We start from the raw sequence: 51,604 nt of genomic DNA, 5'->3' as shown, positions 1-51,604 counted from the left end.
GGTGCCGTACGTCAAGCTGACGTACGGCACCTGCGGTTCTTGGCGTGTGTTGTTTTTGCGGCGTCCCGCTACGCGGACTTGCGGCTGTCCCGGGGATGAACAGCGATGTTCATCGCCCCGGAACGCAGAACGGCGAGCCGTTCCTCGAGGACCTCTTCGAGTTCCTCGCGGGTACGCCGCTCCATCAACATGTCCCAATGCGTACGCGCGGGCTTGGCCTTCTTCTCCTCAGGGCCGTCGCCGTCCACGAGGAGTGCCTGGGCCCCGCAGACCTTGCACTCCCACTCCGGCGGAATCTCCGCCTCGACCGAGAAGGGCATCTCGAACCGGTGCCCCTTCTCGCATGCGTACTCCACGGCCTGGCGCGGGGCCAGGTCGATGCCGCGGTCCGTCTCGTAGCTGGTCACCACGAGGCGCGTGCCGCGAAGAGCTCGCTCACTCATGAATCGTGCCTCCCGGGCTTGTCGCCCACAGGACAGGTGTCGCTGTCGTCGTCATCCGGTCAACGTCCGGTCGGCGGTAAAGATTCCCGTTCCGTGTCCCGTTCCGGGTGATGCGTCGCCGTCGTAGCCGCAGCCTTGCTGACCAATGTCGTACCCACCGGCGCCCGGTTTGTCACATCTGCTAGCAGATATAACCCAGCGTTTCGGCATCTTTGACGCGCAGTAACGGTACGCCTGGCAGGCCAAACGCGTACACTACCGCCCTTTGACTCGGAACGCTAAATCGTGGTCGGCACCGGATTGCCCGCGTCGCTGATCGCCCGGCGCACCGGAACCCTTGCGAGCAGGGCGAACCCGATGACGAAGAAGGCCACCAGGGAGATGATCGCGTCCCGATAACTTCCGGTCAGCTGGTAGGTGATCCCGAACAGCAGCGGGCCCAGCCAGCTCATGCCCCGGTCGCTCATCTCGTACGCCGCGAAATATTCGGCCTCCTTGCCCGGCGGGACGAGATGGGAGAACAGGGACCGGGACAGCGCCTGACTGCCGCCCAGGACCAGCCCGATGCCGGCCGCCAGCACGAAGAACCAGACCGGTGCCCCGGCCGGCAGGAAGTACCCGGCCGCCAACGTCACGGTCCACGCGACCAGCGAGCCGAGGATCGTGCGCTTCGCACCGTAGATCCGGGCCAGCCGCCCCATCCCCAGCGCCCCCGCCACCGCCAGCACCTGGACCAGCAGCACGGCACCGATCAGCGTCGATTGTCCGAGGCCCAGTTCCTCCGAGCCGTAGATCGACGCCTGGGAGATCACCGTCTGGATGCCGTCGTTGTAGACGAGGTAGGCGAGGAGGAAGGCGAGCGTCAGCGGGTGGCGACGCATGTCTCGAAGGGTCGCCGCCAGTTGCCGGAAGCCCTGGGCGGTCGGCTTCTTCGCCGGCTGCGCGTTCGTGGCGCTCGCCTTCGCCGGGTTCTCGGCGGACCTGCGGTCGCGCAGGCGGCGCAGCGGGATGATCGCGAACGTGCCCCACCACAGGCCGGCGGAGGCGAGGCAGATCCGGACGGCCATGCTCTCGGAGACGCCGAAGGAGTCGTGTGCCAGGTACAGGACCAGGTTCATGACCAGCATCAGCGAGCCCGACGCGTAGCCGAAGGCCCAGCCCCGGGAGGAGACCGCGTCGCGCTCCTCGGGTGGGGCGATCTGCGGGAGGTAGGAGTTGTAGAGCATCATCGCGACCGACTGCGCCGCGTTCGCGACTATCAGGAGCAGGCCGCCGAGCACATAGCGGTCGCCGTCCAGGAAGAACATGGCCGCGGTCGCCGTGGCCCCCAGATAGGCGGCCGCCGCGAGGAGGGGCTTCTTGCGGCCTGTTCGGTCCGCCGCCGCGCCGACCAGGGGCATCACCAGGACGGCCACGATCACCGACAGGGACACCGAGTACGCGAAGAAGGAGCCCGCGCGCACCGGGATGCCCAAGGGGTGGACGAACCCGTCCGCGTCCGCCGCCTCCTCGGCGACCGACGTCAGGTAGGGGCCCAGGAAGACCGTGAGCACGCTCGTGGAGTAGACCGAGCACGCCCAGTCGTAGAAGTACCAGCCGCGCTGCTCGCGCCGGCGCCCGGCGGCATCGTCGGCCGCCTCCGTCCGCACGGTGTCGGTGCCCACCCGCGCCCTCGCTATCCCGTGATGATCCCGCGCGCGGGCGGAGTCCGGACGGGGGGCAGACCCAGACGGTCAGACCCAGACGTCCCGGTCCTCCATGACCTTGCGCAATGTGTCGATGTGATCGGTCATGATGCCATCGACTCCCAGGTCCAGGAGCCGGTGCATCGCATCGGGATCGTTGATGGTCCACACGTGCACCTGCAGCCCGCGCGCGTGGGCGGCGCGTACGAAGCGGTGGTCCACCACCTGGATCCCCGACTGCGTCTCGGGCACCTGCGCGGCGACCGCCGAGCGGCGCAGCGCGGCGGGCACGCCCCAGGAGCGCAGCCGCAGATTGAGCACGCCCCGGGTGCCGTACGACGTCGCCAGGCGCGGCCCTGCCAGTCGCTGGGCGCGGATGACGCGCGCCTCGGAGAAGGAGCCGACGCAGATGCGGTCCCAGGCGCCGGTGCGCTCGATCAGGTCGAGGAAGGGGTGGAGCGACGGCTCGGCCTTGAGGTCGACGTTCCAGCGCACGTCGGGGAAGGTCTCCAGGAGCTCTTCGAAGAGCGGCACCGGCTCCTTGCCCGCCACGCGCGCGTCCCGTACGTCGTCCCAGGGCAGGTCGGCGATCCGGCCGGCCCCGTCGGTCACCCGGTCCAGGGTCGCGTCGTGGAAGGCGACCAGCTTGCCGTCGCGCGTGGTGTGGACGTCGGTCTCGATGTACCGGTAGCCCATGTCGACCGCGCGCCGGAACTGCAGCACGGTGTTCTCCAGGCCGTCCGCGGCCCCGCCCCGATGGGCGAAGGGGATCGGGCCGGGGTGGTCGAGATAAGGGTGGCGTATGCGCGTGGTGCTCACGGACGCAGTATCGCGCGCCGGGGTTGCCCGGTGGCAACGACCGTGCTGCCGTCCGATGCCGACGGGACGGCGAACACGCGCAGGAAGAGCTGGGCGAGCGGGCCGATGGACACCGCGTACAGGAGGGTGCCGATACCGACGGTGCCGCCCAGGGCGAAGCCCGTCACGACGACCACGATCTCGACGGCCGTGCGCATCAGGCGGATCGAGCGGCCGGTGCGCAGGTGCAGGCCGGTCATCAGGCCGTCCCGGGGCCCCGGTCCGAAGCGGGCGGCGATGTAGAGGCCGGTGGCCACGCCGTTGAGCAGGATCCCGGCCAGGAGGAGGGGGATCTGGACGGCCAGGGTGTGCGCCTCGGGCGCCAGGGCGAGCGTGCCGTCCATGGCGATGCCGACCACGAACACGTTGGAGACCGTGCCGAGGCCCGGGCGCTGGCGCAGCGGGATCCACAGGAGCAGCACCGCCGCGCCCACGATGATCGAGACGACGCCGATCGTCAGGCCGGTGAGCTCGGCGAGGCCCTGGTGCAGCACGTTCCAGGGCTCCAGGCCGAGGCCCGCCTCGACGAGCAGCGCCGAACTCGCGCCGTAGAGCGCGAGCCCGATGTAGAGCTGTGACAGCCGCCGTACGAGATGCCGCTTTGTGGTCCCTTGTCTGGACAAGACGCGCCCCTGTGGTGGTAGTGGCCTGCTGCATGACACCCTGTGGCTTGGGAGGCATCGCCCTCCATGGCCAATTCGGGGAAGGTGGACTGGAAATCATGGCGCAGTGGACTTCTGCGGTGGGTGCCGCGCAGCTTGCCCGGCTTCTCACGTCCCAGCAGGACCGCCCCGCCGGCCCCGGCAGCAAGCGCCCGCCCGCCTATCGGGCGCTGGCCGACGGTATCCGGCTGCTCGTCCTGGAGGGCCGCGTCCCGGTCGCCGCGCGACTGCCCGCCGAGCGTGAGCTGGCCCTCGCGCTGTCCGTGAGCCGTACGACGGTGGCGGCGGCGTACGAGGCGCTGCGCGCCGAGGGCTTCCTGGAGTCCCGGCGCGGGGCCGGCAGCTGGACCGCCGTACCGGCCGGGAACCCGCTGCCCGCGCGCGGGCTGGAGCCGCTGCCGCCCGAGGCGCTGGGCTCGATGATCGACCTGGGCTGCGCGGCGCTGCCCGCCCCCGAGCCGTGGCTGACCCGTGCCGTGCAGGGCGCCCTGGAGGAGCTGCCGCCCTACGCCCACACCCACGGCGACTATCCGGCCGGGCTGCCCGCGCTGCGCTCGACGATCGCCGACCGGTACACCGCGCGCGGGATTCCGACCATGCCCGAGCAGATCATGGTGACGACCGGGGCGATGGGCGCCATCGACGCGATCTGCCATCTGTTCGCGGGCCGAGGCGAGCGGATCGCGGTCGAGTCGCCGTCGTACGCCAACATCCTCCAGCTGATGCGGGAGGTGGGCGCCCGGCTGGTGCCCGTCGCCATGGCCGAGGGGCTGACCGGCTGGGACATGGACCGCTGGCGGCAGGTCCTGCGGGACGCAGCGCCCCGGATCGCCTATGTCGTCGCCGACTTCCACAACCCGACCGGGGCACTGGCCGACGACGACCAGCGCAGGCGGCTGGTGGACGCGGCGCGGTCGGCGGGGACGGTGCTCGTCGCCGACGAGACGATGAGCGAGCTGTGGCTCGATCCGGACATCGAGATGCCGCGGCCCGTGTGCGCCTTCGACCCGGCGGGGTCGACCGTCGTCACCGTCGGGTCGGCCAGCAAGGCCTTCTGGGCGGGGATGCGGATCGGCTGGGTGCGGGCGGCTCCGGATGTGATCCGCAGCCTCGTGGCCGCGCGCGCGTACGCCGACCTGGGGACGCCGGTTCTGGAGCAGCTGGCCGTGAACTGGCTGTTCGGCACGGGAGGTTGGGAGCAGGCGGTGGACCTGCGGCGCATCCAGGCCCGGGAGAACCGGGACGCTCTCGCCACGGCCGTGCGGCGGGAGCTGCCCGACTGGGAGTTCGAGGTCCCGCGGGGCGGGCTCACGCTGTGGGTGCGGACGGGCGGTCTGTCGGGGTCGCGGCTCGCGGAAGTGGGGGAGCGGGTGGGGGTGCGGGTGCCGTCCGGGCCTCGGTTCGGGGTGGACGGGGCCTTCGAGGGATATGTGCGGTTGCCGTTCACCGTGGGCGGTGCGGTGGCCGAGGAGGCCGCGGTGCGGTTGGGGGCGGCGGCGCGGTTGGTGGAGAGCGGGGCTTCCGGGGGCGGCGATGCGGTGAGGCCGTTCGTGGCGTGAGCGGTGGGCGGCACGACTGCCCGCAGGCTGCGCAGGTTACGGCGGGAGGCTGGCCGGAGGCAGCGCTGTCCGCGTCGGCTGCGGAGAGTGTGACGCGTGGGCACCCGGCGGGCGGCCGCTCGGCTGCGCCGCTTTTCGCGTCCGCTGCGTCGGCTCCTACGAGGTCTCGGCCACCACTGCGTCCGCCGGTACCGGCTCCGGCTGCTGTTCCGGCTTCTCCAGCTTCGGCAGTGCCTCCGCCTCCACCGGCGTCGTCCGCTCCGGCAGCAGGTCCAGTACGGCCTGCCGGTGGGCGTCGCTCGTTGCGTCGTCGTACGGGTCCGGGGTCGCCGGGACCTGGAGGCGGTGGACGGGGCCCGCGCCGAGGCGGGCGTAGCCGCGGCCGGGCGGGACGTCGGCGACCGGGGTGGTGTGCGGGGGAGCGCCCAGGACGGTCCGGAGTTGCTCCGCCGTCGCGGGGCCGAGCACGACACGCGCGCGGGTGTGCTGTTGTACGGCTTCCGACAGGGCGTCCATGGCGTCCCACTGCTCGGCCACGACCACCGTGACGCCCACCGCGCGGCCGTGCCTGAGCGGGACCTGGAGCAGGGACTGCGGGTCCTTGCGGTGGTCCGCCGCGGCCAGGTGGGTGAACGCGGTCGGGCGGTCCAGGAGGATCCACAGCGGGCGCTTGGTGTCGTCCGGGGGCGGGTTGCCCGCCTGGCGGGCGCGGTTCACGGCGATCAGGCGCCGCTCCGTCTCCGTCGCCGCCCACTCCACGCTCGCCAGCGCCCCCGACAGACCGCACTCGACCGCCAGGACGCCGTCGCGCCCGATCAGACAGGCGTACTCGCCGGTGCTGCCGCCCTCGACGATGACGACGTCGCCGTACTGCAGGGCCTGCAGGGCGATCGAGCGCAGCAGGGTCGAGGTGCCGCTGCCGGGCTGGCCCATGACCAGCAGATGGGGCTCGGTGGAGCGGAGGCCGGTGCGCCAGACGACCGGCGGTACGTCGCGCTGCTCGACGCCGTGGGTGAGCGGGAGCGTGCGCTGGACGTGGGTGGGGTCGGTGAAGCCGAGGACGGTCTCGCCGGGGGTCGTGACGAAGCGCTGTGCGGCGATGTCGGTGGGCAGTGCGGCCAGGACGGTGACCGTCAGCTCGTTGCCCTCCTCGTCCCAGGCGAAGTGGTACTCCCGGCCGCGGCCGGACTTCGCGGTCAGCAGGTGCTCGATCCGCGCGCGGGACTCCGCCTCGCCGTCGGTGAAGTAGGCCGGGTACCGGATCAGCAGGCTGCTGACGCGGCCCGTGCCGTCGAACGCGAACTCCGGGAAGGCCTTCTCCCACTCGCCGCCGTGGCTGTACAGCGGGGCCGGGTCCTCGGCGGCCGAGAAGTACGGGACCAGGGCCTCGTACAGCGCCCTCAGCCGCTCCGTCTGGGACTCGTCGGGTCCCTCGGGCGTCGAGGGCTTGCGGTCCCGGCCCTGCCAGGCTGCCGCCGCCATCAGGCTGATGACGGCGAGCAGCGGCCCGTACGGAACCAGCGCCACGACCAGGATCACCGAGGCCACCAGGAACAGCAGCGGTCCGCGCTTGTCCTTGGGGGTGTCGGCCCACTTGCGCCGCCCGGCCGAGGCCAGCCGGCGCAGACCGCGGGTGATCGTGATCAGTGGATGGAGAACGTCAGAGGCGCTGTCGCTCGCCGTCCGGGCCAGCTCCCGGCTTCGGGTGAGCTGCGCCCGGGCCAGCTCCCGGCTTCGGGCGATCTGCGCGCTGCCTGTGCTCAGGATGCGGGGGAGGGGGCGGCGGGCCACTGCGGTCTCCTGGAGGTGCGTACGGGCGGGAGGGGCGGCGTCAGAACTGGATGCCGCCCAGGAGGCTCGCCAGGCTCTCGCCGCCGGCCTTGATGCTCGGGGCGATGGCCGTGCTTGCCAGATAGAAGCCGAACAGCGCGCAGATCAGGGCGTGGGACGCCTTCAGTCCACACTTGCGGAAGAAGATGAAGACGATGATGCCGAGCAGTACGACGCCTGAGATGGAGAGGATCATGTGAGTGCTCCTGGTTCGGGTGGGGACAGTCACCATGAGTACTTCCAGGCTCACAGGATGTATCCATACGATAAAAGGTGCAACTGGGTGAAATTCGGCAGATTTCCTTCTGATGGCGGAGTGTCCTGAGGCGGATGAGCTTGGGTGTTGCGTCCGGCCGTGTCTGCGATGATCTTTGCCGCGAGCGCGTCAGGTCATGTGCCGCGCGAGCCAGTACCCTGGCGAATCACTCGTACGGCCGAGCACCGCTCGCGGTCGTACCCGTGCTCCCCGCAGTTCCCAGCAGTTCCCCGCAGTCCCCGTGTACGTAGTGAGAGGCGGTCCGGCCGATGACTGATGCCCCCGACCCGGAGGTCGTGGAGCTGGCGACCAAGATCTTCGATCTGGCCCGGCAGGGGCAGACCGAGGCACTCGTGGCGTATGTCGACGCAGGCGTTCCGGCCAACCTCACCAATGACCGCGGCGACTCCCTCGTGATGCTCGCCGCCTATCACGGTCACGCCGAGGCGGTGCGCGCTCTGCTCGCCCGGGGTGCCGAGGCCGACCACGTCAACGACCGGGGGCAGACGCCGCTCGCCGGTGCCGTCTTCAAGGGTGAGACGGAAGTGATCAAGGCCTTGCTGGAGGGCGGCGCCGACCCGGCCTCCGGGACGCCGTCGGCCGTCGACACGGCCCGGATGTTCGCCAAGACGGAACTGCTCGAACTGTTCGGCGCACACTGATCCGAATGTTCTGACCAGCGAAAACGCAGAAAACGGGGGAGGCGGTACAGGGCCGCCGAAATTTCGGTCGCGGCAGATGGAAGTGCCGAGTCATCATGACGTCGTGATTCACGGACGCGATGGCTGGGCAGGTGTTGCCGCACCGCGCGGGCCGTGATCGGCCCGCATGGGCCACCGACGAGAGGCAGAGGAAGATGGTCTACAGCAAGCAGGAAACGGCGGGCGCCCCGACGTGTTGTCACGCGGCCAGGTGAAGCAAGAACCCCGGTTGCGTCGACGCTTGATGTGAGGCTGTTTCCCATGTTCGAACCGGTCATAGCGCCCAGCGGTACGCTGCTCGGCCTGCTTCAGCGGGGCCGCGGCGACGGCACCCTGCACGCGCTCACCGCCCCGCGCGCCGAGGCGCTCGCGGCTCTGAACCACTGTGTGCTGCGGGACCCCCGCCACGACTGGCAGGTGGAGAACCGCTCCCTGTACTACGCCCGTCTCTACCTCGACCTGAACGGCGAGCTGGACGAGATCGAGGCCCATCTCTTCGACGTCGAGGATGCCCTCGACTCCGAGGAGTCACGCACCGGGCTGGCCCTGGCCGTTCTCGGCCACCTCGCCTCGTACGGCAGGCTGGACGCCCTCGCGCTGCTGCGCAGGTATGCCGCCTCGGGCTCCAACTGGGCCTGGGCCCTGGACGAACTCGCGCTCCGCGACGACGACGCGGGACTGCGTGCCCTCGCCGCGCCCGTGCTGGCGCGGTTCCCGGCCGATCCCGAGGGCGAGGCCGAGCTGGCCGCCGTCGTACGCGATGCTTTTGAGCCACGGCCATGGCGGCTGTGGGCCGAGGATCCGCGCGAATCGATCGCCACGCGTGTGCGTGCCGCTCATGAAGCCGGCTGCTTCGACCGCTGGCAGCGGCAGATGCGACCTACCGGGCCCCGTCCGGGGTGGAGCGTGCAGGCGGTCTTCGAATGGGCTCAGGAGGGCCTCGAGCGCGGAGCCGCGCTCCATGTGCCGGCCGCGCGGTGCCTCATGGCCGTGGCCGGCCCCGAGGACCGGCCCGAGATCATTGCCGCCGCCAAGGACGGCACCGACGGAGCCCGCTGCACCGCCCTGCGCTACCTGGCCGACACCAACGATCCCGATGCCCTCGACCTGATCGAGGCAGCCGTGATCACCGGCACCTCGGCGGTCGTGGACGCGGCTCTCGACGCCTTTGAGCGGATGCGCAGCGTCGCTGCCATCGATCGCGCGCGCGGCTGGGCCCGGCGGCCCGATCCACTCGGCGCCGCCGCCGGGCGGATGCTCGCCTGCCGGGGCGGCGCCACGGACAAGGACCTGGTCCTGGCGGCGCTGCGCGAGGCCGTACGGGGCGAAGGTCCTGACGCCCCGACCCTGTGGACCCTGGTCGACGGCACCGGACGGCTCGGCATCGCCTGCGCGGCCCCCGTGCTGCGCCACATCTACCGCGAGACGGCGTCCTCCCATCTACGGGGCCGCACCGCTCGCGCCCTCGCTGCCACCGACCCCTCGTACGCCTCGGGGTTCGCCGTCGAGTGCCTCTGGGACTGCGAGGAGACCACCCGCGAGATCGCCGCCCGGCACGCCGAGACCGGTGACACGCGCGTCGTCGAGCGACTGCGCCGGCTCGCCGCCGATCCGGCCGAGGAAGCCGAGGTCCAGACGGCCGTACGCAGCCGGATCGGCCCCGACACGACTGCCGGCTGATCACCGGCCGGGACATGTGACCGCACGGTGAACGTCCGCGGAGATCCGCCCGCAAGGTGAACTCGGGGTGGCCGACGGGTCAGGTGTGCATGGCCGGAACCTGACCCGCTCGGTCGCGGAGCGGAACGCTCATGGGACGTTTCTTGTTTGGAAAGATCCACGTTGACGCGGCCACGTCCAGCACGGCGACAACACGGGTATGCGTGTCGTCATCGTGACCGAATCCTTTCCCCCCGATGTGAACGGCGTGGCCCACTGCGCGCTCCAGACCGCCCGACACCTCGTCGACCGCGGTCACGCTCCCCTCGTCGTCACACCCGCTCCCGCTCCCGGGAACAAGGCGGCCGCCGCCCTGGCGCCCTGCCCCGTCGTCCACGTCCCCTCCCTACCGCTTCCCGGCTATCCCCAGGTCAGGGTCGCGCTCCCCAGCAGGCGCCTGGCCGCCGCGCTGATCCAGCACCAGCCCGACATCGTGCACCTGGCAAGCCCCTTCGTCCTCGGCGTCCGCGGCATGGCCGCCGCCGCCCGGCTCGGTATCCCCGCCGTCGCCGTCTACCAGACCGACCTGGCCGGATACGCCCGCACCTACATGGGCGCCGGCGAGGCGGCGGCCTGGCGGCGCATCAGGTCCGTCCACTCCGCCGCCGACCTCACCCTCGTCCCGTCCAGCGCGTCCATGAGCGACCTCGAGGCCCACGGGGTGCCCCGGCTCAAGCTGTGGGCACGCGGCGTGGACACCGCACGCTTTCGCCCCGAGCTGCGCGACGAGAGGCTGCGCCGGGAGCTCGCCCCGAACGGTGAGGTCATCGTCGGCTACGTCGGGCGGCTCGCCCCGGAGAAGCACATCGAGCTGCTCTCCGGCGTGTGCGGACTGGCGGGCGTGAAGGTCGTGATCGTCGGCGACGGGCCGAGTCAGCCCGCGCTCGCCGAGGCGCTGCCCGGCGCGATCTTCCTGGGCCGCCGTGGCGGGGACGACCTCGCGCGGATCTTCGCCTCGTTCGACATCTTCGCCCACACGGGTCCCTTCGAGACCTTCTGCCAGACCGTGCAGGAGGCCATGGCGAGCGGCGTGCCCGTCGTGGCGCCGGCCGCCGGGGGTCCGCTGGACCTGGTCGACCACGGCCGCACCGGGCTGCTGGTGCCCCCGCGCGACGCCGACGCCGTACGGGACGCCGTGCGCTCCCTGGTCGCCGACCCGGCGCTGCGGGCCGCGTACGGCGCCGCCGGGCACGCGACGGTCGACGGCCGCACCTGGGCGGCCATCGGCGACCAGCTCATCGCCCACTACGAGGCCGTGCTCAAGGCGCGGAGGCCGGCGGTGGCGGTGTGAACTCCTCGGTGAACCCCTCAGGCAACCCGTCCGCGAACCCGGCGACGAACACCGGGCTGCGCATCGTCCGGCTGGCGAACTTCGTCGCGCCCGCCTCCGGAGGGCTGCGCACCGCGCTGCGCGAACTGGGCAAGGGTTTCAAGCTGGCGGGCCACGACCCCGTCCTCATCGTGCCGGGCGAGAAGTACAGCGACTGCGCGACCGAGCAGGGCCGCGTGATCACCCTGCCCGGCCCGATGCTGCCCGGCACCGGCGGCTACCGCGTGCTCGTCGACAAGCGGCGGGTCGCGGCCCTCCTGGAGGAGCTCGCGCCCGACCGGCTGGAGGTCTCCGACCGGACGACACTGCGGTGGACCGGCAAGTGGGCCCGCCGCGCGCGGGTCCGCGCCGTGATGGTCTCCCACGAGACCGCCGACGGTGTGCTGCGCACCTGGGGCCTGTCGGAGAACCTGTCCCGGCGGGCTGCCGACGCCCTCAACGTCCGTACCGCCCACACCTACTCGAAGGTCGTGTGCACCACCGAGTTCGCCGAGCGGGAGTTCGTACGGATCGGCGCCCGCAACGTCGTCCGGGCACCGCTGGGGGTCGACCTGATGAACCGGCGGCCCACCCTGCGGGACGCGGCCCTGCGTGAGACCCACGCGCGTGCGGACGAGAAGCTGCTCGTGATGTGCTCCCGGCTCTCCGTGGAGAAGCGGCCCGGCACCGCGCTGGACGCCCTGGAGGCGCTGCGCCAGCGGGGCGTGCGAGCGGTACTCGTGGTGGCCGGCAACGGGCCCCTGCGCGCGGGCCTGGAGAAGCGGGCGCAGGAGCGCGACCTACCGGTGACCTTCCTCGGCCATGTCGCCGACCGCAGCCTGCTCGGCGCGCTGCAGGCCTCCGCCGACGTCTGCCTGGCCCCCGGGCCCGCCGAGACGTTCGGGCTCGCCGCGCTGGAGGCCATGGCCTGCGGCACGCCTGTCGTGGCGAGCGCGTCGTCCGCGCTGCCGGAGGTGATCGGCTCCGCCGGAGCCACCGCGGCGGACAACGGCGACGCCTTCGCGGACGCCGTCGAGATGCTCCTCGACCGTCCCGAGCGCGAGCGCCGCGAGGAGGCACGCGCGCGTGCGGAGTGCTTCGGCTGGGGCACGGCGGTGGACGCCTTCCTCACCGCGCACGAAGCGGCGGTGCCGGTACGTCCCTTCGCCCGTGCGGAGGGCGCGGCATGAGACCGCTGCGCTACGTCGCTCTCGGGGACTCGCTGACCGAGGGGGTGGGCGATCCCGTGGGGAACGGGTGGCGTGGCTGGGCCGCGCTGCTCGCCGGCGGACTGTCCGAGCCGGCTGCCGATTTCACCAACCTCGCGGTCAGCGGGGCACAGACGCGGGACGTGCTGGAGAAGCAGCTGCCGACGGCGCTGTCCCTGCGGCCCGACGTCGCGTCCGTCCTGGTGGGCGTCAACGACACGCTGCGCAGTACCTTCGACATAGAGAAGATCGCCGAGCGCCTCGACAAGGTCTATGCGTCCTTCACCCGTCAGGGCGCGGCGGTGCTCACGGCATGCCTGCCCGACCCGGGCACGATGCTGGGACTGCCGGGAGTCCTGGGCAACCCGCTGGCTCGTCGGCAGCGGGCCGTCAACACGGTGGTCCACACGTTGTCCGAGCGGTACGGGGCGCTGCATCTGCACTCGGTCGACGACGCCTGGATCATGGAGCGCGCTATGTGGAGCTCCGACCGGCTGCACCCCGGGGAGCGCGGGCACCGGCAGATCGCCCTGCGCTTCCACGCGATGCTCGCCCACCGGGGCCTCGCGACGCAGCCGGGGCCCTCGCCCGAGCCCGAGTTCCCGCCGCCCACCAAGTCGGCGAGCCTGCTGTGGCTGGCCACCGCCGGTACCGCCTGGATGATCCGGCGCTGCAACGACCTGTTGCCCCAGCTGATCCGCCTCGCCGCCGTCGAGATGCGGCACCGCGCGAGGGGCACCAGTGATCGGCTCGACCTGCGCGCGGCACAGTCGGTGTCCAGGGCGCTGGCCGTGCTGTCGATGCCGGACCCGACGGCGGTGGCCGAGTCGGTGGCGTTGGCCGGGCCCGGGTCGCGGTCCGAGTCGGTGGCGTTGCCCGAGCATGCGACGGCGCCGGAGCACCGGTCGGTGCCCGACCGTCGGCCGGCGGCCGAGCATCGCCTGATCCCCGATCGTCGGTCCGTGCCCGAGCACCTGTCCCTGCCGGAGGGACTGTCCGTGCCCGTGCCCGGACAGCGCTCGGTCCAGAAGCCGCAGCCCGCACCTGAAGCGGCGTAACGGTTGCCGGAACAGCGCTCGGTCCCCGGAGCGGCAGCCTGCACCGGGGCGGGCGCGGCGCACGCGTGCGTGGCGGGAGGTGGCGGCGTCAGCGACGGCGTGTGTCGGGCGTCAGCGACGGCGTACGGCCACGAAGCGGACCGGCGTGCCCGGCACCGCTTGTGCGGCGGCCGGGAGGTCGGCCGCGCGGACGACGGCGATCACCGGGTAGCCGCCCGTCGTCGGGTGGTCGGCCAGGAACACGACCGGCAGGCCGTCGGGCGGGACCTGGACCGCGCCCAGGACCACGCCCTCGCTGGGGAGTTCGCGGGTGAGCGCCCGTTCCAGGGCGGGGCCCTCGGTGCGCAGCCCGATGCGGTTGCTCGCGGCGGACACGCGGTAGGGGCGGGAGGTGAAGGCACGCACGGCCGCCGGGGTGAACCAGTCGTCGCGCGGGCCCGGCGTCACCCGTAGGACCAGTTCGCCGGGGGGCGCCGGCTGCGGGGCGACGTCCACGCGCGCGTGCAGCGGCGTCGGCCGGCCCAGGGGGAGCACCGTGCCGTCCGTGAGAGGCGGCGGGCCGAGGCCGGACAGCAGGTCCGTGGAGCGGCTGCCCAGGACCGGCTCGACGGCGATACCGCCGGAGACGGCGACATAGCTCCGTACGCCCGACACGGCCGCGCCGACCTCCAGGAGCGCACCGGCGGGCACGCGCACCGCGGCACCCCAGGCGACCGGACGTCCGTCCACCGTGACCCGGCACGGGGCGCCGCCGACCGCCACGGTCACCGGCGAACGGGGCCGTACCGCACAGCCGTTGAGCGTGCTCTCCAGTACGGCGGCCTCGGGGGCGTTGCCGACCAGGCGGTTGACCAGCGCCGCCGCCGGCCCGTCCAGGGCACCCGAGCGGGGCACGCCGAGGTGGGCGTGCCCGGGCCGGCCGAGGTCCTGCACTGTGGTGAGCGCCCCGGCGCGTACGACGGACAGCGCGCGGTCGGTCATGAGCTCCCCACCGGAACGAAGCGCACGCGCGTGCCCGGCGACAGCAGAGCGGCCGGCACGCGCGTGTGGTCCCACAGCACGGTGTCCGTGGTGCCGATCAGCTGCCAGCCGCCCGGCGACGAGCGCGGGTACACGCCCGTGTACGGGCCCGCCAGCGCAACCGCACCGGCGGGGACGGCCGTACGCGGCGTGGCCCGGCGCGGGACGTCGTAGCGCGGTGGAAGGCCGGTCAGATAGCCGAACCCGGGGGCGAAGCCGCAGAAGGCGACGCTGAACTCGGTGTCCGCGTGGATGCGGCCCACCTCGGCCGGGGAGACGCCCCAGTGCGCGGCGACGTCGGCCAGGTCCGGGCCGTCGTAGCGCACCGGGAGTTCGACGACCTCACGCGTGCGTGGGGGAGCGGGCGGCACTTCGGAGGTGGTCAGTTCCGAGGCCAGGCGGGCCGGGTCGGCGAGCCCGTCGAGCAGGACCGTGCGGGCCGCGGGGACGATCTCGCGGACGGACAGCGAGCCCTCCGCGCGGCGGCGCAGCAGCTCGGCGTGCAGCGCCCGGGCCTCCTCGCCCGAGGCCACCTCGACGAGCAGGGCGTCGTCGCCGACGGGCAGCGCCCTCATACGAAGGCCTCCACCCGCACACCCGACTCCTCCAGCCGCGCCCGCACCCGCCGGGCCAGTTCGACGGCGCCGGGCGTGTCCCCGTGCAGGCACAGGGAGCGCGCGCGTACCGCCACGGGAACTCCGGAGTGGGAGGTGACCACGCCCGCGCGGGCCAGGCCCAACGAGCGCTCCACGACGGCCTCGGGGTCGGTGACCACGGCACCCTCCTGTCCGCGCGGCACGAGCGTGCCCTGCTCCGTGTACGCGCGGTCCGCGAACGCCTCCTTGACGGCCGGGAGCCCGGCCTTGGCGGCCAACTCCAGCAGTCGAGAGCCCGGCAGACCGAGCACGGGCAGCGAGGCGTCCGCCAGGAGCACACCGTCGACGACCGCGCCGGCCTGCTCCTCGTCGTGCACGACGCGGTTGTAGAGCGCTCCGTGCGGCTTGACGTACGACACACGCGTGCCCGCCGCCCGCGCGAAGACCGCCAGGGCGCCGATCTGGTACGCCACTTCGGCCGCCAGTTCGGCGGGCGGCACGTCCATCGCGCGCCGCCCGAACCCCGCCAGGTCCCGGTAGGAGACCTGGGCGCCGATCCGTACCCCGCGCTCGGCCGCCTGCTCGCACACCCGCCGCATGGTGGCCGCGTCCCCGGCGTGGAAGCCGCAGGCCACGTTGGCGCTCGTGACGATCGACAGCAGCCGTTCGTCGTCGGTGAGCTGCCAGCGGCCGAAGCCCTCGCCGAGGTCGGCGTTGAGGTCGATGGAGGTCATCGGTCCGTCGTTTCTCCTGTCGGGTGACTTCTCAGGCGATGCGGTACTGCTGGTCGCGGGCGTCGGTCAGGAACATCTGGCCCGGTGCGTGGGTGATGGCGAACGGCGGGCGCGAGGCCATCACGGCGGCCTGCGGGGTCACTCCGCAGGCCCAGAACAGCGGGATGTCGTCCGGTTCGGCCTCGACCGGATCGCCGAAGTCGGGGCGGCCGAGGTCGGCGATGCCCAGCGCCGACGGATCGCCGCAGTGGACGGGGCTGCCGTGCACCGCCGGGAGGAGACCGGTCTCCCGCAGCGCCGCCGCGACGTGCTCCGGCGGCACCGGGCGCATGGACACCACCATCGGGCCGTGCAGCCGACCGGCCGGCCGGCACTGGCGGCTGGTCACGTACATCGGGACGTTGCGCCCCTGCTCGACGTGGCGGATCGGGACGCCCGCCTCGGCCAGTGCCCACTCGAAGGTGAAGCTGCAGCCGATGAGGAACGACACCAGGTCGTCACGCCAGTGCGCGCGTACGTCCGTCGGTTCGTCCACCAACTCGCCGTCCCGCCACACCCGGTAGCGCGGCAGATCCGTGCGCAGGTCGGCACCGTCGGCGAGGACGGTCGTCCAGGACCCGGCGTCCGTGACGTCCAGGACCGGGCAGGGCTTGGGATTGCGCTGGCAGAACAGCAGCATGTCGTACGCCCAGTCGGCGGGCACCGAGATCAGGTTGACCTGGGTGTGTCCCGCGGCGACCCCGGCCGTGGGCCCCGCGAGGCCCTCCCTGAAGCGGGCGCGTGCCGTTTGCGGGCTCCACGCGTGCGCGTGCTCGTCGACGAGGGTGAGCGGGCGGTCTGCTGCGAGGGTGGGCGGACGGTCCGTCGTGAGGGCGGACGGACGGTCTTCTTCGAGGGGGAGCGGACGGTCCTCCGTGCGGTTCACGCCAGCTCCTTCCCGCGCGTCTCCGGCAGCCCGAGCAGGGCCAGTGCGGCGATGCCGTAGCCGATCGCGCCGAAGACCAGCGCGCCGCCGACACCCCAGCTGTCGGCCAGGAAGCCGACCATGGTGGGGAAGACCGCGCCCACAGCTCGGCCGGTGTTGTACGTGAAGCCCTGTCCCGTACCACGCACCGCCGTCGGGTACAGCTCGCTCAGGTAGGACCCGAAGCCACTGAAGATCGCCGACATGCAGAACCCGAGCGGGAAACCGAGCACCAGGAGCAGGGTGTTGGAGCCGCTGGGGATGTTCGCGTACGCCAGGATGCAGACGGCCGAGAGCAGTGCGAACAGCCAGATGTTGCGCCGGCGGCCCAGCAGGTCGGTGAGGTAGCCGCCGGTCAGATAGCCGATGAAGGCGCCCGAGATGAGGAAGGTCAGATAGCCGCCGGTGCCGACGACAGACAGGTTACGCTCGGTCTTCAGGTAGGTCGGCACCCAGGTGGCGAGGGTGTAGTAGCCGCCCTGGACGCCCGTGGAGAGCAGCCCGGCGAAGATCGTCGTACGCAACAGCCTGGGCTTGAAGATGGCCGCGAACGAACCCTTCTGGGTGCTCTGTTCACGTACGGCGACAGCCTCGGGGGCGTCGTGCACCCTACGCCGCATCCAGATGACGAGCAGCGCGGGCAGCGCGCCGGTCCAGAACATCACGCGCCAGGCCAGGTCGTCGTCCACGAGCGAGAAGACAACGGTGTACATGATCGCGGCCAGGGCCCACCCGACGGCCCACGAGCTTTGGATCGCGCCGAGCGTGCGGCCACGGTGCTTGGCGCTCGCGTACTCGGCGACCAGGATCGCGCCGACCGCCCATTCGCCGCCGAAGCCGAGGCCCTGGAGGGCGCGGAAGACCAGCAGCCACTCGTAGTTGGGGGCGAAACCGCAGGCGACGGTGAAGACCGCGTAGGTGATGACCGTGATCATCAGGGCCTTGACCCGGCCGATCCGGTCGGCCAGCACTCCGGCGAGTGCGCCGCCGATCGCGGAGACCACGAGCGTGACGGTGGTGAAGAGGCCGGTCTGGCCGCTGTCCAGGCCGAAGTACGCGGCCAGCGCCACCATGCTCAGGGGGAGTGTGAAGTAATCGTACGAATCAAGGGCATATCCGCCGAAAGCGCCCGCGAAGGCACGTCGGCCGCGCGGGCCGAGGGCGCGCAGCCAGCCGAACGCGCCGTCGTCGTCGGCGCGTTCGCCGCCCGTGGTGTGGGTGTCTTTCAGGGCCTGCGGTGGAGGGGTCGTGCTCATGGGCACCTCGCAGAGAGGGGACGGGGGTGCGGAACTGAGCCGAACTGAGCCGGACTGAGCTGAACGGTGAGCAGCAAGGTAGAGGATCGTTGAACGATCCTTCAATACCCCTGTTGTTTCGTTCTCGGGTCTGCGGTTGAATTCCGGGCATGGCAGAGCAGCTGGCCGGACTGGCCGACGACCGTGCCCTCCTGGGCCGTACGAGCACGGCGGAGCGGGTCTCGGACATCCTCAGAAGCCGCATCGCCGAGGGCTACTTCGCGCCCGGCACCCGGCTGTCGGAGGACAGCATCGGAGGGGCACTCGGTGTGTCCCGCAACACACTGCGCGAGGCGTTCCGGCTGCTCACCCATGAACGGCTCCTCGTCCACGAGCTGAACCGGGGCGTGTTCGTGCGGGTCCTGACGGTGGAGGACGTCGAGGACATCTACCGCACCCGACGTCTCGTCGAGTGCGCCGTCGTACGCGGGCTCGGCGAACCGCCGTACCCCCTGGAGGGGCCCGCCGAAGCCGTCGCCGAAGGGCAGCGCGCGGTGCGCGAAGGTGACTGGAAAGGGTTGGGGACGGCCAACATCCACTTCCACCGCGAACTGGTGGCGCTCGCGGGCAGCGAACGCACCGACGAACTGATGCGCAGCGTCTTCGCCGAGCTGCGGCTCGCGTTCCACGTCGTCGACGATCCACACCGGCTGCACGAGCCGTACCTCGCCCGCAACCAGCAGATCCTCCGGGCGCTGGAAGCGGGGGACCGGAGCGGGGCCGAGAAGATACTCGCCGTCTATCTCGACGACTCGCTGGAGCGGGTGGTCGAGGTGTATCGGCGGCGGGTGGGGGAGGGCGAAACGCTCGCTTAAGGGCGGGGCTCTGCCGCCATGCGGCTGGGGCGCGGGGCGCAGGGCGTGGGCCGCGGGGTTTATCGACATATCGCTAGGTCGGGGGCCGCGTCGGCATACCGCCAGGGCGCGGGGCCGGGTCGACATACGGTGCCGCCGTGGGCGATCGGCGTCGTTTGGGTCGTTGTCAGACCTAGGACCTAGTCTGTGCACCGTGACTTCACCCGCATCGACGGACCGTGTTCCGCCCCAGCTCAGCGCGGGGCCGCGCCCTGCTCCGGGCCCGGCCGCCGACGAAGGGCTGGCCCGGCGGCTGCGCGCGCTCGCCTGCACGGCGCCGCTGCACGACCTGGATGCACGCAAGGCCAACCTCGCCGGGGAGTACTCGGTGTACGGCATGGCGGAGGTGGCGCTCTCCGTCATCGACCTGGTCACGCTGAACATGGACTTCGACACGGGTGCCGACCACGACCAGATAGTCGCCCGCCTCATCCCGCGCATCGCCGCCCAGGCCCCGCGGCGCCCCGTCGCCGAGCACGAGCGGGTGGCCCGCTGGGTCCTGGAGAACCTGATCAACGTCGGCAGTGTGGACCGCGGCTTTCGTGCCGTGTACGGCACGTTCGCGCCGGACGGCAGCTATGTCCGCCGTGACTACGACTTCAAGCTGATCGAGGAGGTGCCGGGCCCCGGCGGCACGGTGTATCTGCGTACGACCGACGAGGCGGTCAACGTCCTTGTCGGTGCCCTCGACACCGACGTCACCAGTGCTCAGATCGCCGCCGAGGTCAAGCTCGAGGTGCTGATCAACCGCGGCCGGCTCGCCGATGCCCAGTTGGCCGCCGAGCAGGCCCGGTACCGGACCGTGCAGTATTCGGAGACGCTCCGCAGGGCCCTGGACGCGACCCGGCGCAACGTCCGGGCGGTCGACTGGCTGAACGCCGTGCCGGACATGATCGCCGAGGCGCTCGACCATGTCGCCGACCGGTACCGTCATGAGAACGCGATCCTGACCAACATCCGCAAGGCACGCGACGAGACCGAGGACCCGGAGCACAAGCGCCGTGCCGCCGAGCTCGTCGACATCGTCAAGGACTGCATCCGGCGGCACACCCAGCTGCAGTCCCGCCTGCTGGAGGCCGGGCCGCTGTTCCGCGCCGAGCAGGACCGGCAGGCCTTCGCCACCCCGATGACGACTTCGGGGATCGACCTGTACGGCCATCTCGTCGCCCCTGTCCTGCCCCTGCCCCTGGAGCAGTCCGTGAGGGTCACGGACGCTTTCTTCGCGCGGGGGACGGGACTGCGTACGCCGGTGTCGACCCGAGTGGGTGATCTCGTCGACATACTGCTGACGCCGCCCGTGGAGCGGGAGCACCTGGGCGCCGAGATGCCCGAGCCCGACCTGATCGCGACACCGGACGACAGCCGGTTCAGCGAGGAGCAGTTGGCCGCGGCGATGGAGCTGCTGGACCTGCCGGCCGACGCCCCTCGCAGGCTGTCGGGGCTGCTGGCCCAGGCCCGTCGGCAGGACCCCGAGCTGCCCTACCTCGTGGCGCTGTTGGCGGTCCACGCGGCCAGTCCGCCGGTCGGTACGGCCTACCGCCAGGGCGAGGAGAAGCTGCTGTTCGCCGTGGACGACGGGACGGAGCTGGAGGATCCCGAGTTCGGCGGCGCCGACCTGATCGTGGGGACGGCCCTGCTGGACGCGGCCGGGATGGCGGCTGACAGGACGGAAGCAGCATGAGTGAGCTGGAACGCAGCAAGGAGCCCCGACCGTGAGCGAGCACGCCGAGTGGAGTGACACGGAGGCCGCGCCCCCATCCGCGACCGCCGCCGTGACCCCTGCCGACGCCGCCGACGCGGCCCGGCTGGTCGCCTTCGGGCTGCAGCCGAAGTTGCAGCCCGCGCGCGATCAGGAATACACGGAGCTGCTGCGGCGGTACCGGGAGGACCCGCCGTTCGCGCGGCTCGCGGACGCCGTGGCCGCCGGGCTCGGGCTCGTGGTGCTGGAGGTGTCCCCGCGCGCGGGGATGGCCGTCACCGCCGCCGAGGACTCCGTGTTCGCCGTCCGCATGGGCGACTACGCGCGTCGTACGTCGGCCGACGGCAGCGACCGGTTCCTGCACGGGCTGGCCCATCTCGCCATCGCCGCCATGGCGTTCCCGCGGCCCGAGGACCTGGCCGACGACGGCTACATCGGGCGCGTGACGGTCAACGGCGTCGACGCCTTCGTCCGGCAGGCCTGCCGCCGGCTGGAGGAGCGCGCGGACGAGCAGGGGGAGAACACCGACCCCGCCACGGACGCGCCCGGCCTGGAGGCAGCCTGGCGGATCTGGGTGAGACGCAGCGCGACCGGTGCCACCAAGGACGCGCGCAGACTGGCCGGTTCGACCACCGGCATCGTCGGCAAGGCGGCCGCGTTTCTCACCGACTCCGGGTTCCTCCAGCGGACGGGCGACGACAGCGGCGGCACCTACCGGACGACCGCCCGCTACCAACTCCAGGTCCGTGACATGGCGGGCAGCGCCGCCATGGCCGAACTGCTGGAGCTGGGTGTGGTCCCGGTCACCGACGGCACACCGACGCTGCTGGCCGCCGAGGACACGGAAGACCTGGAGCTGGTGGCCGAGGCAGGGCTGCCGTTCCACTCCGCCTGAATCCTCGAACCGGCCTGCACCTCCGAACCCACCCGAATCCCCGAACCGGCCTGAACCTTCGACCCGCCTGAATCCTCGAATCCGTCCCAAGTCCCGAACTCCCCCGATCTGACGAAGACTTACGAGAGTCCGCCATGTACGAGCTGTCCCGGGTCCGCCTCTACTCCATCGGACCGGCCGGTGCGCGCTATGCCGACACCGTGCTTGACCTGCGTGGTGTCGGGGAGCCCGTGCCCGATCCCGCGCCCATGCAGGCGGAGTTCTTCGAGGAGGAGCCCGTCGGGCCGCCGCGCCGGCCCGCTCCCGCGGGGGTGCTCTTCCTGGAGAACGGCGGCGGCAAGTCGGTCCTCCTCAAGCTGATCTTCTCCGTGATGCTGCCGGGGCATCGCAACACGCTCGGCGGCGCCAGTTCCGGCGTGCTGCGTAAGTTCCTGCTCGCCGACGACTGCGGGCATGTCGCGCTGGAGTGGCAGCACACGCTCACCGGCGAGTGCGTCGTGGTCGGTAAGGCGAGCGAGTGGCGCGGCCGCCAGGTCTCCAACGACCCGCGGAAGTTCGCCGAGGCCTGGTACTCCTTCCGCCCGGGCCCCGGGCTGAGCCTGGACAACCTGCCCGTCGCCGAGTCCACCGCCGTACGGCCGCCCGCCGAGGGGCAGTCGGGCGCGCGGGGACGGCGGCGCACCATGAAGGGCTTCCGGGACGCCATCACGGAGGCGGGCAAGGCGTACCCGCATCTGGAGGTGCACTGGGAGGAGATCCACGACCGCTGGATCGAACATCTCGGCGACCTCGGCCTCGATCCCGAACTGTTCCGCTACCAGCGGGAGATGAACGCCGACGAGGGTGAGGCGGCCGGCCTCTTCGCGGTCAAGAAGGACTCCGACTTCACCGACCTGCTGCTGCGGGCCGTGACGGACACGCGCGACACCGACGGCCTCGCCGACCTGGTCGGCGGCTTCGGCAACAAGCTGGGCCGGCGCGCCGAGCTGATCGCCGAGCGGGACTTCACCGCCGGTTCCGTGGACCTGCTGGGGCGCATCGTCGAGGCCGCCGAGGTCCGCTCACGCGCGCGTGACATCCACGCCGGTGCCGAGCGGCGCACCCGGACCCTGGCCCGGCGGCTGTCCGCGCGGGGCGTCCAGGAGCGCGTGCGGGCCGCCGACCTCGCCCAGCGGGCCACCGCCACCGCGTCCGCAGTCACCCACGCCGAGGCGGGCCGGGACCGCAGCGCGCTGATCGCTGCAGAACTGGCCTACCGGCATGCCTCGCTGGCACTCGCGGCTGCCGAGAAGTCGGCGGCGGCGCAGAAGCGCGAGCTCGCCGACGCCCGCACACTGCACTCGGCCTGGCAGGCCGCCGAGACCGCCCTGCGGCACCGCGCCGCCGCCGACCGCGTCGCGCGCGTGGCCGCCGCCATCCAGGAGGCCGAGCGCGACGCGGCCCCCGCGCTGGCTGCCCGCGCCAAGGCCGCCGTCGATCTCGTACGGGCCCTGCACGCGGCCGCGGAGAGCGCCGAGAGCCTCGCCAACGAGGGGGAGGAGCGGTCCGCCGCCCTCCAGGAGGTCGGCGAGTCCGCGTACCGGGACTCCACCGCCGCCGCCACCGAGGCCCAGCGCGCCCGCAGCGAGGTCGGGCACCTGCGCCAGCGGCTGTCCGAGGTCGAGCAGGAGACCGCCGAGGCCGTGCGCGCCGGCTGGCTCGACGACAGCGCGCCCGATGCCGACCCCGCCCGCGCGGCCCTTGCGGCGAGCGACGCCGAGAAGACGGCCGTCGCGGCCTGGGACACCGCCCGTGAGGCCTCCCGGCGTGCTTCGGAGCACGCGCGCGAGGCGGCCTCGACCGAGTCCCGCGCCGAGCTGACGGCGGCCCGCGCGGCCGACGCGGCAGCCGCCGCGGAGCGTGCATACGACGCCGAGCGCCGTCTCGCCGAGGGACTGGCGGCGGAGGAGCGGCTCGGGGAACTGATCGGCCTGACCGGCGAATCGGGCGCGAAGCGCCGGGCCGTTCTTGCCCCGGGGGCCGTACCTGCGCCTCGCGCGGGTGACGACGGCGAGGGGGGCACGGCCGCGCAGGACGCCGCTGACGCGGTCGCTCAGGGCTCGGTCGACGAGGGCGCCCTCACGCCGGAAGAGCTGGACCGGTTCGCCGACGAGTTGCGCGAACTGCTCGACGACCGCGTCTCCACCGCCGAGCGGCAGCTCTTCGAACTGCGGACGGCAGCCGCCGACGATTCCCGGATCCTCGGCGCGCTCGGTGACGGCGGACTGCTGCCGCCCGGCCCGGACGTGCTGGCCACCGTGGAGTTCCTCGGCGAGCAGGGCATCCCGGCGCTGCCGGGCTGGCGCTACCTCGCGCAGGCGGTCGACCCGGCCGACCACGCGCGCGTGCTGGCCGCCCGTCCGGAACTGGTCGACGGCGTGATCATCACCGACCCCGCCACGCACGCGCGTGCCCGCGAGGTACTGAGCGACGCCGCGTTGCTGCCCCGCTCCGCCGTGGCGGTCGGCACCGCAGCCGCCCTGCTCGCCCCGACCCCGGCGCCGGATTCCCCGAGCGGCACCTCTCCTGACGTCTTCCTCGTGCCGCCGAACCCCGCCATGCACGACGAGCACGCCGCCGACGAGGAAAGGCAGGCGCTGCGCGCGCGGGCCACCGAGCGGGACGAAGAGATCCGCACACTCGCCGCGCGGTTGGGCAAGGACCGGGAACTGGCGGCGCGCCTCGCCTCGTGGCGGACCGGCTGCCCGGCCGGCCGGCTGGTCGAACTGGCGCAGACAGCCCGGGACGCGCGCGCGTTCGCCGAGGAGTCCGAGGCGGAGCTGGCCGAGGCGCGGACCGTTCGGTCCGAGGCCGACGAAGCCGCGGCCGAGGCCGCGCAGGTCCGCGACGAGCGTCAGGAGGGCGCCCAGAAGGCGCGGCGAGCCGCCGACGCCCTGGCCGGGCTGGCGTTCCGGCTGCGCGAGCGGGCCGGCTGGCAGGTCAAGCTGCGCGAACTCGCCGACGAGGCCACCGAGTCCGAGGCCCGCGCGCAGACCTGCCTGGAGCGCGCCCGCGCCGCCGACGAGGATCGCCGCGCCGCCCAGCGCGCCGCCGACGACGCGCGTCGCACCGCGCGTGCCCTGCGGGCCGAGCGCTCGGAGATCGCGGGCGCCCCCGACGACGTGCCGGACACCGACACGGAAGCCCCGAGGGCATCCCTGCCCGCGCTGCGCGAGGCATACCGGGCCGCCTCCCAGGTGTACGAGAAGGTCGGCGTCGGCGCCGATCTACGCGCCGAGCAGGCCCGCGCGGAGAGCGACGAGAGCGCGGCCCGCGCGGAACTTGACCGGCTGAGCAACAAGGTCCGCACCCGGGCGGAACAGCTCCTTCAGTCGCCCGACGGCTCCGACGGGCCCTCCCGGCAGGCGGCTGCCTCGCGCGCGGAGGAGCTCGTCCAGCTCCTGGAGACCCGGATGTCCAGCGCGAGCGAGCAGCTCGGACGGCTTCGCGGCGAGGCCGAACGGCACGCGCCCGAGGACGGCGAGACCCACACCGACCTGTCCGAGGAGCTCCAGCCGCGCGACGCCGAGCACGCGCAGGCGCTGCTGCGCACGGCGACCACCGAACTCGCCTCCCGCACCGAGGCGTTGACCCGGGCCCGCGAGGCGCACGCGGAGCTCCTCGAAGCCCACCGCGCCGCCGAGGACGCCGCCGGAGGCTTCGACGAGATCGCCGCGATGCTGCGCGACCTGCTGCGGGAGCACACCTCGGACGAGGAGCAGGAGGCGCCAGAGCCGTACCCCGGCAGCCCTGAGGAGGCCCGGCACTCCGCCGCCGAGGCCCGCCGGTCGCTGCGCGGCTGCGCCGCCGACCTCTCCGCCGCCGAGGCCGCCGTCCGCGAGGCGAGCGACGTGCTCGTACGGCATGCCAACTCCACGCGCTACGAGCAGGTACGTACCCCCGCTCGCCAGCAGATCCGCGAGCTGCCCGCCTCGGCACTGCCCGAACACGCGCAGAAGTGGGCGGACGCGTTCGCGCCCCGACTGCGCGTGCTCACCGACGAGTTGGCCCAGCTGGAACGGAACCGGGATTCCATCGTGGACCGCCTCCGCGGCCTGGTCGAGTCGGCGCTGACGACCCTGCGGTCCGCCCAGCGGCTGTCCCGTCTGCCCGAGGGCCTCGGCGAGTGGTCCGGACAGGAGTTCCTGCGCATCCGCTTCGAGGAGCCCGACCAGGCCACCCTCACGGAACGCCTCGGTGAGGTCATCGACGAGGCCACGCGCGCGGCGGTGAAGAAGAACTCGGACCTGCGGCGAGACGGCATGTCCCTGCTCCTGCGCGGCGTTGCCGCGGCGCTTCAGCCGAAGGGCGTCGCCGTCGAGATCCTCAAGCCGGACGCCGTGCTGCGTGCCGAGCGGGTGCCCGTCGGGCAGATGGGCGACGTGTTCTCCGGCGGACAGCTGCTGACGGCGGCCATCGCCCTGTACTGCACGATGGCCGCCCTGCGGTCCAACGACCGGGGCCGGGACAAGCACCGCCACGCCGGCACGTTGTTCCTGGACAACCCCATCGGACGTGCCAACGCCACCTACCTCCTGGAGCTGCAGCGAGCCGTCTCGGACGCCCTCGGCGTCCAACTCCTCTACACGACCGGCCTGTTCGACACGACCGCCCTGGCGGAGTTCCCGCTGGTCATCCGGCTACGCAACGACGCCGACCTCAGGGCCGGCCTGAAGTACATCAGCGTGGAGGAGCATCTCCGCCCGGGATTGCCGCAGCAGCCCCAGGCGGGGGAGGCGGTGCGCAGCGAGATCACGGCCACAAGGATGTTCAAACGCCCGGCGGCGCCTGCGACTCCCTAGCCGCACGGCCGGCGAGCCGGGAAAGCAGCGTGGAGTCTGTCCTCGCGGGTCAGTGCCCGTCTGTGCCGGCTATCTCAAGGGTGCGACAACCGCCCCGTCCCGGCTTGCCGGCGTATGCGCTCCTGAGCCCGCTCCGCGGCGCGCGCCTGCCGTCGTGCTATGCGCCGCTCGCGTCGCAGGGACCGGGCGGTGCTGCTGGGGGCCGACACCACGCCGTTGCGCTGGTTCCACACCTGGCGCGTCACCCAGACGTCGAGCGCGGCCCACGTCGCCACCACGGTGCTCGTCACGCTGCTGATGACCATCGGGAACGCCAGCCATGATCCGGCCAGCGTGCACAGGAACGCCACCATTGCCTGGATCATCGTCAAGGCGATTATCAGAACCGCTCGCACCGCGGCCGTACGCACCGGATCAGGCATCCGGCGCCGGCGGGCGGGCTCCTCGATCCACAACGGCTGGTAACACGGCTGCTCCTGAGCCGCGGCGCGCTCGGCGGCCCTGCCTCCGGATGCCGGAATGTCGCGATCCAGTGCCTCGGGACCCTGTCGCACTGTCCGGCGCGTCGCATCGCCGTCCTCAGGCGCCACGTGCCGCTCCACCGTGCCCGTCACCGTCTCACTCCCCACCGTCAGCAGACCGCTCGCCCGCATCCGAAGACTCAGCTCCCCAGCGGTTGCCCGGCTTGCGCTGTTTTACGCCGCCCGGGGGTTGGATGCGGCTCCTGTGGCCCAATCCGCCCCCATTTCTCGTAGAGAAGGACGATCGGCGCGTCCTGAAGATTCCCAAGGAAGGTAGATTTCCGGCCAACTGGCCGGACAGGCCGGCCCGATTCGTCCTCCGGGGTGCCGCCGGATTGCGGGAGGCAATCTCCCCCAATGGCCGGACAACTCCCCATGTCTCGCCACCGGTGCGGAAGTTCAGATTCCGGATCTCTCTTCGAGTTACGTGTGCGTCGGTAGTAGGCTCGCGCCGATTGTTGACGCACATGTGTGCCCCCTGACCGGGTGGGGGTTTGAGCTGGGGGAGGCCATGCGCTTTCGCGGGACGTCGATCCGCCGGAAGATGGTGGCGCTGCTTCTCGTGCCGCTGGTGTCCCTCACCGCGATCTGGGGTTTCGCCACGGTACTCACAGGGCGAGGTGCGGCGCAGCTCTTCACGGTGTCGTCCCTCGTCGAGAAGATCGGCTACTCCACTGAGGACGCCGTCCGCGTCCTGCAGCAGGAACGACGTCAGGCGCTGGTCTATCTCGCCGACCGCCGGGCCTCGGACGCACTGTCCGCACTGCGGGCCACCCGCAACGCCACCGACGCCGCCGTCGCCGAGATCCGCAAGAACGCCAAGGATCCCGACGTCCGCGACGGGCTGGACCAGGGCGACAGCGAGCGCCTCACTGCCGTCCTGGACGCCTTCGACGGCATCAATCCCCTGCGTCGCAGCGTCGAGGACGGCACGGTGAGCCGCGCCGACGCCCTCCACCAGTACAACCTTCTCGTGGACCCCGGCTACACCCTCCTGGCCTCCCTCGACGGCGTCGACAACGTGGCCATGGACAAGCAGGCCCGCGCCCTTCTCAACGTCACCCGCGCCCGCGAACTGCTTTCCCGCGAGGACGCGTTGCTCAGTTCCGCCCTGGTGGTGGGCAAGCTCTCCCGGGACGAGATACGCGATGTCTCCGATCTCGTCGCCCAGCGCACCCTCATGTACGAGGTCAGCCTGACGGACCTGCCCTCGTCCGAGCGCGTCCGCTACGAGCGCTTCTGGAAGAACGCCTCCACCGCTCCGCTGCGAGTCGCCGAGCAGGACGTCATCTCCGCCGAGCCGGGCAGGCCCAGCACGGTCGACGCAAAGCGCTGGGACACCGTCGCCGGAGGCGTTCTCGAGGAGCTCAGCAAACTCAACGACGAGGCGGGCGCCCGCTATCAGGACCGCGTCAGCCCGGTAGCGATGAGTGTCATCGTCAAGGCGGCCCTCGCCGGCGTCCTCGGCCTGCTCGCCCTGCTGTTCTCCCTCTTCCTCTCCGTGCGTATCGGCCGCAGCCTCGTCCGCGACCTGCGGCAGCTGCGCCTCGATGCCCACGAGGCCTCCGGCGTACGCCTGCCCAGTGTGATGCGGCGTCTCTCCGCCGGAGAGCAGGTCGACGTGGAGACCGAGGTCCCACGCCTGGAGTACGACAAGAACGAGATCGGCGAGGTCGGACAGGCCCTCAACACCCTGCAGCGCGCCGCCGTCGAGGCCGCCGTCAAGCAGGCAGAGCTGCGCGCCGGGGTCTCGGAGGTCTTCGTCAACCTCGCCCGCCGCAGCCAGGTCCTCCTCCACAAGCAGCTCACCCTCCTCGACACCATGGAACGCCGGACCGAGGACACCGACGAACTGGCCGACCTGTTCCGCCTGGACCACCTGACCACCCGTATGCGCCGGCACGCCGAGGGTCTGGTGATCCTCTCCGGCGCCGCTCCTTCCCGGCAGTGGCGCAGGCCCGTGCAGCTCATGGACGTCGTGCGCGCCGCGGTCGCCGAGGTCGAGGACTACGAGCGCATCGAGGTCCGCCGCCTGCCCCGCGTCGCCGTCACGGGCCCGGCCGTCGCGGACATCACCCACCTCGTGGCCGAACTCCTGGAGAACGCCACGGTGTTCTCCCCGCCGCACACCGCCGTCCAGGTCCTGGGCGAGCGGGTCGCCAACGGCTTCACTCTGGAGATCCACGACCGCGGTCTGGGAATGGCGGCCGACGTCCTGCTGGACGCCAACCTCCGCCTCGCCGAGACTCCCGAGTTCGAGCTCTCCGACACCGACCGGCTCGGCCTGTTCGTCGTCAGCCGGCTCGCCCAGCGGCAGAACGTCCGGGTCTCGCTGCAGCCGTCGCCGTACGGCGGCACCACCGCCGTCGTGTTCATCCCCGACGCGCTGCTCACCGACGACGTCCCGGACACCAACGGCATCGGGTTCCGTCTCGACCGGCCCACGCCCTCGAAGGAGGCCGAGCTGGAGGAGTCGCGCCGGACGGCACTCTCCCAGGTGCCGGCCCGCGTGCCCGGCCTGCCCGCCGCGCTGCTCGACGGCCCGGTCGAGCTGGAGGCCCCGGTCGATCTCGGCGCCCTCGGTGACTTCCCGGACGCGCTCGGCGACGAGGACGGCGAACGCGGCGGCCTCTTCCGCCCGCGTCGTACCCTCGCCCCCATGGAGGACGAAGCAACGGGCCCGCACGGCACCCCGCACCCGGTCTCCGGCATCCACGGCGGGCCGGACGACGCCGACCCGGACAACGACGCGAGCGCGCCTGTCCCGCTGGCCCGCCGCGGGACGCCCAAGCTGGTCAGTTCACACGGACGCCCTGTCACCGAGCAGCGCTCCCGGTGGGAGAAGGCAGACGCCGAGTCGTCGACAGGTCCGAGTCGTCCGCAGTCCAACGGCCTCGCTCCGCTGCCGTCCCGCCGTCGCGGTACGGGATCCCATGGCGAGGGAGCCGGCGCGCCCGGGCGGATCGGTGACCGTACCGACGCAGCGCCCTCCGGGTACGACCACGGTGAGCCGACGGAGCCCCCGGCGCTCCCGCGGCGCACACGTCGTCCCGCGATCGCATCGAGCGGCTCCGATTCCGCCCCGAACCCGACCGCCCCGCCCCAGGAGGCCGGCTCCGGCGCGGGAGCGCTGCCCCGGCGCGTACGCCAGGCCAGCCTGGCTCCGCAGCTCAAACAGGGCCCGGCACCGCGCACCGAGGAGAAGGCGGAGCCTTCCGAGCGGGACGCGGACGAGGTCCGCAGCCGAATGGCCTCCCTCCAGCGCGGCTGGCAGCGCGGCCGCCAGGAGAACGCCGCGGGCGACGACGCCCACAGCGGCACAGCACCACAACGAACGACTAAGGGGGACGGTCGATGACCGCACCGAAAGCGACCGGCCACACCGCGACCAACCAGGCCGGAGAGCTCAACTGGCTCCTCGACGACCTCGTGGACCGCGTCGCCAGCATTCGCAAGGCCCTCGTGCTCTCCGGCGACGGCCTGCCGACGGGGGTGTCCAAGGACCTGACCCGTGAGGACAGCGAGCACCTGGCTGCCGTCGCGTCCGGCTTCCACAGCCTTGCCAAGGGCGTGGGCCGTCACTTCGAGGCGGGCAACGTCCGGCAGACCGTCGTCGAGCTCGATGACGCCTTCCTGTTCGTGACGGCCGCCGGTGACGGCAGCTGCCTCGCGGTGCTCTCGGACGCCGACTCCGACGTCGGTCTGGTCGCGTACGAGATGACTCTCCTCGTCAAGCGTGTCGGCGTGCATCTGGGTACCGCTCCGCGCACCGATCTGCCCGCAGGCGGGTAGTGGGATGGCATGAGCGCTGACGGTCAGGGAAGAAGCCACTGGTTCGACGACGAGGCCGGACCGGTCGTCCGTCCGTACGCCATGACGCGCGGCCGCACCACCAGTGCAGCCCAGCACCGTCTCGACCTGATCGCGGTGGTCGTAGCGGAACCGCAGGGGGACGATCCGGAGACCGACTCGACGCTGTCCCCGGAACATGTGGACATCGTCGGACTGTGCCGTGACGCCCCGCAGTCCGTGGCCGAACTCTCCGCCGAGCTCGATCTGCCCATCGGCGTCGTACGGGTCCTCGTCGGAGATCTCGTGGACTCGGAATTCGTCCATGTGAACCGGCCGGTACCGCCTGCCGAGCTGGTGGACGAGAGTATTCTGCGCGACGTGATCAACGGCCTGCGGGCGCTGTGAGCGGCGCGGAAGCGGGGTAGTGACGTGACAGGCTGGCAGTTCTGGGTCGACCGAGGCGGCACCTTCACGGACATTGTCGCGCGACGCCCGGACGGCCGTCTGCTGACGCACAAGCTGCTGTCGGAGAATCCGGCGCGATACTCCGACGCGGCCGTGGCGGGCGTGAGTCACCTGCTGGACGGCTCCGAGGACCCCATCGAAGCCGTCCGCATGGGCACCACGGTCGCCACCAACGCCCTCCTCGAGCGCAAGGGCGAGCGGACCCTTCTCGTCATCACCAGCGGTTTCCGTGACGCCCTGCGCATCGCCTACCAGAACCGCCCCCGCATCTTCGCCCGCCGCATCGAACTGCCCGAGCTGTTGTACGAGCGGGTCGTCGAGGTCGACGAGCGCATCGCCGCCGACGGCACCTTCCTTCACGCTCCCGACCTGGACGCCCTCGCCGGCCCCCTCCAGGAGGCCTACGACGACGGGATCCGCGCTGTCGCCGTGGTCTGCATGCACAGCCACCTCCACCCCGCCCACGAACAGGCCGTCGGAGAGCTCGCCGGCCGCATCGGCTTCCCGCAGATCTCGCTGTCCAGTGAGGTCAGCCCCCTGATGAAGCTCGTCCCGCGCGGGGACACCGCCGTCGTCGACGCCTACCTCTCGCCCGTCCTGCGCCGCTACGTCCAGCACGTCGCCGATGAACTCGAAGGCGTGCGGCTGATGTTCATGCAGTCCAACGGCGGCCTCGCCGAAGCCGGACAGTTCCGTGGCAAGGACGCCATCCTCTCCGGGCCCGCAGGCGGGATCGTCGGCATGGCCCGCATGTCGCAGCTCGCCGGGTTCGACCGCGTCATCGGCTTCGACATGGGCGGTACATCGACCGACGTCTCGCACTTCGCGGGTGAGTACGAACGCGTCTTCACCACACAGATCGCCGGTGTCAGGCTGCGCGCCCCCATGCTGGACATCCACACCGTCGCGGCCGGTGGCGGGTCGGTCCTCCAATTCGACGGGTCCCGCTACCGCGTAGGGCCGGACTCGGCGGGCGCGGACCCGGGCCCCGCCTGCTACCGGGGCGGCGGGCCACTTGCGGTCACCGACGCCAACGTCATGCTCGGCCGCATCCAACCCGCTCACTTTCCCAAGGTGTTCGGACCCAACGGGGACCAGCCTCTCGACGACGCCCTCGTACGTGAGCGCTTCACAGCCCTCGCGAACGAGATCCGCGAGCAGACCGGCGACGACCGAACGCCCGAGCAGGTCGCCGAGGGCTACCTGCAGATCGCGGTCGCCAACATCGCCAACGCCGTGAAGCGGATCTCCGTCCAGAAGGGCCACGACGTCACCCGCTACGCCCTCACCACCTTCGGCGGTGCGGGCGGCCAGCACGCGTGCATGGTCGCCGACTCGCTCGGCATTCGCACGGTTCTCGTGCCCCCCATGGCCGGCGTCCTCTCCGCGCTCGGCATCGGCCTCGCCGACACGACGGCCATGCGCGAACAGTCCGTCGAGGCACCTCTGCGGGCCGCCTCGATGCCCGGGATCCTGAAGACCGCGGACGACCTGGAAGCAGCCGCCCGCACCGAACTCCTCGACGAGGACATCCCCGAGGACCGCATCCGGATCACCCGCCGCGCCCAACTCCGCTACGACGGCACCGACACCACCCTCACCGTCGAGCTCACCGAGCCCGACACGATGAGGCGCGCCTTCGAAGAACGTCATCGCGCCACGTACTCCTTCACCCTCGACCGCCCGATCGTCGTCGAAGCCCTCTCCGTCGAAGCCACCGGCATCACCGAACCCCCCGATCTCTCCGCTCTCGCCCCTCACGAAGCCGCCCCTGAAGACAGGCCTGCCGCCCCGGGCACCGTCCCCCTCCACACGGGCGGAACCTGGTTCGACGTACCCCTCCACCGCCGAGAACACCTGGATCCCGGCGAAACCGTCACCGGTCCGGCGATCATCACCGAGGCCAGTGCGACGACCGTCGTCGACGACGGCTGGCAAGCCGCGACGACCGACGACGGGCATCTGGTCATGGAACGCACGGTGATTACGCAGAGTTCCGATCTCGACACGCAAGCCGACCCGGTTCTCCTCGAGGTCTTCAACAACCTCTTCATGTCCATCGCCGAACAGATGGGCGCCCGCCTCGAATCCACCGCCCAGTCCGTCAACATCAAGGAGCGCCTGGACTTCTCCTGCGCGCTCTTCGACCCGGACGGAAACCTGGTGGCCAACGCCCCGCACATCCCCGTCCACCTGGGCTCGATGGGCACGAGCGTCCAGGAGGTCATCCGGCGCCGCGGCTCCCGGATGCGCCCCGGCGACGCCTACGCCGTCAACGACCCGTACCACGGCGGTACTCACCTGCCCGACGTCACTGTGATCACCCCCGTCTTCGACACGGGAAGTACGACGAACACGGAGGGTGAGCGGGAAATCCTCTTCTACGTCGCCTCACGCGGCCACCACGCCGAGATCGGCGGCATCGCCCCCGGCTCCATGCCCGCCGACAGCCGCACCATCGAGGAGGAGGGAATCCTCTTCGACAACTGGCTCCTCGCCGAGAACGGCCGCTTCCGCGAGGAGGAAACCCTCCGCCTGCTCACCGAGGCGCGCTACCCGTCGCGCAACCCCAAGACCAACCTCGCCGATCTGCGCGCCCAGATCGCAGCCAACCGGAAGGGCGTCGAGGAAGTCGCCCGGATGATCGAGAACTTCGGTCTCGACGTCGTCCAGGCGTACATGAAGCACGTCCAGGACAATGCGGAGGAAGCGGTACGCAGGGTCATCGACGCCCTGGACGAAGGCGAGTACGCCTACGAGACCGACTCGGGCGCGACCATCCGGGTACGCGTGCGCGTGGACCGGGAGAACCGCTGCGCCACCGTCGACTTCACCGGCACCTCCCCGCAATTGACCACGAACTTCAACGCCCCCTGCTCGGTCGTCAACGCGGCGGTGCTGTACGTCTTCCGCACCCTCGTCGCCGACGACATCCCGCTCAACGACGGTTGCCTGCGCCCCCTCGACATCGTCGTGCCGTCCGGCTCCATGCTCGCCCCCGAACCCCCGGCAGCGGTCGTCGCGGGCAATGTGGAGACCTCCCAGGCCATCACCGGCGCCCTCTACGCCGCGCTCGGCGTCCAGGCCGAGGGCTCCGGCACCATGAACAACGTCACCTTCGGCAACGAACGGCATCAGTACTACGAGACCGTGGCCTCCGGATCCGGAGCGGGCGACGGGTTCCCCGGCGCGCCCGTCGTCCAGACCCATATGACCAACTCGCGGCTCACCGATCCCGAAGTGCTGGAGTGGCGACTGCCGGTACAGCTCGACGAGTTCGCCGTACGGCGCGGCAGTGGCGGGGCCGGGCAGTGGCGCGGCGGGGACGGCGCCGTGCGCCGCATCCGGTTCCACGAGCCCATGACCGTCTCCACCCTGTCCCAGCACCGCAGGGTCCCGCCCTACGGTATGGCGGGCGGCGAACCCGGCGCACTGGGAGCCAACCGCGTCGAGCACGCGGACGGCACGGTCACCGCACTCGGCGCCAGCGACTCGGCGGACGTCGGAGCCGGCGATGTACTCGTCATCGAAACCCCTGGCGGCGGAGGCTACGGCCCACCGTCGCGCGACCCCCATCAAGCAGGAGAAGAGATCGATGATCTTCGGGCGTTCTGAGCGCGGGAAGCCTCCGGTCGAGCCCGTCACGCTCAAGATCCTGGTGGCCGGCGGCTTCGGCGTGGGCAAGACCACCCTCGTCGGGGCGGTCAGCGAGATCAGGCCACTGCGCACCGAGGAACTGCTCACGGAGGCCGGACGCCCGGTCGACGACACAAGCGGTGTCGAGGGCAAGCGCACCACCACCGTGGCCATGGACTTCGGGCGCATCACCCTGCGCGAGGACTTGGTGCTGTACCTCTTCGGCACGCCCGGCCAGGAGCGGTTCTGGTTCATGTGGGACGAGCTGTCCGAGGGTGCGCTGGGCGCTGTCGTGCTTGCCGACACCCGGCGTTTGGAGGACTGCTTCGCGGCCGTCGACTACTTCGAGCGGCGCTCCATACCCTTCGTCGTCGGCGTCAACTGCTTCGAGGGATCCGCCCGTTACCCGGCGGAGGACATCCGACAGGCCCTCGACCTCGACGACGGCGTACCGCTGCTGCTATGCGACGCCCGCGACCGGGAGTCCGTCAAGGAGATCCTCATCGGTGTCGTCCAGCACGCGATGGCCTACCAGGCGGACCGCCGGCAGACCGTGACCACCTGAAGCCCGGTGAACGGGCACGGCCCGTACCCCCGCCGACCGGGGTACGAGCCGTGGCTCATGGCACGCGCGCGTGGCTCACGTGGAGCGCACACACGCGTGGACCGCCTTCGGAGCGCGGTCAGCTCTCGCCGTCCTCCAGCCAGCCGAAGCTCTTCTCCACCGCTTTGCGCCATTGGTGGTACTCGCGGTCCCGCTCCTGGGCGGTCATGGCCGGCGTCCACTCGACGTCCTTCGCCCAGTGCGCCTTGAGCTCGTCCAGGTCGTTCCACACGCCGGTGGCCAGCCCTGCCGCGTACGCGGCACCCAGGCAGGTCGTCTCGGAGATCTTGGGCCGGATCACCGGCACGTCGAGCACGTCCGCCTGGTGCTGCATGAGCAGGTTGTTCTTCGTCATGCCGCCGTCGACCTTCAGGGTCGTGATGTGCACACCGGAGTCCTGGTACATGGCGTCCACGACCTCGCGCGTCTGCCAGCTCGTCGCCTCCAGCACCGCGCGAGCGAGGTGCGCCTTGGTGACGTACCGCGTCAGTCCGGTGACCACCCCGCGCGCGTCGGAACGCCAGTACGGCGCGAACAGACCGGAGAAGGCGGGCACGATGTACGCGCCGCCGTTGTCCTCGACACTCGCCGCAAGTGGCTCGATCTCGTCGGCGGTGCTGATGATGCCGAGCTGGTCGCGGAACCACTGGACCAGCGCGCCCGTTATGGCTATTGCCCCTTCCAGGCAGTACACGGGCGCCTCGCTGCCGATCTTGTAGCCCATGGTCGTCAGCAGCCCGCTCTTCGACGGCACCGGCCGGTTGCCGGTGTTGAGCAGCAGGAAGCTGCCCGTACCGTAGGTGTTCTTCGCGGTGCCGACGTCGTAGCAGGCCTGCCCGAACACGGCTGCCTGCTGGTCGCCCAGGGCGGAGGCGACCGGCACCCCGGCCAGTTGTCCGACGGCGGTTCCGTACACCTCCGAGGAGGACCTGATCTCCGGGAGGACGGCCTCGGGGACGTTCATGGCGGACAGGATCGAGGGGTCCCACTGGAGGGTTTCCAGGTTCATCAGCATGGTGCGTCCGGCGTTCGTCACGTCGGTGACGTGCTGCCCGCCGTCCGTGCCGCCGGTGAGGTTCCAGATCAGCCAGGAGTCGATGGTGCCGAAGGCGATCTCGCCGCGCTCGGCGCGGTCCCTGAGGCCGGGCACGTTGTCCAGCAGCCAGGCCGCCTTCGGGCCGGAGAAGTAGCTGGCCAGCGGCAGCCCGGTCTGCTCACGGAATCGGTCCTGACCGTCGGAGCCCCCCAGTTGGTTGCACAGCGCCGCCGTACGGGTGTCCTGCCACACGATCGCGTTGTGCACCGGCTTGCCCGTCGCGCGGTCCCACAGAACCGTCGTCTCGCGCTGGTTGGTGATCCCGAGCGCGCTGAGCTGGTCGGCACGCAGTCCGGCCTTGGCTATCGCGCCGGCGACCACCGCCTGCACCTTGGACCAGATCTCGGTGGCGTCGTGCTCCACCCAGCCGGGCTTGGGGAAGATCTGGCGGTGCTCGCGCTGGTCGACGGCGACGATGGCGCCGTTCTGGTTGAAGACGATGCAGCGGCTGGAGGTGGTGCCCTGGTCGATTGCGGCGACGTACTTTTCGGCGTTGTCCGTCATGGCTACCCCTTGGGCTGATTCAGAAGGCTGCGTTGTAGATGAGGCCACCGAGCAGGCCGCCGATCAGTGGACCGACCACCGGGATCCACGAGTAGCCCCAGTCGGACGTGCCCTTGTTCGGGATCGGCAGGAAGGTGTGCACGATGCGCGGTCCGAGGTCACGTGCCGGGTTGATGGCGTACCCGGTCGGGCCACCCAGGGAGAGGCCGATGCCGACGACCAGCAGTGAGACGAGCAGGATCGCGATGCCGGAGCCGTAGATGCCGTCGGCCTGTCCCGTGATCTGTCCGATGCCGATGCCCTCGACGTGCCTGTTGTTGCCGACCAGCGCCAGGAGGGGCAGCACCAGCGCGATGGTGGCGAGGATCTCGGTGATCAGGTTGGCGATCGGGTTCCGGATCTCCGGGATCGTGGAGAAGATTCCGAGGGTCGGAACCGGTTCGTCCGCCGTGCCTTCTGTGGTACCCGTCTTCCGCACGTTGGCCTGGAACTGTGCGAAGTACGTGAAGTAGCACAGCACTGCGCCGATCATGGCGCCGGTGATCTGGCCGAGCAGATAGACCCAGACCTTGTCCCACACGCCGGTGTCGACGGCGAGACCGAAGGTGACGGCCGGGTTGAGCACACCGCCGGAGAGCGGCGCGGCGGTGTAGGCGCCTGCCAGCACACCGAAGCCCCAGCCGAACGCGATCACCACCCAGCCGGCGGCGCGTGCCTTGGAGAATCTCAGGGTGACGGCGGCGCAGACGCCGGCGCCGAACAGGATCAGGATCGCCGTACCGATCATCTCGCCGACGAATATGTCTCCGTTGGTCATGGCGGCTCCTTGGCCGTGGCCCGGGGTGATCGACCCCGAACCTCCGTGCAGGGTGCGTTTCCCTTGGCTACTTCAGCCGAAGGCAGGGAAGGGTCCCGCGCCCCGCCCGGCGTCCGTGACGAGCGTGCCGTCGCAGCCGACTCGCCCGTGGGGAAAGGGCTCTGGTCCAGGCGCAACCGCGCGGCGCAGTGCGTGGATACGCCGAGAATGTACGGCGATGTCGACTGACACCGGGAAGTGTTCACCGGCGTCCAGGGGGCGTCAAGGTCGCGGACGTCAACGGTTCAGGGCGTGCCCACGGTCGCGGATGGCAGTCGACCGGGCTCGCGGCACGCCATTCGCGGGCGGGACGGGCACCGGGGGCTCCGCTGAGGCGGCAGGGAGGCCAGTTCCTGCCGGACCCGACGGGGCCGATGATGATGTTTGCACTGAGGCCTCGGCGGACGCCGCCTCGGCCTCCGCCGACCTGGTAGGAGAAGCGTCTCACCCTCTGCCCGGCTCCGCCACCGCCCACTCGGCCCGGGCCGTCGCCTCGTCCACACCGCGCAGGATCTCGTGCCCGGGGAGTCCTGCCCGGCCCAGCACCCAGCTCGCTCCGCTCAGTGATTTCGCGGCCTTCTTCAGCGGCGCCAGACAGGCGGCCGCCTGCCGGTGGTCCGCCACGCTTCCGGGCTCGCACAGGACCGTGGCAAGGGACAGCGTGATGGCGAGTCCACCCGCGGACCAGGGCATGTCCAGCACCGACGTGGCCAGCGGATCGAGTCCCTCCGGATCTGCCAGCACCAGGAAGTCGTCCCCGCCGATGTGGCCCACGCGGAGAGTGTCCGTCGCCGCGTGCTGCAGCACCCGTCCGACGGACCGGATCAGCTCGTCGCCCGCCGCGAACCCGGCTCCGTCGTTGACCTGCTTGAAGTGGTCCACATCCAGCCAGCTCAGCGCGAACCTGCGGCCGTCCGCGATCCGCCGGTCCACCTCACCGGTGATCGCGTCCGAACCGGGCAGCCGGGTCAGCGGGTTGAGCCCGGCGGCCTCCTCGACGCGATTCTCGGCGAGGGCTCGTACGAGGTCCGCGAGTCGAACGACGCCCACGCAACGGCCGTACCGGTCGACCACCGCCACATCGTCCGACGTACGGTTGCTGCCGCCGTCCGCGACCACGTCCAGCACCTCCCACGCGGTGGCGTCGACGCCGACGGTCCTTGGAGGGTCTCCGAGCTTGGCCGCGGGCCGGTCCGCGTACAGGGCATGGCCGTAGCGGCCCGACATCGACAGCAGGAAGCGGGAACGGTGCACCGACCGCACCGGGACGCCGCTCCGGTCCACCAGGAGCACCCCGGACACGTCCGGCGACCCGGTCAGCAGCGCCCGGACCTGGCCCGCGGACGCGGTGGCGGGTAACAACGCGGCCGGCCGCACGAACTCCCGTACAGATGGTCCCGACCGTGGCATCGCCGACAGTCCGGGGGAGCGTGGCGGAACGTATACCTCCGCCGCGGGTAGCCGAGCAGGTGGGGCGAACAGCTCCCCCTGCGCCAGCTGCGCACCGGCCGACCGCGCGGACGCGCACTGGAGCTCCGTCTCGACACCCTCGACGCACAGGAGCGCGCCCTGCTGCTCGCACAGCGTCCGCATCGCCCGCACCGCGGCCGGGCGCGCCAGCAGGGACGCGTCGAGCTTGACGAGATCAGGTGCCATGTCCGTGAGCAGGCGCAGCGGGATGTCGCCGTCTCCGACGCCGTCCGCGCTGATCCGGAAGCCTTGGTTTCGCAGCGCGCCGATCGCCTCCAGCAGCGCGTGCTGCGGCACGTGCGTGTACGGCGGACCGACGTCGATCGTCACCTCCCACGGCAGCCGACCCGCCGCGCGCACGGCGTCGTGCAGCGGTGTGAGCCCACCGAGGTCGGCGAGGGTGCCGGCGAACACATTGACGTACAGGGGCAGCAACGTCTCCTTGCGGGCCGCCGCCCGAAACGCCAACACGGCGAGCCGGCCGTCGAGTTCGGGATCGCGGCGCGCCTCGGCCAGGACGTCGCCGGTCTCCGGGCGGGCGAGAATCTCCAGCCCCGCGACTCCACCGGTCGTCAGATTGACCACCGGTTGGAAGGCGAAGCGGAGAGTATCCGTCCAGGCGTCCACGGCAGCATGATGTCGCCGCCGAAGCCCGCCCGAGCCCAGTTCATGAGACGTTCACGCAGCATTCCGGCTTGCTCACGCAGTGTAGGAACGCCACGTCGTCCGCGGTGATGCGGCGCCGCCGCCACACTCACAACCGCGTGTGTCAGGGCCCGTCAAGCCCTCGCGACGGGCCCTCCCGACTCATCGCACCGCGACCACGGCCGACCCGTGCCCGAACAGACCCTGGTTGGCGGCGATTCCCACACGTGCCCCGGTGACCTGTCGGTCGGCCGCGACGCCCCTCAACTGCCAGGTGAGTTCGCATACTTGGGCGATCGCCTGGGCCGGAACCGCCTCTCCGAAGGAGGCCAGACCGCCGCTCGCGTTCACCGGTATTCGCCCGCCCAGTGCCGTGGAGCCCTCCCTCAGCAGCTTCGCGGCTTCGCCCTCGCCGCACAGTCCCAGATCCTCATACCACTGCAACTCCAGTGCGGTGGACAGGTCGTAGACCTCCGCCAAGGAGAGATCCTCGGGGCCGACGCCGGCCTCCTGATAGGCCGCGCGCGCGATCGACTCCCGGAAAGTCTCGGCCGCCGGTTCTACGGCCACTGCCGAATCGGTCGCGATGTCGGGCAGATCCAGGACGGTGTTGGGGTAACGCGGTGTCACGGTGGACACCGCCCGGATCCGCACCGGATCCGCGGCTCCGTGCCGACGCGCGAACTCCATACCGGCCAGCACGAGCGCCGCACCTCCGTCCGACGTCGCGCAGATGTCGAGCAGCCGTAGGGGATCGGCGACCACGGCGGAGGCGGCGACCTCCTCGGCGGTGACCGGCTTGCGGTAGCGGGCGTAGGGATTGAGCGCACCCGCTGCGGCGTTCTTCACCTTGACCTGCGCGAAGTCCTCCGGAGTGTCCCCGTGCACGGCCATCCGCCGCCGCGCGTACAACCCGAAGTACGTCGGATTGGTCGCCCCTAGGGCGCGGAAGCGAATCCAGTCCGGATCGTCGGGCCGGTCGCCGCCCGCAGGCCGGAAGAAACCCTTGGGAGCCGCGTCGGCACCCACCACCAGCACCACGTCCGCGAGCGCCGAAAGTATCTGCGCGCGCGCCGTGTTGATGGCCTGAGCCCCGGAAGCGCACGCCGCATACACACTCGTGACCCGGGCGCCCTGCCAGCCGAGCGCCTTCGCGAACGTCGCCCCCGCCACATATCCCGGATAGCCGCCCCGCACGGTGTCCGCACCGACGATCGCCCCGATGTCCCGCCACTCAAGTCCCGCATCGGCGATCGCCGCGCGAGCCGCCACCACGCCGTACTCGACGAAGCTGCGTCCCCACTTGCCCCACGGGTGCATGCCCGCGCCCAGCACCGCCACCTCGTCCGTCATGCCGTCACCCCCGTCGGCCGCCAGTGCCACGTCGTCCAGATCGTCTCCGCGTCCTCATGCAGCACGCCGGGGACGACCTCCACCTCCATGCCCACCGTCAGATCGGCGACGGTGATCCCGGGTACCGCCTGTCCCAGCACCACGAGGCGCTCGGACTCCAGCTCCACAGCGATCAACGCGTAGGGCTCCCAGGGAAGTTCCGGGTTGGTCACATAGGGTGACGGAGGCCGGTATCGGCTGTCCGTGTACGACCACACCCGCCCCCGCCGCGAGAGAGGCATCTCCTCCAGGTCGCCGCCCGGGCAGTCGGGGTTGCGGCACTGAGCGTCCTCGCGCGGAAAGAAGACCGAGGCGCAGGCCGAGCAGCGGGTGCCCAGGAGGCGGAAGTCCGTCTCGTCCCCGGCGAACCACCCGGCTACCACCGGTGTGCGCGTGCGTGGCATAGCCCCTCCTGATCATCCGATCTGACGGAACGTCAGAAGTCTGCCACGGCCAACGGAAAAGCGGCAGGGCCGCCCGGGCTCATCGCCGGCGCCGGCCCCGCTGTCCGGCTTTCGGGCTGGAATGCATCCGATCGCTTCCGAGACGGAACACACTCCTGATAGATGCAGGAGACATGACACGACTCGCGACCGCGGCACGGGGACTGATCACCACGCTCGCCACCCTCCTCGCCGTGACCGCCGCCCCAACAGCTGCCCAGGCGAAGCCGGACCTCAAGGCGCCGAAGGACTTCGTGGCGCTGAGAACCGTGGACCCGACCATCGTTCAGGAGATGCGGTACTCCACCCGGCACAACTTCGTGGGCGAGCGCATCGACGGCTACCGACAGCCCCTGTGCATCCTCACCCGACCCGCCGCCGAGGCCCTCCACAAGGCCCAGCGGCGACTGTTGCGCCAGGGCTACACGCTCAAGGTGTACGACTGCTACCGCCCGCAACGCGCCGTCGACCACTTCGTGCGCTGGGCCGAGGACCTCGACGACGAGGCCATGAAGGACGAGTTCTACCCGAACGTCGACAAGACCCGTCTGTTCGCGGACGGATACATCGCCGAGAAGTCCGGGCACAGCCGCGGCTCGACCATGGACCTCACGATCGTCAGGCTCCCGGCGAAGCCCACCAGGCCGTACGTACCAGGAGAGCCCCTCGTACCCTGCTACGCCCCCAAGGCCGGGCGCTTCCCCGACAACTCCGTCGACATGGGCACCGGCTTCGACTGTTTCGACACCCTTTCCCACACCCTCGACCCGCGCATCCAGGGCGAACAACGGGCCAACCGGCTGCTGCTCAAGCACACCCTCGAAGCCCTCGGCTTCGTGAATCTCGCCGAGGAGTGGTGGCACTACACGTTCAAGCCGGAGCCCTTCCCGGACACCTACTTCGCCTTCCCCGTGTCCTGGAAATCCCTCGCCGGGCGCTAGCGACGCCCCCCGGAAGACGCCCCTCCACTGATCGGATACAGTCCGCCGCGTGTCCGAAACTCAGCACTCCGCCCCCAACTCCGCAGCGGATTCCCACTGTTCAAGCTGCGGCGCGCCCTACGGAGAGGGCGTCTCCGGCTGGCCCCGCACCTGCCCTGCCTGCGGCGCCGTGGCCTACCGCAATCCGCTGCCGGTAGCGATCGCGCTCCAGCCCGTGTACGACGACCAGGGCACCGCCCTGGTCGTCATCACCCGAACCGTCGCCCCCGCGCGCGGAGGCATCGCCCTGCCCGGCGGCTACATCGACGATCGCGAGGACTGGCGTCGGGCCGTCGTCCGCGAGCTCAAGGAAGAGACCGGCATCGACGCGGCCGACCGCGATGTACGTCTCGCTGACGCTATGAGCTCTCCCGGCGGCCACCTGCTGCTGTTCGGCCTCCTTCCGGAACGGCCGGCCGACCGCCTGCCGACCTCGGCCGCCACGGACGAGACAGAGGGCTGGCACCTCCTGCGCAGGCCGGAGGAGCTCGCCTTCCCGTTGCACACGCTGGCCGTCAGGGCGTTCTTCGAGGGCCGCTACATCTGAGCCGAAGGCTCATCGAGCCCTCGTATGCGCACCGGACGCGGCGAGGCGATCATGCCGTTCTCGCGCTCCAGCTCGACGACCAGCTTTCGGCCTTCCCAGCGGGTGACGTACCGCTCGATCTCCGGCTCGTCCTCGCCGTCACCCGCGTCCGGCACGACCAGCCCGCCCCCGGTGCGTCCCGGGGCGGGCGCCCACACCTCCAGCTCCAGCCCGCCGTCGTCCCCGCACACGGGGACGACGGCACCCGAGCGCGCCAGCACCGGGATGCGGGACACTGGCGCGTCCAGGAGAACCTGCCCCGGACCCTCGTACGCCCGCCCCGTGGCCGTGTCGTACCAGCGCCCTCTCGGCAGCTGCACGGCACGCCGGTCAGCTCCCGGATCCAGCACCGGCGCCACCAGCAGACAGTCGCCCAGCAGAAACGCATCCGCGCAGTCACGCAGCACGCGGTCCTCCGGAGCCGACCACCACAGTGGACGCACATACGGCGCCCCTGTGCGCCGCGCCAGATGCGCCAGCGTCACGAAGTACGGCAGCAGCCTGCGGCGCTCGACGAGCGCCACGCGCGCGTGCTCCAGCACCTCGGGACCGAACTCCCACGGCTCCCTGCGCCCCGCCCGCAGACTCGCGTGCGTACGGAACAGCGGCAGATACGCGGCCAACTGGAACCAGCGCACATACAGCTCCGGCGACGGACTCCCGTCGAATCCGCCCACGTCCGGCCCCGAGTACGGCACCCCGCACAGCCCGAGGCCCATGACCAGCGACAGCGACGCCCGCAGCCCGGGCCAGCCCGTGGCCACGTCCCCGGACCAGGTCCCCCCGTAGCGCTGCATGCCGGCCCACCCCGAGCGGGAGAAGACGAAAGGCCGCTCCCGGGGCACCAGTTCGAGCAGGCCCTCGTAGCCCGCCCTGGCCATGCACAGGCCGTAGACGTTGTGGGCCTCCCTGTGGTCCCCGCCTCGCCCTTCCAGGGAGTGCCGGGCCGAACGCGGCAGCGTCGACTCCCCGAAGGCCGCGAACGAGGTCGGCTCGTTCATGTCATGCCAGAAGCCCGAGAACCCCTGCGCCAACCGTTCCACGTAGAGCCCACCCCACCACTTGCGCACCCGCGCGTGCGTGAAGTCCGGAAAGACCGCTTCCCCGGGCCAGACGACTCCCCGCACGAGATGACCCGAGGCGTCCCGTACGAACGCGTCCTCGGCCGTCCCGCTGTCGTACACGGCATTGCCGGGCGCTGCCTTGACCGCCGGGTCGACGATGGAAACCAGGCGCACACCGTCCCGGCGCAGGTCCTCGGCGAGCTGCGGCAGTTTGGGGAAGGCATCCTGATCGACCGTGAACACCTGGTGCTCGTCGTAGTGGTCGATGTCCAGATGGACCGCGTCCAGAGGCAGACCGCGCTCCTGGTAGCCCGAAACGATCCGCCGCACCTCCTGCTCGCTGCCGAAACCCCATCGCGCGTGATGGTGGCCCAGCGCCCACGCCGGCGGCAGAGCGGGCGCACCGGTGAGGGCGGCCCAGGCACGCAGCACGCGCGCGGGAGTGCCCACCATGACCCAGCAGCGCAGCGGACCGCCGTCCATCCGTACTTCGCACGTCCCCGCCCGGTCATGCCCGGATCCGGCGCCCTCCTCGCCCTCCCGCAACGCCACCGTGCCGTCCCACGAGGTGTCGTGGAACACCAGGTGCGTGGCCGCGTCGGCCACCACCACCTGCACGGGCATGGTGATGTAGAGCGGGTCGTCACCAGGACCGAAGGCATGGCCCGGGTCGGTGTTCCACAGCCGGTACGTCCCATCCTTCAGCCGGGGCCCGGACGCCCGCCCACCGAGCCCGAAGAACCGCGCGTCCGCGGCCACCTCCGACCGCTGCATCCACCGTGCCGCCCCACCGTCGACGGGCTCCCACCAGCGCGGCGGCAGGTCGCGGCGCAACGTCACACCACCGGGCGTCTTCACCTCCACGGCGCCGTGTCGCGAGATGACGACCGTGACCCGCTCGGCCACAACCCGCCAGCCGCCCTCCTTGTCGGGCTCCAGCACCGCCCGCGGATCCGGCTCCGGACAGCGACCCGCGAGCGCATACGACGGCTCGGGAGAGGCCCCGTCCCAGCCCCAGAACACGGCGCCGTTCACGGCGACGGTGACGCACAGCTCGGAGCGGCTGAACCGGATGACCCCGCCGCCCGGACCGGGCTGCACCTCCTGCACCGGCCCAGGTACCCGGGCACGCTCCGGACCCCGCGGCGGCAGCCCCGCGGCGTCGGCACGCCTCCTGCGCCACGCCGATCGCACGGTACGCAACCCCTGGGCCGCTCCCACTGAACCGACCACCTTCATCGAACGCACCAGGTCACGACCGTTCATGCTGCTCAGCCTGCCATTGACCGCCCCACACGCGTGGGCCGTTCAACTTCCGTTCACCCGTGCCGGGACCACATCTTCACGACACGGACTGTGTGGGGCGCACCCTGGTGTAGAAGTCGATCACATGGCATCGTCCCTGTCAGCCGCGTCACGCGCACAACCCAGCCGTGCGCGGAAGACGCACACGACGCGCACAGTCCGGGAGCCGCTCCATGTCGATCGTGAACCCTCAGCCGCTCTGGCAGCCAGATCCCCAGCGCATCGCCCGGGCTCAGGTCACCAAGTTCCAGGCCTGGGCCGCCGAGCACCACGGCGCCCCCTCCGAGGGCGGCTACGCGGCACTGCACCGCTGGTCGGTCGACGAACTGGACACCTTCTGGAAAGCCGTCACGCAGTGGTTCGACGTACGTTTCTCCACGCCGTACGCGCGCGTGCTGGGCGACCGCTCGATGCCCGGTGCCCAGTGGTTCCCCGGCGCCACTCTGAACTACGCCGAGCACGCCCTGCGCGCCGCTGAGACCCGCGCCGACGAACCCGCACTCCTGTACGTCGACGAATCCCACGAGCCCAGCCCCGTGACCTGGTCCGAGCTGCGCCGCCAGGTCGGGTCTCTCGCCACCGAACTGCGCGCCCTCGGCGTGCGCCCAGGCGACCGCGTCAGCGGCTACGTCCCGAACATCCCGCAAGCCGTCGTGGCCCTCCTCGCCACCGCCGCCGTAGGCGGAGTCTGGACGTCCTGCGCCCCCGACTTCGGCGCCCGCAGCGTCCTCGACCGCTTTCAGCAGATCGAACCGGTCGTCCTGTTCACCGTCGACGGCTACCGCTACGGCGGCAAGGAGCACGACCGCCGCGACATCGTGTCCGAACTTCGCCGCGAACTGCCCACACTGCGTGCGGTGGTGCACATTCCACTCCTCGGCACTGCGGCCCCAGAAGGTGCGCTCGAGTGGTCGGCCCTTACAGCCGCCGACGAGGAACCCGTCTTCGAGCAGGTGCCCTTCGACCACCCCCTGTGGGTGCTCTACTCCTCCGGCACGACCGGCCTCCCCAAGGCCATCGTCCAATCCCAGGGCGGCATCCTCGTCGAACACCTCAAACAACTCGGACTGCACTGCGACCTGGGCCCAGAGGACCGTTTCTTCTGGTACACGTCGACAGGCTGGATGATGTGGAACTTCCTCGTCTCCGGCCTCCTCACCGGCACCACGATCGTCCTGTACGACGGCAGCCCGGGCTACCCCGACACGGGCGCCCAATGGCGAATCGCCGAACGCACGGGAGCCACCCTCTACGGCACCTCCGCCGCGTACGTGATGGCCTGCCGCAAGGCCGACGTGCACCCCGCGCGCGACTTCGACCTCACCAAGGTCCAGTGCGTCGCCACCACCGGATCACCGCTGCCGCCCGACGGTTTCCGCTGGCTGCACGACGAGGTCCGCGACGACCTCTGGATCGCCTCCGTCAGCGGCGGCACGGACGTGTGCTCCTGCTTCGCGGGAGCCGTGCCCACCGTGCCTGTGTACGTAGGCGAACTCCAGGCCCCGGGCCTCGGCACCGACCTGCAGTCCTGGGACCCGAGCGGCGAACCCCTCATCGACGAGGTGGGCGAGCTCGTGGTCACCAACCCCATGCCGTCCATGCCGATCCACTTCTGGAACGACCCCGACGGCAGGCGCTACCACGACAGTTACTTCGACACCTATCCCGGCGTATGGCGCCACGGCGACTGGATCACGCTCACCTCACGGGGCTCCGTCGTCATCCACGGCCGCTCCGACTCCACACTCAACCGCCAGGGCGTCCGCATGGGATCGGCCGACATCTACGAAGCGGTCGAGCGCCTCCCCGAGATCAAGGAATCCCTCGTCATCGGCATCGAACAGCCCGACGGCGGCTACTGGATGCCCTTGTTCGTGCACCTGGCCCCCGGAGCTGTGCTCGACGAAGCGCTCCTGAGCCGCATCAAGCAGACCATCCGCGAAGAGCTCTCCCCACGACACGTCCCCGACGAGGTCATCGAAGTCCCCGGCGTCCCCCACACCCTCACGGGCAAGCGCATTGAGGTCCCAGTCAAACGCCTTCTCCAAGGCACACCCCTGGAGCGGGCCGTCAACCCCGGTTCCATCGACAACCTCGACCTCCTGCACTTCTACGAGGAACTGGCCCGCAAGCGCGCCTGACCGACACCCGGCCTCGGACTCGTCGAACCCACGACGAGCCGGGGCCGTTGTCAGTGCTGCCGGTTACTGTGAGTGAGCATTGATCGACTGCGCACGCACAGGGGGAAACATGGCGCACACCGACCACCTGACGATGCGACGCGTCCTGCGCCGCGAAATCGCCGGCACCATCGGCCTGCTCACCGACGAGCACGACTTCCGTGCCATGCGGCACTACCGCAGCTTCACCTTCGACGACCACAAGATCTACCTCCAGCAGATGGAAGCCCTCCTCAAAACTCGGGCCTCCCAAGGCAGCCATACGACGATCGCCCTCTTCGATCCGCAGGAGTACGCCGAATTCTGCGCGGAAACGGGCCTCGACCCCGACAACGCGGCGAGCCGCACACGCTTCACCGCCGAACTCGCGACCACGGGACCCACCGTCCCCTACCAGGGCCAGCCCCTCGCAGATCTCGTCCCGGCCCTCGTCGACGAAGCCGTCCGACAAGCCACGTGGGAGTACGCGTCCACACTCCTGGCACGCCTCGGCGCCTGCGCCACCTGCGATGAGGACATCGGCCGCGCCGCATTCGTGCGCGCCTCGAGCCTCCTCGTCCGCATCCTCGACACGGCCCAGCCGGGCAGCCGGCACCTCGTCTGCAGTGTCACCGGGACCCCGGAAGCACTCGTCTCCGTCCTGCACGCCGACGAAGACACCGAGGGCGCCACGCACCTCGACGAGGCCGAAGCCCTGGAGTTCACCACGGTCCTCGCCGTCGGCCTCGCCACCCGGAGCCCCGGCGGACTCGTCATGCGGACCAGCGCCCCCGGCACATCCGACCGCATCTACGGATGGCGCCTGCGCGGAGAGGGTCTGGAACCCCTGACCGCCGGCGAGGTCTTCGACGCCTACTGCACCGACATCGAATCCGGAGACCTCATCTCCCCGGAATCCGGCGTCGACTACTGCGTGCCACCGGACCTCGGTAATGAGGAAGCGCCACCGGGACACCACCACTGAACGCGAATGGGGCGCCCCACCAACCGGTGGAGCGCCCCATCACAACAAGCCTGCAGCCATCGCGCAGATGTCCTGCTCCGACTACTCGCCGGACAGCACCGCCTGAGCGGCGTTGCGTGCCTCCTCGGCGCTGTCCGCCGCCCGCGCGGCCGCAGCGGCACGCTCACACTGCGCCAGCGTGTACTTCGCCAGCGTCGCCCGGACGTAAGGAATCGACGCCGAACCCATGGACAGGGAGGTGACACCCAGACCGGTCAGCACACAGGCCAGCAGCGGGTCGGAGGCGGCCTCGCCACAGACACCACAGCTCTTGCCCTCGGCCTTCGCCGCCTCCGCGGACAGCGCGACCAGGTCGAGCAGCGCGGGCTGCCACGGATCCTGCAGGCGGGACACCGCACCCACCTGACGGTCCGCGGCGAAGGTGTACTGCGCGAGGTCGTTCGTCCCCAGCGAGAGGAACTCGACCTCCTGCAGGATCGAGCGCGCCCGCAGCGCGGCGGACGGGATCTCCACCATCGCACCGAACTTCGCCTGCAGCCCGGCGGCACGGCACGCGTCCGCGAACGCCTTCGCGTCGGTCCGGTCCGCCACCATCGGGGCCATGACCTCGAGGTAGACAGGCAGACCCTCCGACGCCTTAGCAAGCGCCGTCAGCTGGGTGCGCAGCACGTCGGGGTGGTCCAGCAACGTCCGCAGACCCCGCACACCCAGCGCCGGGTTCGGCTCATCGGCCGGCGTCAGGAAGTCCAGCGGCTTGTCCGCACCCGCGTCCAGAACACGTACGACGACACGGCCCTCGGGGAAGGCCTCGAGGACCTGGCGGTAGGCCTCGACCTGCTTCTCCTCCGACGGCGCCTTCTTGCTGTCGTCGAGGAAGAGGAACTCGGTCCGGAACAGACCGACACCCTCGGCACCCGCTTCGACAGCGGCCGGAACGTCGGACGGTCCGCCGACATTGGCCAGCAGCGGCACCTTGTGGCCGTCGGCCGTGGCGCCCGGCCCGGTGGACGCGGCGAGAGCGGCCTTGCGCGCGGCCGCCGCGCCCTCGAGCTCCGCCTTCTTCTCGTCGCTCGGGTGCACGAAGACATCGCCCGTGCTGCCGTCCACAGCCACGACCGTACCCTCGGCGAGCTCACCGGCACCCGGCAGCGCGACCACGGCCGGCACACCGAGCGCCCTCGCCAGAATCGCGCTGTGGCTGGTCGGCCCGCCCTCCTCGGTGACAAAGCCGAGGACCAGGGCCGGATCCAGCAGCGCCGTGTCGGCCGGAGCGAGATCGCGAGCGACAAGGACATAAGGCTCGTCGCTGTCCGGCACACCCGGCATCGGAACCCCGAGCAAACGAGCGACGATACGATTCCGCACGTCATCGAGGTCGGCCACCCGGCCGGCGAGATACTCACCGGCACCGGCCAGCAGCTCGCGGTACGCGGCGAAGGCGTCGTACACGGCCCGCTCGGCAGTGCTGCCCACGGCGATACGCCGGTCCACATCCGCCATCAGCTCGGGGTCCTGGGCCATCATGGCCTGAGCCTCGAGCACAGCTTGCGCTTCGCCCCCCGCCAGATTGCCGCGCGCCATAAGGTCGGCTGCCACAGCCTCTACGGCCTTGCGGGCGCGCCCCTGTTCGCGCTCCGCGTCCTCAGCCGGGATCTGCTTGGCAGGCGGCTCGAGGACCGCCGTTCCCATGTGCCGAACCTCGCCGATCGCCACACCGTGGCTCACGCCGACGCCTCGCAGCGTTGTCTCCATCTCACCCGTCTCCGATAAGGCGGCGGGCCCGGCCGCCGCAGTGGTTGTCGTCCCTACGTGCCGCCTTGCGGCGGCACCGAAGTCACCTCCAGAGGAAGAGGCTGTCGCCGGCCTTCACGTCGCCGCTGTCACGCAGTTCGGAGAGGGCCTCCGCCGTTGCCTCAAGGGCCACCACCGGGCACACCGGGGACTTGCCGGCTGCCTCGACGGCCGACGGGTTCCATCGGACGATGCTCTGGCCACGCGTCACGCTGTCGCCCTTGTTCACGAGCAACTCGAAGCCCTCGCCGTTGAGCTGCACCGTGTCGATGCCGAGGTGGGTGAGGACACCGTGGCCCTGCTCGTCGACGACGACGAAGGCATGCGGATGGAGAGAGACGATGACTCCGTCCACGGGGGACACAGCCTCGGACGGCTCACGCACCGGGTCGATCGCTGTGCCCGGGCCGACCATGGCCCCGGAGAAGACCGGATCCGGCACGGACGCCAGTCCAACGGCGCGTCCTGCCAACGGGGACGTCACGGTGGTCATGGGAAGCCTCCCAGGGGTGGAGATCGATATGGCCGTCGCTGCCTGTGCTAGACGACACTGTTCAGCAGCGTATGTCACATGAAGTGCCGGTTCCGCGCGAGCGAACCGGAGTGGTCTAGACCATACCCCAAATCGATTTGCACCCGCTCCGTGACCGCGTGTACTGTCGTACTCCTGCTTGGGGCTGAGCGACGCGACTACGCAACCTCGCCTGGCAGCAACAAACTTGTCAGATCCTATCTCGGGGTCACCTTCTGCGTGCTCGCAGGATGAGTGGTCAGGGAGCCGGAAAAACCCTGATAGAGTTTGGAAACACCGAAGGGAAGCGCCCGGAGGAAAGCCCGAGAGGGTGAGTACAAAGGAAGCGTCCGTTCCTTGAGAACTCAACAGCGTGCCAAAAATCAACGCCAGATATGTTGATACCCCGTCTACCGGAACATCTGTTCTGGTGGCGAGGTTCCTTTGAAATAAACACAGCGAGGACGCTGTGAACGGCCGGGCTTATTCCGCCTGGCTGTTCCGCTCTCGTGGTGTCGACCGGATTACCGGTAAACATTCACGGAGAGTTTGATCCTGGCTCAGGACGAACGCTGGCGGCGTGCTTAACACATGCAAGTCGAACGATGAACCA

Annotated in this window: 38 protein-coding genes, 1 rRNA gene and 1 pseudogene; 20 read left to right on the top strand and 20 right to left on the bottom strand. The window is 71.0% G+C overall.

Going from position 1 to position 51,604, the window contains the following annotated elements; genetic code table 11:
* Positions 1 to 68 precede the first annotated feature (68 nt).
* From ACWGDB_RS38885 to yczE, 4 genes are all read right to left on the bottom strand, one after another.
* Complete coding sequence (locus tag ACWGDB_RS38885; RefSeq protein WP_003977404.1) at positions 69 to 443, bottom strand: RNA polymerase-binding protein RbpA; 375 nt, start codon at positions 441 to 443, stop codon at positions 69 to 71.
* A 278-nt stretch (positions 444 to 721) separates the two neighbouring features.
* Positions 722 to 2,107: an MFS transporter gene (locus ACWGDB_RS38880; RefSeq protein ID WP_453826777.1), complete on the bottom strand. Its 1,386-nt coding sequence runs from the start codon at positions 2,105 to 2,107 to the stop codon at positions 722 to 724.
* Positions 2,108 to 2,176: 69 nt separating this feature from the next.
* Positions 2,177 to 2,947, bottom strand: a complete 771-nt coding sequence (locus ACWGDB_RS38875) for a glycerophosphodiester phosphodiesterase (RefSeq protein ID WP_453826776.1) — start codon at positions 2,945 to 2,947, stop codon at positions 2,177 to 2,179.
* Entirely contained in the window at positions 2,944 to 3,609 is a 666-nt protein-coding gene (gene yczE, locus ACWGDB_RS38870; RefSeq protein WP_453826775.1) for a membrane protein YczE, read from the bottom strand. The genes ACWGDB_RS38875 and yczE overlap by 4 nt, the downstream gene beginning before the upstream one ends.
* A 98-nt stretch (positions 3,610 to 3,707) precedes the next feature.
* Here yczE and ACWGDB_RS38865 point away from each other — a divergent pair, with 98 nt between their 5' ends.
* Positions 3,708 to 5,207, top strand: coding sequence for an SCO1417 family MocR-like transcription factor (locus ACWGDB_RS38865; protein ID WP_453826774.1), 1,500 nt, complete (start codon positions 3,708 to 3,710; stop codon positions 5,205 to 5,207).
* A gap of 156 nt (positions 5,208 to 5,363) precedes the next feature.
* On the opposite strand, the gene ACWGDB_RS38860 is transcribed toward ACWGDB_RS38865, so the two are convergent.
* Complete coding sequence (locus tag ACWGDB_RS38860; protein ID WP_453826773.1) at positions 5,364 to 6,998, bottom strand: ATP-binding cassette domain-containing protein; 1,635 nt, start codon at positions 6,996 to 6,998, stop codon at positions 5,364 to 5,366.
* A 40-nt stretch (positions 6,999 to 7,038) separates the two neighbouring features.
* Positions 7,039 to 7,233 (bottom strand): hypothetical protein, encoded by a 195-nt coding sequence (locus tag ACWGDB_RS38855; RefSeq protein WP_062722510.1) that lies wholly within the window; start codon positions 7,231 to 7,233, stop codon positions 7,039 to 7,041.
* A 329-nt stretch (positions 7,234 to 7,562) separates the two neighbouring features.
* On the opposite strand from ACWGDB_RS38855, the gene ACWGDB_RS38850 reads away from it, so the two are divergent.
* The 5 genes and pseudogenes from ACWGDB_RS38850 to ACWGDB_RS38830 all read left to right on the top strand — a co-directional run.
* Complete coding sequence (locus tag ACWGDB_RS38850; RefSeq protein WP_328429059.1) at positions 7,563 to 7,955, top strand: ankyrin repeat domain-containing protein; 393 nt, start codon at positions 7,563 to 7,565, stop codon at positions 7,953 to 7,955.
* Between the two features lie 300 nt (positions 7,956 to 8,255).
* The gene (locus ACWGDB_RS38845) at positions 8,256 to 9,674 is read left to right on the top strand and encodes a HEAT repeat domain-containing protein (RefSeq protein WP_453826772.1); all 1,419 of its coding nucleotides are present in this window, start codon (positions 8,256 to 8,258) and stop codon (positions 9,672 to 9,674) included.
* Positions 9,675 to 9,873: 199 nt separating this feature from the next.
* Entirely contained in the window at positions 9,874 to 11,004 is a 1,131-nt protein-coding gene (locus tag ACWGDB_RS38840; RefSeq protein WP_453826771.1) for a glycosyltransferase family 4 protein, read from the top strand.
* The gene (locus tag ACWGDB_RS38835; RefSeq protein WP_453826770.1) at positions 11,001 to 12,212 is read left to right on the top strand and encodes a glycosyltransferase; all 1,212 of its coding nucleotides are present in this window, start codon (positions 11,001 to 11,003) and stop codon (positions 12,210 to 12,212) included. The genes ACWGDB_RS38840 and ACWGDB_RS38835 overlap by 4 nt, the downstream gene beginning before the upstream one ends.
* Positions 12,209 to 13,033 (top strand): annotated as a pseudogene (locus tag ACWGDB_RS38830) (SGNH/GDSL hydrolase family protein); the annotation flags it as partial. The gene ACWGDB_RS38835 and the pseudogene ACWGDB_RS38830, both read left to right, overlap by 4 nt.
* Positions 13,034 to 13,399: 366 nt before the next feature.
* On the opposite strand, the gene ACWGDB_RS38825 reads toward ACWGDB_RS38830, so the two are convergent.
* Genes ACWGDB_RS38825 through ACWGDB_RS38805 form a run of 5 tightly spaced genes read right to left on the bottom strand, consistent with a single transcriptional unit; the run spans position 13,400 to position 17,858 of the window.
* A complete protein-coding gene (locus ACWGDB_RS38825; RefSeq protein ID WP_453826769.1) occupies positions 13,400 to 14,269 on the bottom strand; it encodes a 5-oxoprolinase subunit C family protein in 870 nt (289 codons plus the stop codon).
* Positions 14,266 to 14,883, bottom strand: coding sequence for a 5-oxoprolinase subunit B family protein (locus tag ACWGDB_RS38820; protein ID WP_453826768.1), 618 nt, complete (start codon positions 14,881 to 14,883; stop codon positions 14,266 to 14,268). The genes ACWGDB_RS38825 and ACWGDB_RS38820 overlap by 4 nt, the downstream gene beginning before the upstream one ends.
* Positions 14,880 to 15,638: a LamB/YcsF family protein gene (locus tag ACWGDB_RS38815; protein ID WP_453826767.1), complete on the bottom strand. Its 759-nt coding sequence runs from the start codon at positions 15,636 to 15,638 to the stop codon at positions 14,880 to 14,882. Before ACWGDB_RS38815 ends, ACWGDB_RS38820 begins: the two co-directional genes overlap by 4 nt.
* Positions 15,639 to 15,669: 31 nt before the next feature.
* Positions 15,670 to 16,563, bottom strand: a complete 894-nt coding sequence (locus ACWGDB_RS38810; protein WP_453826766.1) for a putative hydro-lyase — start codon at positions 16,561 to 16,563, stop codon at positions 15,670 to 15,672.
* A complete protein-coding gene (locus ACWGDB_RS38805; protein WP_453826765.1) occupies positions 16,560 to 17,858 on the bottom strand; it encodes an MFS transporter in 1,299 nt (432 codons plus the stop codon). The genes ACWGDB_RS38810 and ACWGDB_RS38805 overlap by 4 nt, the downstream gene beginning before the upstream one ends.
* A gap of 149 nt (positions 17,859 to 18,007) precedes the next feature.
* On the opposite strand from ACWGDB_RS38805, the gene ACWGDB_RS38800 reads away from it, so the two are divergent.
* The 4 genes from ACWGDB_RS38800 to ACWGDB_RS38785 all read left to right on the top strand — a co-directional run bounded on the left by ACWGDB_RS38800 (position 18,008) and on the right by ACWGDB_RS38785 (position 26,186).
* Positions 18,008 to 18,712, top strand: a complete 705-nt coding sequence (locus ACWGDB_RS38800) for a GntR family transcriptional regulator (protein ID WP_453826764.1) — start codon at positions 18,008 to 18,010, stop codon at positions 18,710 to 18,712.
* 193 nt (positions 18,713 to 18,905) lie between these two features.
* A complete protein-coding gene (locus tag ACWGDB_RS38795; protein WP_453826763.1) occupies positions 18,906 to 20,432 on the top strand; it encodes a hypothetical protein in 1,527 nt (508 codons plus the stop codon).
* Positions 20,433 to 20,463: 31 nt separating this feature from the next.
* Positions 20,464 to 21,345, top strand: coding sequence for a hypothetical protein (locus tag ACWGDB_RS38790; protein WP_383612909.1), 882 nt, complete (start codon positions 20,464 to 20,466; stop codon positions 21,343 to 21,345).
* Positions 21,346 to 21,479: 134 nt separating this feature from the next.
* Positions 21,480 to 26,186 carry a hypothetical protein gene (locus ACWGDB_RS38785; protein WP_453826762.1) on the top strand — a complete coding sequence of 1,569 codons (4,707 nt, stop codon included), beginning with the start codon at positions 21,480 to 21,482 and terminating at the stop codon, positions 26,184 to 26,186.
* 74 nt (positions 26,187 to 26,260) lie between these two features.
* On the opposite strand, the gene ACWGDB_RS38780 is transcribed toward ACWGDB_RS38785, so the two are convergent.
* Positions 26,261 to 26,839, bottom strand: a complete 579-nt coding sequence (locus tag ACWGDB_RS38780; protein ID WP_453826761.1) for a hypothetical protein — start codon at positions 26,837 to 26,839, stop codon at positions 26,261 to 26,263.
* Positions 26,840 to 27,218: 379 nt separating this feature from the next.
* On the opposite strand from ACWGDB_RS38780, the gene ACWGDB_RS38775 reads away from it, so the two are divergent.
* The 5 genes from ACWGDB_RS38775 to ACWGDB_RS38755 are packed head-to-tail and all read left to right on the top strand — an operon-like array spanning position 27,219 to position 35,165.
* A complete protein-coding gene (locus tag ACWGDB_RS38775; RefSeq protein ID WP_453826760.1) occupies positions 27,219 to 30,065 on the top strand; it encodes a nitrate- and nitrite sensing domain-containing protein in 2,847 nt (948 codons plus the stop codon).
* Positions 30,062 to 30,499 carry a roadblock/LC7 domain-containing protein gene (locus tag ACWGDB_RS38770; protein WP_062722491.1) on the top strand — a complete coding sequence of 146 codons (438 nt, stop codon included), beginning with the start codon at positions 30,062 to 30,064 and terminating at the stop codon, positions 30,497 to 30,499. The genes ACWGDB_RS38775 and ACWGDB_RS38770 overlap by 4 nt, the downstream gene beginning before the upstream one ends.
* Positions 30,500 to 30,508: 9 nt before the next feature.
* Entirely contained in the window at positions 30,509 to 30,904 is a 396-nt protein-coding gene (locus tag ACWGDB_RS38765) for a DUF742 domain-containing protein (protein ID WP_453826759.1), read from the top strand.
* A gap of 24 nt (positions 30,905 to 30,928) precedes the next feature.
* On the top strand, positions 30,929 to 34,579 hold the full coding sequence (locus ACWGDB_RS38760; protein WP_453826758.1) for a hydantoinase B/oxoprolinase family protein: 3,651 nt from the start codon (positions 30,929 to 30,931) through the stop codon (positions 34,577 to 34,579).
* Positions 34,560 to 35,165 carry a GTP-binding protein gene (locus ACWGDB_RS38755; protein ID WP_383612893.1) on the top strand — a complete coding sequence of 202 codons (606 nt, stop codon included), beginning with the start codon at positions 34,560 to 34,562 and terminating at the stop codon, positions 35,163 to 35,165. Before ACWGDB_RS38760 ends, ACWGDB_RS38755 begins: the two co-directional genes overlap by 20 nt.
* Positions 35,166 to 35,283: 118 nt before the next feature.
* Here the strand turns inward: ACWGDB_RS38755 and glpK are convergent, their stop codons facing one another.
* The 5 genes from glpK to ACWGDB_RS38730 form a co-directional block, all read right to left on the bottom strand.
* Positions 35,284 to 36,804 (bottom strand): glycerol kinase GlpK, encoded by a 1,521-nt coding sequence (glpK, locus tag ACWGDB_RS38750; RefSeq protein WP_453826757.1) that lies wholly within the window; start codon positions 36,802 to 36,804, stop codon positions 35,284 to 35,286.
* A gap of 19 nt (positions 36,805 to 36,823) precedes the next feature.
* Positions 36,824 to 37,621, bottom strand: coding sequence for an MIP/aquaporin family protein (locus ACWGDB_RS38745; protein ID WP_453826756.1), 798 nt, complete (start codon positions 37,619 to 37,621; stop codon positions 36,824 to 36,826).
* Between the two features lie 483 nt (positions 37,622 to 38,104).
* A complete protein-coding gene (locus ACWGDB_RS38740; RefSeq protein WP_453826755.1) occupies positions 38,105 to 39,757 on the bottom strand; it encodes an EAL domain-containing protein in 1,653 nt (550 codons plus the stop codon).
* Positions 39,758 to 39,937: 180 nt separating this feature from the next.
* Complete coding sequence (locus ACWGDB_RS38735; RefSeq protein WP_453826754.1) at positions 39,938 to 41,128, bottom strand: lipid-transfer protein; 1,191 nt, start codon at positions 41,126 to 41,128, stop codon at positions 39,938 to 39,940.
* Complete coding sequence (locus ACWGDB_RS38730) at positions 41,125 to 41,550, bottom strand: Zn-ribbon domain-containing OB-fold protein (RefSeq protein ID WP_453826778.1); 426 nt, start codon at positions 41,548 to 41,550, stop codon at positions 41,125 to 41,127. Before ACWGDB_RS38730 ends, ACWGDB_RS38735 begins: the two co-directional genes overlap by 4 nt.
* Positions 41,551 to 41,744: 194 nt before the next feature.
* Here ACWGDB_RS38730 and ACWGDB_RS38725 point away from each other — a divergent pair, with 194 nt between their 5' ends.
* Together ACWGDB_RS38725 and ACWGDB_RS38720 are read left to right on the top strand one after the other, a co-directional pair.
* On the top strand, positions 41,745 to 42,551 hold the full coding sequence (locus tag ACWGDB_RS38725) for a M15 family metallopeptidase (RefSeq protein WP_453826753.1): 807 nt from the start codon (positions 41,745 to 41,747) through the stop codon (positions 42,549 to 42,551).
* A 49-nt stretch (positions 42,552 to 42,600) separates the two neighbouring features.
* Positions 42,601 to 43,137, top strand: coding sequence for an NUDIX domain-containing protein (locus ACWGDB_RS38720; protein ID WP_453826752.1), 537 nt, complete (start codon positions 42,601 to 42,603; stop codon positions 43,135 to 43,137).
* On the opposite strand, the gene ACWGDB_RS38715 is transcribed toward ACWGDB_RS38720, so the two are convergent.
* Positions 43,128 to 45,506, bottom strand: coding sequence for a glycoside hydrolase family 31 protein (locus ACWGDB_RS38715; protein ID WP_453826751.1), 2,379 nt, complete (start codon positions 45,504 to 45,506; stop codon positions 43,128 to 43,130). The two genes, ACWGDB_RS38720 and ACWGDB_RS38715, sit on opposite strands and share 10 nt — an antisense overlap.
* Before the next feature lie 212 nt (positions 45,507 to 45,718).
* Between ACWGDB_RS38715 and ACWGDB_RS38710 the strand changes: the two genes are divergently transcribed.
* Complete coding sequence (locus ACWGDB_RS38710) at positions 45,719 to 47,686, top strand: acetoacetate--CoA ligase (RefSeq protein ID WP_453826750.1); 1,968 nt, start codon at positions 45,719 to 45,721, stop codon at positions 47,684 to 47,686.
* 109 nt (positions 47,687 to 47,795) lie between these two features.
* The gene (locus ACWGDB_RS38705) at positions 47,796 to 48,689 is read left to right on the top strand and encodes a hypothetical protein (RefSeq protein WP_453826749.1); all 894 of its coding nucleotides are present in this window, start codon (positions 47,796 to 47,798) and stop codon (positions 48,687 to 48,689) included.
* An 81-nt stretch (positions 48,690 to 48,770) separates the two neighbouring features.
* On the opposite strand, the gene ptsP is transcribed toward ACWGDB_RS38705, so the two are convergent.
* Positions 48,771 to 50,441: a phosphoenolpyruvate--protein phosphotransferase gene (gene ptsP / locus ACWGDB_RS38700; RefSeq protein ID WP_453826748.1), complete on the bottom strand. Its 1,671-nt coding sequence runs from the start codon at positions 50,439 to 50,441 to the stop codon at positions 48,771 to 48,773.
* 82 nt (positions 50,442 to 50,523) lie between these two features.
* On the bottom strand, positions 50,524 to 50,973 hold the full coding sequence (locus tag ACWGDB_RS38695; protein WP_453826747.1) for a PTS sugar transporter subunit IIA: 450 nt from the start codon (positions 50,971 to 50,973) through the stop codon (positions 50,524 to 50,526).
* A 555-nt stretch (positions 50,974 to 51,528) separates the two neighbouring features.
* On the opposite strand from ACWGDB_RS38695, the gene ACWGDB_RS38690 reads away from it, so the two are divergent.
* Positions 51,529 to 51,604: ribosomal RNA gene (locus tag ACWGDB_RS38690) — 16S ribosomal RNA — on the top strand; the annotation flags it as partial.

This window comes from Streptomyces sp. NPDC055013 (genome assembly GCF_053608645.1).
Note: the sequence above shows the minus strand (reverse complement) of the source record. Positions and strands in the feature narration are given on the sequence as shown.

What these genes read in the sequence shown, in the direction of transcription:
- ACWGDB_RS38885 (WP_003977404.1), bottom strand. Translation starts at nt 443, where the DNA reads ATGAGTGAGCGAGCTCTTCGCGGCACGCGCCTCGTGGTGACCAGCTAC.
- ACWGDB_RS38865 (WP_453826774.1), top strand. Translation starts at nt 3,708, where the DNA reads ATGGCGCAGTGGACTTCTGCGGTGGGTGCCGCGCAGCTTGCCCGGCTT.
- ACWGDB_RS38855 (WP_062722510.1), bottom strand. Translation starts at nt 7,233, where the DNA reads ATGATCCTCTCCATCTCAGGCGTCGTACTGCTCGGCATCATCGTCTTC.
- ACWGDB_RS38850 (WP_328429059.1), top strand. Translation starts at nt 7,563, where the DNA reads ATGACTGATGCCCCCGACCCGGAGGTCGTGGAGCTGGCGACCAAGATC.
- ACWGDB_RS38845 (WP_453826772.1), top strand. Translation starts at nt 8,256, where the DNA reads ATGTTCGAACCGGTCATAGCGCCCAGCGGTACGCTGCTCGGCCTGCTT.
- ACWGDB_RS38840 (WP_453826771.1), top strand. Translation starts at nt 9,874, where the DNA reads ATGCGTGTCGTCATCGTGACCGAATCCTTTCCCCCCGATGTGAACGGC.
- ACWGDB_RS38825 (WP_453826769.1), bottom strand. Translation starts at nt 14,269, where the DNA reads ATGACCGACCGCGCGCTGTCCGTCGTACGCGCCGGGGCGCTCACCACA.
- ACWGDB_RS38820 (WP_453826768.1), bottom strand. Translation starts at nt 14,883, where the DNA reads ATGAGGGCGCTGCCCGTCGGCGACGACGCCCTGCTCGTCGAGGTGGCC.
- ACWGDB_RS38815 (WP_453826767.1), bottom strand. Translation starts at nt 15,638, where the DNA reads ATGACCTCCATCGACCTCAACGCCGACCTCGGCGAGGGCTTCGGCCGC.
- ACWGDB_RS38805 (WP_453826765.1), bottom strand. Translation starts at nt 17,858, where the DNA reads ATGAGCACGACCCCTCCACCGCAGGCCCTGAAAGACACCCACACCACG.
- ACWGDB_RS38800 (WP_453826764.1), top strand. Translation starts at nt 18,008, where the DNA reads ATGGCAGAGCAGCTGGCCGGACTGGCCGACGACCGTGCCCTCCTGGGC.
- ACWGDB_RS38785 (WP_453826762.1), top strand. Translation starts at nt 21,480, where the DNA reads ATGTACGAGCTGTCCCGGGTCCGCCTCTACTCCATCGGACCGGCCGGT.
- ACWGDB_RS38780 (WP_453826761.1), bottom strand. Translation starts at nt 26,839, where the DNA reads ATGCGGGCGAGCGGTCTGCTGACGGTGGGGAGTGAGACGGTGACGGGC.
- ACWGDB_RS38775 (WP_453826760.1), top strand. Translation starts at nt 27,219, where the DNA reads ATGCGCTTTCGCGGGACGTCGATCCGCCGGAAGATGGTGGCGCTGCTT.
- ACWGDB_RS38770 (WP_062722491.1), top strand. Translation starts at nt 30,062, where the DNA reads ATGACCGCACCGAAAGCGACCGGCCACACCGCGACCAACCAGGCCGGA.
- ACWGDB_RS38765 (WP_453826759.1), top strand. Translation starts at nt 30,509, where the DNA reads ATGAGCGCTGACGGTCAGGGAAGAAGCCACTGGTTCGACGACGAGGCC.
- ACWGDB_RS38755 (WP_383612893.1), top strand. Translation starts at nt 34,560, where the DNA reads ATGATCTTCGGGCGTTCTGAGCGCGGGAAGCCTCCGGTCGAGCCCGTC.
- glpK (WP_453826757.1), bottom strand. Translation starts at nt 36,804, where the DNA reads ATGACGGACAACGCCGAAAAGTACGTCGCCGCAATCGACCAGGGCACC.
- ACWGDB_RS38745 (WP_453826756.1), bottom strand. Translation starts at nt 37,621, where the DNA reads ATGACCAACGGAGACATATTCGTCGGCGAGATGATCGGTACGGCGATC.
- ACWGDB_RS38735 (WP_453826754.1), bottom strand. Translation starts at nt 41,128, where the DNA reads ATGACGGACGAGGTGGCGGTGCTGGGCGCGGGCATGCACCCGTGGGGC.
- ACWGDB_RS38725 (WP_453826753.1), top strand. Translation starts at nt 41,745, where the DNA reads ATGACACGACTCGCGACCGCGGCACGGGGACTGATCACCACGCTCGCC.
- ACWGDB_RS38715 (WP_453826751.1), bottom strand. Translation starts at nt 45,506, where the DNA reads ATGAACGGTCGTGACCTGGTGCGTTCGATGAAGGTGGTCGGTTCAGTG.
- ACWGDB_RS38710 (WP_453826750.1), top strand. Translation starts at nt 45,719, where the DNA reads ATGTCGATCGTGAACCCTCAGCCGCTCTGGCAGCCAGATCCCCAGCGC.
- ACWGDB_RS38705 (WP_453826749.1), top strand. Translation starts at nt 47,796, where the DNA reads ATGGCGCACACCGACCACCTGACGATGCGACGCGTCCTGCGCCGCGAA.
- ptsP (WP_453826748.1), bottom strand. Translation starts at nt 50,441, where the DNA reads ATGGAGACAACGCTGCGAGGCGTCGGCGTGAGCCACGGTGTGGCGATC.
- ACWGDB_RS38695 (WP_453826747.1), bottom strand. Translation starts at nt 50,973, where the DNA reads ATGACCACCGTGACGTCCCCGTTGGCAGGACGCGCCGTTGGACTGGCG.